We start from the raw sequence: 55,246 nt of genomic DNA on the forward strand, positions 1-55,246 counted from the left end.
CACCGAGTACAAGCAGGCCATCGTCGACGGCACCTCCGACGACATCGTCTATTCGAACCTCTTCACCGGCGTGCACGGCAACTACCTCGCGCCCAGCATCGTGGCTGCCGGCATGGACCCGGCCAACCTGCCGCAGGGCGAGCTCAAGACCATGAACTTCGGCGGGGGCGATGGCAGCAAGGCCAAGGCCTGGAAGGACATCTGGGGTTCGGGCCAGGGCATCGGGGCCGTGACCGAGGTCGCGAGCGCAGCCGCCTTCATCGAGAAGCTCAAACGCGAATACGACGAAGCGCGACGCCGCCTTGCGCTCTGACGCCGCTGCGGCCGCCGCGGCGCGCATGCCGCTGCTCGATGCGGTGAAAGGCCTGGCCTGCGCCGTGATCGTCGGGCATCACCTTGCGCGCTACGGCCCGCTGCCGGCGGGTGCGTCCTCTCTGGCGCCGGGCCTGTTCGATTGGCTGGCGCAGGACGGCCGGCTCGCGGTGCAGGTGTTCCTGGTGCTGGCGGGTTTTCTGGCGGCGGGCAGCCTGGCGCCGGACGGCGTGCTGCGGATCGACAGGCCGCTGGTCCGGGTGTTCCAGCGCTACGGCCGGCTCGCGATGCCCTACCTGGCCGCGCTCTGCTTCAGCGTGCTGGCCGCCGCGCTCGTGCGGCCGTGGCTGAACGACGAGGCCGTGCCCGCGGCCCCCATCATGGCGCAGCTGCTGGCGCACGGGCTGCTGCTGCAGGACCTGCTCGGTTACGACGCCTTGTCCACCGGCGTCTGGTACGTGGCCATCGACTTCCAGCTCTTCGTGCTGGCGCTCGCGGCGATCGGCTTCTCCGAACTGCTGCAGCGGCGCTGGTCGATGCGGCCGGAGCGATCGCGCTGGCTCGCCGTGGCGCTGGTGCTGGTGCTGGCCCTCGCCTCGCTGGCGGTATTCAATCGCCACGCGGAGCTCGACGACACGGCGCTTTACTTCTTCGGCGCCTACGGCCTGGGCATGGGCGTGTTCTGGATCGGCCGCGCGACGCGGCGCAGCACGTGGCAGTTCGGCATCGTGCTGCTGCTGCTGGTCGGCGCCGCAGCGCTGGCGCTCGACTGGCGCAGCCGCATCGCCACGGCGCTGGTCACGGCCTTGCTGCTGGCGGTGATCCAGCGCCGCGCCGGGCACGAGCCGGCCGCATGGCCGCCGCTCGCGCAGCCGTTGCTGCGGCTGGGGCGCATCTCGTATTCGCTGTTCCTCATCCACTTTCCGGTGCTGCTGCTGGTGAGCGCGGCCTTCGATGGGCTTGCGCCCGATGGGCCCTGGGTCGACCTGTTCGGCCTCCTGGCCACCTTCGCGCTGTCGATCGTCGCGGCGATGCTGCTCTACCGCTGGGTCGAGTCGCGGCCCGCCACCTGGCGCGCCGTGCTGGCCTTGTTCGCGGCCCTGCTGCTCTGCGGGGCGGTGGCTGCTTCCTGAATTGCTAGCGGCCTGCCGCGAGCGCCTGCGCGTAGTGCGCCGAGAAGGTCTCGGCGACGACCTCCCAGTCGTAGCGCTTGGCACGCTGCTGCGCAGCCGTCGACATCGCGGCGCAGCGCTCGGCGTCGAGGCTCGCGACCTCGCGCACCACGGCCAAATCCTTGGCGCCGATGTCGAAATCGAGGAAGAAGCCGTTGACCGAGGGCTCGACGAAGCCGTTGATCGGCGTCATGTCGCGGCACAGAACGATCTTGCCGGCGGCCATCGCCTCCAGGATGCCGATGCCGAAGCCCTCGTACTCGCTGCCGGTGACGAAGACCGTGCGCTGCTGCAGCTCACGCAGCAAATCGGCGTCTTCGATGTAGGGATGCAGCCTGACCGCGTCATCGAGCTGGAGGGCGCCGATTTGCGCCTGCAGCGATCCGCCCAGGTTGTCGAAATCGGGCCCGGCGATCAGCAGGTCGATCTTGACTCCCTGATCCCTCGCCATGGCCACGGTGTCGATGACCGCGTCGATGCGCTTGTTGCGCGACCAGCGGCCCCAGTAGATCCACTTCGTCGGATCGGGCGCACCGGTGAGGCGCCCGCCCTGGAACTTCGAGTAGGCGATGCCGTTCTCGCATTTCTCGACCCGGTCCGAGAAGCGGCTGAAGTAGGCGGTGTCGGATTCGCTGCTCGCGAGGATCTTCCGGTAGTGGCGCAGCAGGCGGCGCATCAGCACGCGCTCGTGCAGCCACTTGATCGCGCCGTGCTTGGCCGTGTGGCGAAAGCCGCCGTGCGTGCTGAGCACCGCGGGGATGTCGCGGCATTGAAGAAGCACGTTGCCGGTGAGCATCATCAGTTGCGGATCGTGCACGTGCAGCAGGTCGTAGCCGGCAGCCAGCCGGCCGAGCTCGCGCGCATAGCCGGCCAGGCGATTGCCCACCACGGGCACCTGGTACACCTTGATGCCGTCGAGCTCGCGGGCCGAAAACACGCTGTGGCGCGACGACACGTACGCCACGTCGACCTGGCTGCCCTTGTCCGAGCTGCGCAGCGCAAGCTCGCGCACCACGGACTCGATGCCGCCAACTTCGGGAAGGTAAGTCGGTGTGATGGAAAGGATTTTCAATTTCACTCTCGCGGGGCCGGAGTCCGGACGATCGTAGCATCGGCCTCGCGGCGGTCTCAGGGCGAGCGGACGGCGGCTTCCGCCGGCGGCGCTGCGCCGTAGCTCAGGGCCTGGGCGCGGCCCCAGAACACGCGGTACATGAAGATCGTGTAGCCGATGATGGCCGGCAGCGTGATGGCGACGCCGATCAGGATCACGACCAGCGCCTCGGTCGAACTGGCGGCCTGCCAGATGGTCAACCGGTCCAGTACCACGAAGGGGTAGATGCTGTAGGCCAGGCCGAGGAAAGCCAGCAGGAAGATCAGCACGGTGCAGGCGAACACGATCCAGCCATAGCCTGCCGCGACCACCCTGGGCTTGGAGATCACCTGAAAGATCGCGAAGAAGGCGGCGCCGCAGGCGAGCGGAATCGGCAGCAGCCCGATCAGCTGCGGCAGGCTGAACCACTTGTCGAACACATTCGGGCTGACGATCGGGGTGGCGATCGAGATCGCGACCAGCGCGATGCCCATCGGCCACAGCACCGCGCGGGCCCACCGGACTGCCTTCTCCTTCAGCGCGTCGCCGGTCTTCATGATGAGCCAGCCGGCGCCCAGCATGGCGTAGGCGGTCGGCAGCGTGAGCGCGATGCCGAGGCTGAAGGCCAGCGAGAGCCCGCTGTGACTGAAGGCGGTGAGATAGCTGCCGAGCATCCAGCCCTGCGCCATGGCGGCCACCAGCGAGCCGATCGAGAAGGCCCGGTTCCACGCGCGCTTGTGCTCGTCGCGCGCCTTCACTCGGAAATCGAAGGAAACGCCGCGCAGCGTGAGCCCCACCAGCATCAGCGTGACGGGCAGGTACAACGCGCTCAGCACCACGCCATGCGCCAGCGGAAAAGCCACCAGCAGCACGCCGATGCCGAGCACCAGCCAGGTCTCGTTGGCATCCCAGAAGGGGCCGATGCTCGACACCATGACGTCCTTCTCGTCGTCGGTGGCGAAGGGCAGCAGGATGCCGACGCCCAGGTCGTAGCCGTCGAGCACGACGTAGATCATCAGCGACAGGCCCATCACGGCCATGAAGATCAGGGGCAGCGCGGTAGCCCAGTTCAGTTCTTGCATTTCAGCTTCCCAGTGCGGCGGGGTCGGCGCGGGTGGTTACCGGCTTCGGGGCCGAGGGGGCGGGTGTCGAAGGATGCTCGGCCATGTACTTGAGCACCGCCACGTACGAGCCGAGCAGGATCACGTAGAGCAGCAGCCAGGCCACCAGGGTGCCGCCCACCAGCGCGGGTGGATGCTCGGCCACCACGTCGGCGGTGCGCAGCAGCCCGTAGACGATGAAGGGCTGGCGGCCGATCTCGGTCACGTACCAGCCGGCCAGCGTCGCGACCCAGCCGGAGAAGGTCATGGCCGCCAGCGCCCACAGCAGCCGGCGCGGCTCGGGCGCTTCGGCGCTGTGTTGCTTGCGGCGGCGAAGCAGCACCCAGGCGGCCCACCACGACACCACCAGCATCAGCACGCCCATCCCCACCATGACGCGGAAACTCCAGAACACCGGCGCAACCGGCGGATGCGCATTGGGAAACTCGTTCAGGCCCTTGATCTCGGCGTCGATGTCGTGGGCGAGGATCAGGCTCGCGAGCTTCGGCACCTGGATCGCGTAGTCGGTGCGGCCTTCTTTTTCGTTCGGCCAGCCGAAGAGCGTGAGCGGCGCACTCTTCTCGGTGTGCCAGACGCCTTCGATGGCGGCGATCTTCGCCGGCTGGTGTTGGAGCGTGTTCAAGCCGTGCAGGTCGCCCATGAAGATCTGCAGCGGGATCGCGATGGCGGCGATCGCGACGCCGGCGCGCAGCGCCTTGCGCGTGCCTGCATGGGGCGTGTTGCGCAGCAGCTGCCAGGCGCTCAGGCCGGCGATCAGAAAGGACACTGTCAGCGTCGAAGCCAGCAGCTTGTGCGCCAGGCGGAAGGGGAAGGACGGGCTGAAGATCACGTCCCACCAGCTCAGCACGTGGAAGCGGCCGTCCACGATCTCGTAGCCGCTGGGCGTCTGCATCCAAGAATTGAGCGCCAGGATCCAGAAGGCCGACAGCGTGGTGCCGCCCGCCACCATCAGGCTCGCGACGAGGTGCATGCGCTCGGACACGCGGTCGCGGCCGAACAGCATGATGCCGAGGAAGGTGGCTTCGAGGAAGAAGGCGGTGAGCACCTCGTAGCCGAGCAGCGGCCCGGCGATGTTGCCGGCCTTTTCCATGTAGCCCGGCCAGTTGGTGCCGAACTGGAAGCTCATCGTGATGCCCGAGACCACGCCGAGCGCGAAGCTCAGCGCGAACACCTTGGTCCAGAAATAGTAGGCGGCCTCCCATTGCTGCGCGGCCGGCGTGCCTCGCGCGCTCATCGTGCGCAGGCGGAAGAACACCAGCACCCAGCCGAGCGCGATGTTGATGGTGGGGAAGAGGATGTGGAAGCTGATGTTGGCCGCGAACTGGATGCGCGACAGGAGGAGGGTGTCGATGTCCACGTTCACTGTTCCTTTTTGGCGGGCTTCGACACCCTGGAGGCCGCGGGTGGCCTGGGCGCCGTGCGGCCGGTGAGGCGATCCTTGAATTCGAGCACCTTGGTCACCTTCGCACCCATGCCCATGAGCTGCATGGCGGTCTCCGGCGCCAGCTTCTGGACATCATCGAACCAGGTCATGAGCCGGTCAATCAGCTCGTGCATCTCTTTCATGCGGGCCTGCGCGTGCCGCTCGGCCGCGCTGGTGGGCGATTCGAGCAAGGCATTGCGCAGCATCGACAGCGTGGGTTCGATCTCGCGCCGGCGCCGCTCTTCGGCCAGCACGCGGAAGATTTCCCAGACGTCGGCCGGCGCCTCGAAGTACTCGCGGCGGTCGCCGGGCAGGTGGCGCAGCCGCACCAGGCGCCAGGCCTGCAGCTCCTTCAAGCCCACGCTGACGTTGGAGCGCGAGAACTCGAGCAGCTCGGCGATCTCGTCGGCGTTGAGCGCGCGTTCCGATATGAAGATCAGCGCATAGATCTGGCCGACGGTGCGGTTGATGCCCCACTTGCTGCCCATCTCGCCGAAGTGAGCGACGAACTGGCGGCTGAGGGGAGGGAGTTGCGCGTTGCTGTCGGTAGCGTCGTGGTCGGCCATGGCGCGATTGTGGCGTCAATTTGCTGTAATTTCAAGAATTACTGAAAACTCAGTAAGCCAACGAGGTCTTGGCCCTCGGCCGCGTGCCTACTTTCCGAGGCGTAGGAGCGGGAACCCGCGTGCGGCTTGACAAGGGTGCTGCGCGCTTCGAAACTCAACCGCATGGTTCACTCTGATGCAGACACCCTGGATGCCGTCTTCGCCGCGCTTTCCGATTCGACGCGCCGCGCGGTGCTCGAAACGCTGGAGGAGGGTGGCGGCCTCACCGTGTCCGAACTCGCGCAGCCGCACGGCATGTCGCTCACCGGCTTCATGAAGCACCTGCGCGTGCTCGAGAACGCCGGGCTCGTCTCCCGCACGAAGGAGGGCCGCATCGTGCGCTGCGAGCTCTCGCCACAGCCTATGCAGGAGGCCGCCGTGTGGTTGTCGCGCTATGAAAAATTCTGGGCCGAGCGCCTCGACGCCCTGGCCCGCTTCCTGTACCACCAAGAGGAGACCGCATGGCGAGCCCTGCCACCCGAGACCAAGAACGCCCCTCGCTCACGCTCCGCCGGCACTACGAAGTCGACAGCGAGAAAGTCTGGCGGGCGTGGACCGACCCGCAAGCGCTGAAGCTGTGGTTCGGCCCGGCCGAGATCGTCTCGGTGCCAGCCTGCGAGATCGACCTGCGCGTGGGCGGCCGCTTCCGGGTGGTGATGCTGGACGCGAGCGGCGAGCGGCACGAGGTCGGCGGCACCTACCGCGAGATCGTTCCGAACCGCAAGCTGGTCTTCAGCTGGGCCTGGCACAGCACGCCCGAGCGCGAATCGCGCGTCACGGTGCTGATCGAGCCCGCGGGCCGCGGCTGTGAGCTGGTGCTGCGCCACGAGCAGTTCGTCGACGAGGCCGCGCGCGAAGGCCACGAACACGGCTGGACCGGCTCGCTGGTGAAGCTGGAGGCCTTGCTCGGCAACGCGGAAGCGGCCTGATGGCAACAGCGCCGGCCGCGGTGCGCGAGGCGGTGGACGCGCTCTACCGCAGCGAGTCGCGCCGCATCTTCGCGACGCTGGTGCGCCTGCTCGGCGATTTCGACCTGGCCGAGGAGGCGCTGCACGACGGCTTTCGCGCGGCGCTCGAGCAGTGGCCTGCGAGCGGCATCCCGGGCAACCCGCGCGCCTGGCTGGTGTCCGTCGGACGCTTCAAGGCCATCGACGTCATCCGCCGCCGCGCACGCTTCGACGCCTGGGAGGACGCAGACGGCGCGGTCGAGGGCATCTCCGACCCGGCGCTCGCCTGGGACGAGCGCGATGCCGATGCCGAGGCGCTGGAGGACGACCGCCTGCGCCTCGTCTTCACCTGCTGCCATCCGGCGCTGGCGCCCGATGCGCAGGTCGCGCTGACGCTGCGCGAAGTCTGCGGCCTTGCCACCGAGGACATCGCCAATGCCTTCCTGGTGCCGGCGCCGACGATCGCGCAGCGCATCGTGCGCGCCAAGGCCAGGATCCGAGAGGCACGCATTCCCTACCAGGTGCCGCCGGTAGCCGAACTGGCCGAACGGCTCGATGCCGTGCTGCGCGTGGTCTACCTGGTGTTCAACGAAGGCTATGCGGCCTCGTCCGGCGAGACGCTGACGCGTCCCGACCTGTCGGCCGAGGCGATCCGGCTCGGCCGGCTGCTGCTCGAACTGCTGCCCGAGCCGGAGGTCATGGGCCTCTTGGCGCTGATGCTGCTGCATGAGTCGCGGCGTGCCGCGCGCAGCTTGCCGTCGGGCGAGATGGTGCTGCTCGACGAACAGGATCGCAGCCTGTGGAACAAGTCATCGATCGAGGAGGGTTCCGCGCTCGTGATGCGCGCGCTCTCGTCGCGCCGCTTCGGGCCCTACACGCTGCAGGCCGCCATCGCGGCGGTGCATGCCGAAGCCGCGGATTCGCAATCCACCGACTGGACCCAGATCGCCGGCCTCTACGAGGTGCTGCTGCGCGCCGAGCCTTCGCCGGTGGTGGCGCTCAACCGCGCGGTCGCGATCGCGATGCGCGACGGGCCAGCGGCCGGCTTGGCGCTCATCGATGACATCCTCGCGCGCGGCGAGCTCGCGGACTACCACTTGGCCCACGCGGCACGCGCCGACCTGTGCCGGCGCCTCGGCCGCACGGCGGAAGCAAGGGCATCGTACGAACGTGCGCTGACGCTCGTGCGCCAGGCCCCCGAGCGGCAGTTTCTCGAGCGGCGGCTGGCCGAGCTTGCATCCTGAAACAAATTCGAGCGCACGCGGATGTCGATCGGCGGCCTCTGCGTTCGACCAGTGGTGTCAGCCACCCCATTTTTCTGGAGATGCCCATGAAATACCTCTGCATGGTCTATTTCGACCACAAGCTGCTCGAGACGATGACGCCGAGCGAACGCGCCACGCTGGACGCCGATTCGATGGACTACGACAAGGAGCTCGATGCGCGCGGCCAGCTGATCGTCGCGGAAGCCCTGCAGTCGGTGAAGACCGCCAAGGTCGTGCAGGTGCGCAACGGCAAGCTGTCGCAGACCGACGGCCCCTTCGCCGAGACCAAGGAGCAGCTCGGCGGCTTCATCCTGATCGACGTCCAGGACCTCAACGCGGCGATCCAGGTGGCCGCAAGAATTCCGCTCGCGAAGTACGGCAGCATCGAGGTGCGCCCGGTCGCGAAGGTCGAAAGGATCGCGCCATGAGATATCTCTGCATGATCTTCGCCACCGCCGAACAGATGAGCGTGCTTTCGCCCGGCGAGCTGCGCGACTTCGTGAATGCCCATCTCGACTACGACGACCAGCTGCGCGCCAGCGGACAGCTGGTCGCATCGGAGGGCCTGGAGGCCGCGCGCACGGCCGCCGTCGTGCGCGTGCGCAATGGCAAGCTGTCGGTTACCGACGGCCCCTTCGTCGAAACCAACGAGCAGCTCGGCGGCTTCTACCTGGTCGAAGCCGCGAACGAGGAAGAGGCTGTGCGCCTCGCCGCCGGCATTCCGTCCGCGCGCGTGGGCAGCATCGAAGTGCGGCCGGTGGTGGTCTGGGAAGGCAAGCCATGAACAGCTCGGCCGCCGGCGCCAGGGCCAGCACGCGCGAATGGATCGGCCTGGCCGTCATCGCGCTGCCCTGCATGATCTATTCGATGGACCTCACGGTCCTCAACCTCGCGGTGCCGCACCTGAGCGCCGCCTTGCATCCGACCAGCGCCCAGATGCTGTGGATCGTCGACATCTACGGCTTCATGCTCGCGGGCTCGCTGATCACCATGGGCACGCTGGGCGACCGCATCGGCCGGCGCCGGCTGCTCTTGATCGGCGCGGCCTGCTTCGGCATCGCCTCGGTGCTGGCAGCCTTCTCGACCAGTGCCGCGATGCTGATCGCCACGCGCGCGCTGCTGGGCATCGCGGGCGCCACGCTCGCGCCCTCGACGCTCTCGCTGATCCGCAACATGTTCCTCGACGCGCACGAGCGCAGCGTGGCCATCGGCATCTGGATCGCGAGCTTCTCGATCGGCGGCACCATCGGCCCGCTGGTCGGCGGCGCCATGCTCGAGTACTTCTGGTGGGGCTCGGTGTTCCTGATCGGCGTGCCGGTCATGTTGCTGCTGCTTGCGCTCGGGCCCTGGCTCTTGCCCGAGTACCGCGACGCGCAGGCCGGGCGGCTCGACCTGCTGAGTGCGGCGCAGTCGCTGCTGGCGGTGCTCGCCGTGATCTATGGGCTCAAGCGCATCGCGGAAGCGGGCGTGGGCGTGCTGCCGCTGGCGGCGATCGCGGTGGGCGTGGCGATCGGCATCGCCTTCATCCGCCGGCAGGGGCGGCTGGCCGATCCGCTGATCGAGCTGCGGCTGTTCCGCGTGCCGGCCTTCAGCGCTGCGCTCGCGATCAATACGCTGGCCTTCTTCATCGCCTTCGGCGGGTTCCTCTTCATCGCGCAGTACCTGCAGCTGGTGCTCGGTCTGTCGCCCTTGCAGGCGGGCCTGTGGAGCGTGCCTTCGGGCGTGGCCTTCGCCATCGGGTCCACCATCGCGCCGCGGCTCGTGCGGGTGGTGCGCCCCGGTTTCGTGGTGGCGGGCGGGCTGGCCGTGGCCGCGGCGGGCTTCGCCTTGCTGAGCACGGTGGACCGAATCGACGGCCTGGTCAGGCTGGTCGTGGCCTACGGGATCCTGTCGCTGGGGCTTTCGTTCGCGTTCACGCTGGCGGTCGATCTGATGGTCGGCACCGCGCCGCCCGAGCGCGCCGGTGCGGCATCTGCCATCTCGGAAACGAGCTCGGAGTTCGGCGGCGCGCTGGGCATCGCGATGCTGGGCAGCGTGATCGTCGCCATCTATCGGCACGCCATGGGCGAGGCGCGGCTGGACGGCGTGCCCTCCGAGGCCATGGAGGCCGCGCGCGCCAATCTCGGCGTCGCGGCGGACACGGCGGCGACGCTGCCCGGACCTGCCGGCGCGGCCTTGCTGGATGCGGGGCGCGAAGCTTTCGCGCGGGCCTTCGAAATGACGGCCACCATCAGCGCGGCGGTGGCGCTCGCGGCCGCGGTACTGGCTGCAGTCATGCTGAGGCGCGTGGGAACGCCGCCGGCCGAGCCATCGGGGGATGCCGAGGCCACTTTGTTGGGATAATCCGCCGCATGAGCGCAGCGCAGAACCGCTTCAAGCAAGCGAAGGCCCCTTCGGGGGGCAGCGAGGACACGAAGTGCCGAACGTGGGGGCTGGCATGAGCGGCAACACCTTCGGCACCCTTTTCGCGGTTACCAACTTCGGCGAGTCCCATGGTCCCGCCATCGGGTGCGTCATCGACGGCTGCCCGCCCGGCATGGCGCTCAGCGAGGCCGACATCCAGGGCGACCTCGATCGCCGCCGCCCCGGCACCAGCCGCCACGTGACGCAGCGCAACGAGCCCGACGCGGTGCAGATCCTCTCCGGCGTGTACGAGGGCAAGACCACCGGCACGCCGATCGCGCTGCTGATCCAGAACACCGACCAGCGCAGCAAGGACTACGGCCAGATCGCGCAGCAGTTCCGTCCCGGCCATGCCGACTTCGCCTACTGGAAGAAATACGGCATCCGCGATCCGCGCGGCGGGGGCCGCTCGTCGGCGCGGCTCACGGCGCCGATGGTCGCGGCCGGCGCGGTGGCCAAGAAGTGGCTCTTCGAGAAGTACGGCACGGTGTTCCGCGGCTGCATGGCGCAGATCGGCGACATCGCGATTCCCTTCGAGAGCTGGGAGCATGTGCCCAACAATCCCTTCTTCGCGCCCATCGCCGACGTCTCCCAGCTCGAGGCCTACATGGACGCGCTGCGCAAGGCCGGCGACTCCTGCGGCGCGCGCATCCGCGTGACCGCCTCGAAGGTGCCGGTGGGCCTCGGCGAGCCGCTGTTCGACAAGATGGACGCCGACATCGCCTGGGCCATGATGGGCATCAATGCCGTCAAGGGTGTGGAGATCGGCGCCGGCTTCGCGAGCGTCACGCAGCGCGGCACGGTGCACGGCGACTCGATCACGCCCGAGGGCTTCGAAAGCAACAACGCCGGCGGCACGCTCGGCGGCATCACGACGGGGCAGGACCTCGAGGTCAGCATCGCGATCAAGCCGACCAGCTCGATCATCAGCCCGCGCCGTTCGGTCGACGTCAACAACCAGCCGGTCGAGGTCGTCACCAAGGGCCGGCACGACCCCTGCGTCGGCATCCGCGCGACACCGATCGCCGAGGCGATGCTGGCGCTGGTCGTGATGGAGCATGCGCTGCGCAACCGCGCGCAGTGCGGCGACGTGCAGGGAGAGCAGGAGCAGGGGCAAGCCGCCGACGAGGCGCAGCCGTCGCCGCAGTCGTCCTTCCTCTAGTGCCGACGCCGGGGCCGACCTCGACCGGCGGCCGCGGCCACCTGCTGGCCTTTGCGGCACTCTCGGCCAGCTACTTCGCGCACATCGGCTTCTTCAACCCGTACCTGCCGCTGTGGTTGAAGGATCTGGGGCTGCCGATCTTCACCATCAGCCTCTTGACCTCGGTGCAGTCCGTCACGCGGGTCTTCGCGCCGTATGCGTGGGGCGCGTTGAGCGACCACACGGGCCAGCGCGTCCTGCTGCTGCGCATCAGCGCGGCGGTAGCGCTGGTCTCCTCGTTGGGGCTGTGGTGGCACGGCGGCGCCTGGTGGCTGGGCCTGGTGCTGCTGGTGATGTTCACGCACACCAGTTCGATGATGTCGCTCACCGAAGCGGCCATGGCGCACCTGGTGGCCGGCGACTGGGGGCGCTATGGCCGCATCCGGCTCTGGGGATCGGCGGGCTTCCTGGTCACGGTCTTCTTTGCCGGCGAATGGTTCGAGCAGTTCGGCATGGGGCACTTCCCGGCCTGGGCGGGCGGCACGCTCGCTATCGTGCTGATCGCGACGCTGCGCCTGCCCGACGTCCGGGAGCCGGCGGTGGCCCACACCGAAGCGAAGGAGCCGGTCGGGCCGGTGCTGCGAATTCCGGCCGTGCGCTGGTTCTTCATCTCCTTGTTCTTCCACGTGATGGCGCACTTCGCGGTCTACGGCTTTCTCTCGCTGTACCTCGATTCGCTCGGCTACGGCAAGGGGACCATCGGCCTGCTGTGGGCCTTGTCGGTGGTGGCCGAGATCGCGTGGTTCTACCTGCAGGGCAGGCTGCTGGGCCTGTTCGCGATGCCACGCTGGCTCCTGATCTGCGGCATCGCCGCGGTGCTGCGCATGGGCATCACCGCGGGATGCGGCCCCTGGGTCTGGGCGCTGGTGGTGGCGCAGGCTCTGCACGCGCTCTCGTTCGCCGCGCACCACACGGCCTGCATCGCGATGGTGTCGCGCCACTTCCCGGGACGGCTGCGCGGGCGCGGGCAGGCGCTCTTCACGGTGATCGGCTACGGCTTCGGCGGCGTGCTCGGCGTGCTCGCCGGCGGCGCGATCGCGCAGCAGTTCGGCTATGTGGCGATGTTCGGCGTGGCGACCCTGCTCGCCGTCGTGGGCAGTGCTTGCGCGTGGCGGGCTCAGAGGCTGGAAGCGGGCGGTTGACCTCTCGGGGATGGATGGCTAAAGTAAGGATTCCTTACTTTAGGAACATCCCCATGCTTGCCAAGATGACCTCCAAAAACCAGCTCACGCTGCCGCGCAGCGTGACGGACCAGGTCGGGGCCACGGAGTACTTCGACGTCGCGGTGCACGACGGCCAGATCGTGCTGACGCCAGTGCGGATCCAGCGCGGCGATGCGGTCCGCGCCAAGCTTGCGGCGCTGGGCTTGAGCGACGTGGACGTCCGCGACGCCATTGATTGGGCGCGGCAGGGAGCCGAACCGGCTGCGCTGATGGCGGCCGAGCCGCCGCCCGCCTATCGCGTCAAGCGTGCACGCTCGGCCGGCGGCGCTCCCGCCACAAGGCGCAAGGCCTGAGCGCGTGGCCGCCCGGCGGGTGGTGTTCGACACCAATGTGGTTCTTTCGGCCTTGCTGTTCGGCGGACCGGCGACGCGGCGGCTGCGCGAACTGTGGCAGCAAGGCGCCTGCACGCCGCTCATCAGTACGGCGACCGCGGGTGAGCTGGTGCGCGTGCTGGGCTACCCCAAGTTCCGGCTCTCGCCGCAGGAGCGCGAAGAGCTGCTGGCCGACTACCTTCCCTTTGCTCAGGTGGTCACGCTGCCCGATCCCCCGCCGGCAGTGCCGGTGTGCCGTGACCCCTTCGATCTGCCCTTCCTGCAACTCGCGGCCGCCGGCAAGGCGATGTTGGTGACGGGCGACCGCGATCTCCTGGTGCTGTCGGGGGCAACCAAGTTCCCCATCCTCGCCATCGAGCCATTCATCGAAGGATTCGGCGCGCTCTGAAAAGCCTCAGCTCAGCTTGTCCCGCCGCGGCATGTCTGCGCCGCGACGCGAACAGGTGATCGCGGCGGCGCGGGCGGCAAAGCCCAGCAGGTCGGCGAGCGACGCAGGGTCGAGCGCCGACAGCGCCTCGGGCGTGAGCGCATCGTGTTCGTCCAGCCAGGTCAGGAGCGCGGCCTGGAAGGTATCGCCCGCGCCGACCGTGTCCACCACCTCGGTCTCCGGCGAGGGCACCTCGGCCTGCGCCGCCCGGGTCCATGCGCTCGCCCCATGGGGACCGCGCGTCACCGCGACCAGGCTCGCGCCCCGCTCGAGCCAGCGTGCCGCCACCTGCGGCGGCGTTTCGGCCGGATAGAGCAGCCCCAGGTCTTCGTCGCTGACCTTGACCAGGTGCGCGATCGACACCATCTGCTCGACCACCGCGCGCCAGCGCGCGAGGTCGGGCTCGACGTTGAGCCGCACGTTGGGGTCGTAGGCGATCAGCAGCCGTTCGCGCTCGCGCGCCGCCAGGGCGCGCAGCGCGCTTCCGACCGGTTCCACCGCGAGCGCGTAGGAACCGAACTGCAGCACGCGCGCCGCTTTTGGCAGCGGCGGCAGCGTGTCGAGCGTGATCTGCCGGTCCGCCGCGCCCGTGCCGTGGAAGGCATAGCGCGGCACGCCTGCAGCGTCGACGCTGATCACGCTGAGCGTGCTCGGCGCATCGCTGCGCAGCACCAGCGAGGTATCGACGCCTTCGTCGCGCAGCGAGGCCAGCAGGCGCTCTCCGCAGGCATCGGTCGAGAGGCCGGCCAGGAAGGCCACCGGCCGTTCCAGCCGCGCCAGGCCTTGCGCCACGTTGAGCGGCGAGCCGCCGATGCGCGAATCGAGCGTCATGCCGGTGGCCGTCCATTCGCCCATGTAGACATCCATCAGGGCTTCGCCGCAGACCACGAACATTGCTGTACTCCCTGTTGTGCGATCAGCGTGGGGCCTGCCAGCCCTTGTAGTCCTTGACGTTCGTGCGCGTGATCAAGGTCGAGGGCAGCAGCGTCATCGGCTGGGCGGGCTTCTTGCCGTTCATGATGTCGTGCCCGATCTCGACCGCCTTCTGCGCGATCATGTACGGGTCCTGGCTGGCCGAGGCCTGCACCTGCGTGTCGCTCTTGAGCGCCGTTTCGATGTCGGGCGCGCCATCGACCGAAGTGATGACGATGTTCTTGCGGTTCAGCTGCCTGGCCGCCAGATCGGCGCCGATGGCCTGCGGATCGTTGATGGCGAACACGGCGTCGATCTTGGGGAAGCGCGTCAGGTGGTTCTGCATCACGTTGAGCCCGCCTTCGCGCGAGCCCTTGGCGTCCTGGTCGTCCGACAGGATCTTGATGTCGGGGCTCTTCTTCAGCACCGTCTTGCAGCCGTTGACGCGGTCGATCACCGCCGACACCTGCGGGCCGTTCTGGATGATCACGTTGCCCTTGCCGCCGAGCTTGTCGACGATGTACTGGCAGGCGAGCTCGCCGGCCTGCACGTTGTTGGTCTGCACGGTCGCGTCGGCGCCGTTGGCCGCCACGTCCACGCCCACCACCACGATGCCGGCCTTCTTGGCCTTCTGCAGCGCGGGCTCGATGGCCTTGGCGTCGACCGCATTGACCAGGATCATGTCCGTGCCCGAGGCGATGAAGCCGTCGATCTGCGAGAACTGCTTGTTGAGGTCGTAGTCGGCAGACAGCGCATTGACCTTGGCGTTCGGGCTGTATTGCTTCACCTTGGCTTCGGCGCCCTTGGCGAGCGAGACGAAGAAGGGATTGCCGAGCGAGCCGAGCGTGATGCCGACGCTCTTGATCTGCTTCTGCTGGGCTTGCGCCGCAGGGGCAGCGAGTGCCGCTGCGATGACGGCGAGTGCGAACAATGACTTGCGCATGGAAGAGTCTCCTTGGTTGCGGTGGGAAAAAGCATTTGCGGGGAACACCGCGGAACCGGCTTTGCCGGGCCGCTGGTGTTGCCCCCAGCGAGGGGGTTGGAGGAGCGACACGAAGTGCGCGGAGCCTGGGGGAGGGCTCATGTTCTGGCGGAATCTTTGCGGCGATAGCGATCGAGCGCGACGGCGCCGATGATCACCAGGCCCTTGACGATGTACTGCCAGATGTCGGAGACGCCCATCAGGATCAAGCCGTTGGTCAGCACCGCGATGATGAGCGCGCCGATCAGCGTGCCGAGGATCGAGCCGGTGCCGCCGACGAAGCTGGTGCCGCCGAGGATGACCGCCGCGATCGCGTCCAGCTCGTACGAGGCGCCGAGCTGCAGGCCGTTGGCCGCGTAGAGCCGCGCCGAGGCCATGACCCCGCCCAGGCCCGAGAGCAGCCCGGAGGTGCAGTAGACGAAGAGCAGCACCGCCCAGACCTTGATGCCCGCCAGGCGCGCGGCCTCGGGGTTGCCGCCGACCGAGTAGATGTTCAAGCCCAGCACGGTGCGGCGCAGGATGAACCACGACAGCGCCACTACCGCGAAGGCGATGATCACCAGCCAGGGCACGCCCAGCACCTCGCCGTTGCCGATGAAGGCGAAGGGCAGCTGCGGGTTGAACACGGTGGTGTCGTTGCCGAGCAGCCGCGCGATGCCGCGCACCGCGGTCAGCGAGCCCAGCGTCACGATGAAGGGCGGCAGCTTGACGAAGGCGATCAGCACGCCGTTGATCAGGCCGAACAGCAGCCCGCAGGCCAGGCCGGCGGCAATGCCGAGCATGCCGAACTCCGGCACGTTCGACACCAGCATCGCCACCACCGCGGAGCCTGCGAGGATCGAGCCCACCGACAGGTCGATGCCGCCGGTGAGGATCACGAAGGTCATGCCGGCGGCCAGCACGATGTTGATCGAGGCCTGCTGCGTCATGATCGACAGGTTCTGCAGGCTGAAGAAGTTGTCGCTCGCGAAGCTGAAGCCGATGCACAGCAGCACCAGCACCGGCAGCATGCCGAGGGCACGCATGATCTCCTTGCCGGAGGCGCCGCGCAGGGCGGAGGGCAGGGCGGCGTTGTCCGGTGCCGGGATGGCGGGGGAGGTCTGCTTGGTCATGGGGATGTCTCCTGTTGCGCCGTTTGTTTGGCTCAGTGCAGAACGGGGGCGTGGATGGCGGCCGCGCCGGTGGCCAGCGCGACGATGTTTTCCTGGGTGATGGGCAGGGCGCTCGCGCCGCCCACCTCGCCGACGAGGTGGCCTTCGCGCATCACGATCACACGGTCGCAGATGCCGACCACCTCGGCCAGTTCGCTCGAGATCACGAGCACCGCGACGCCGCGTCGTGCCAGCTCGTCGATCAGGCGGTAGATCTCGCTCTTGGCGCCGATGTCGACGCCGCGCGTCGGCTCGTCGAGGATCAGCACCTTCGGCGCCAATTCGAGCAGCCGGGCCAGCAGCACCTTCTGCTGGTTGCCGCCGGAGAGCGAGCCTACGTTGACCCGCGCCGAGGGCACGCGGATCGACAGCTGCGCGATCGCGTCGCGCGCGCGCTGGGCGGCGCGCTTGCCGTCCATCACGCCGCCGGCGTTCGCGTCGCGCGGGCACACCATCACGTTGATGTTGTCGCGCACCGATTGGTCGAGAAACAGGCCCTGGCCCTTGCGGTCCTCCGTGAGGTAGAGGATGCCCGAGCGGATCGCGTCGATCGGCTTGGCGATCTTCAGCAGCGCGCCGCTGCCATTCAAGGAGATCTCGCCGCCGGTGCTCGGATCGGCGCCGAAGATCAGGCGCGCCAGCTCGGTGCGGCCGGCGCCGACCAGGCCGGCCAGGCCGAGCACTTCTCCCGCATGCAGCTCGAAGCTGCAGTCGTGCACGCGCTGTCCGTCGCCGAGGCCGCGCACCGTGAGCGCGCGGTCGCCGGTGTGCTGGCCGTGGTGCTCCTTGCGGTAGAAGCCCGAGAGATCGCGGCCCACCATCATCTTCACCAGCTTGTCGCGCGAGAACTCGGCGCGCGTGAGCGTGCCGACGTAACTGCCGTCGCGCAGCACTGTGACCTCGTCGGCGAGCTCGTCGATCTCGTCCATGCGGTGGCTGATGTAGAGGATCGCCAGGCCCTCGTCGCGCAGGCGCTTGATCAGCGCGAACAGGCGGTCGGTCTCGTGCGTCGAGAGCGGCGTGGTCGGCTCGTCCATCACCAGGATGCGGCAGTCGAAGTGCACCGCGCGCGCGATCTCGACCAGCTGGCGCTGCGCGATTGAAAGCGTCGCGACGCGCGTCGCCGAGCCGAAGTCGGCGCCCAGGCGCTGCAGCGTGGCCGCGCAGGCGCTTTCCATGCCGGCGCGGTCGACCAGGCCGCCGCGTCGCAGGGCCCGGCCCATGTAGATGTTCTCGGCCACGCTGAGGTTGGGCGCGAGGCTCAGCTCCTGGTAGATCACCGAGACGCCGAGCTGCTTGGCCGCGAGCGGACCGTCGATATGGACCTGCTTGCCGTCGATCAGGATCTCGGCGCCGGGGTCGGGCATGTAGGCGCCCGACAGCACCTTCATCAGCGTCGACTTGCCGGCGCCGTTCTCGCCCATCAGTGCATGCACGTGGCCGGCGCTGGCGCGCAGCCGCACATCCTGCAGCGCCTTGACGCCGGGAAAGGTCTTGGAAATCTTGCGCAGCTCCAGCAGCGCGGGGGGTGCTTCATGCATTCGCTGTCTCCGGGTGGCGGGGGCGTGAACGTCCGCGCAGCACGTCCGCGCGCGGCGAGAAGTTGAAGAACATCGGCAGGCTGGCCGCGCCGATCGCACCGGCGTCGGCGCGGAAGCTGCCGCGCAGGATTCGCGGGGTCTGGCGCGCCTCAGGTGCGATCGCGCGCAGGCCTACGTCGAGGCGCTTCATGAGCTCGTCGATCAGGCCGCTGTCGATGTCGCAGTCGATCACCACCACCGGCAGGTCGAGCACGGCCAGCGATGCGCGTGTCGACGGCACCAGCGCATCGATGCAGTCGTCGATCCATTCGCGCACCTCGGGCCGGCTGGACTTGACGCAAGCCTCGAGGTCGGCGTGGCCGCGCACGGCGATGCCGTGGTGGCGCAGGTGGCGCGCCAGCGCGTTGAGCGAGGCGCGCGAGAGCAGGATGTCCCAGCGCCGGTCGGACAGCGGGGCCGAGGCCAGGCGGCTGGGCGGCACCGGCATCAGGCCGAGGTCGGCCGCGTTGCCGGTGGGGCCGCGCAGGCTTTCGCCGCCGATCACCGCGCCCGCGCCCAGCGCCGCGCCGATGAAGATGTAGAGGAAGTCGTTCTCCTCGCGGCCGATGCCGAAGAACAACTCGGCGATCGCAGCCGCGTTGCCGTCGTTCTCCTTGAAGACGGGCTGGTCCACGGCGCGCGCCAGCATCGCGCCGAAGTCGACCTCGTCCCAGATGCGGAAGTCCGCCTTCAGGTCCAGCTCGCGCAGCCAGCTGCCGAGGTTGTAGGGCTGCGCCAGGCCGACGCCCATGAGCCGGCGTTGCTGCGCCGCGTCGAGCGTGGCGATCATCCGGCTCACGTCCTTCTGCACCAGCGCCAGCGCGCGGTCGGGGTGGGGCAGCAGCATGTCGTGGGCCGCGCGCGCCAGGATCTTGCCGCCGAGGTCGATCATCACGGTCTCGATGCTGGTGCGGTCCAGCCGCACGCCGATGCCGTAGGCGCCTTCGGGATTGATGCGGTAGAGCCCGGCGGGCTGGCCGCGCTGGCCTTCCTGCCGGCGGCCCGCGGGCTCGATCAGCCGCGACTCCTCGAGCGACTGCACGATGCTGCCGACGGCCGTGTTGGTGAGCTGGGCCCAGCGTGCCAAGTCGGCCTTCGACGCCTCGCCGGCCCGGCGCAGCCGCTGCAGCAGGCTGCGCTCGTTGTAGAGGCGCAGGTTGACCGAATTGGTGCCCCGACCGGGACCGGCTGTCGTCACTTGGCTGTCTCCTGACCCGGGAAGGGAGTCAATTAATTAATTCAAGTTGAATAAATAGTAGAAGCAAGCGTTGGCGCCTCAGCCAGGGGTTAACCCGGAAAAATGCAAAAAAGTATGTGTGCGGGCCTTTGCGTACCGTCGTGAAAAGGGTGCGAAAGCAAGACCGTATCGGTCAGGCAGCCCGCCTCGCGCACCCGGGGACAAACCCCTATTCCGCGCGAAAGTCGCACGAGATTGTTCGATCATCGATCGCACCCTTGTTCCGCTGCATTGCCCGCGCTCCGGCGGCGCACCTACAGTCGCCTCGCCCCTTCCCAATGGAGACACCCATGAGCAAACCCCAGGCGCACGAGCCGCAAGGCCGGCACCAGTCGAAGAAAGCCGCCGCCAGCGGCTGGATCGGCTCGGCCCTCGAGTACTACGACTTCTTCATCTACGCCACCGCGGCAGCGCTGATCTTTCCGCAGATCTTCTTTCCCAAGGGCGATCCGAATATCGCCATCGTCGCCTCGCTCGCGACCTACGGCGTCGGCTACGTGGCGCGGCCGATCGGCGCCTTCTTCCTCGGCCACTGGGGCGACACCCACGGCCGCAAGCAGGTGCTGGTCCTGTGCATGTTCCTGATGGGCTTCTCGACCATCGCCGTCGGCCTCTTGCCCACCTACGACCAGGTCGGCCTCTTGGCGCCGGTGCTGCTCGTGATCTGCCGCCTGGTGCAGGGATTCGCGGTGGCCGGCGAGATCTCGGGCGCCAGCTCGATGATCCTGGAGCACGCGCCCTTCGGACGGCGCGGCTTCTTCGCCAGCTTCACGCTGCAGGGCGTGCAGGCCGGCCAGATCCTGGCGGCGGCGGTGTTCCTGCCGCTCGCGCACTACATGCCCGAGGAAGCCTTCAACAGCTGGGGCTGGCGCATTCCCTTCCTCTTGAGCTTCATCGTCATCGTCGCCGGCTACATCATCCGGCGCGAGGTCGACGAGACGCCCGCCTTCGCCGAGGAAGGCAAGCAGAACGAGCGTCCGCGCTCGCCGATCGTCGATGCCTTCAGGTACAGCTGGAAGGACATGCTGCGCGTCGTGCTGATGGCGCTGATGAACGTGATTCCCGTGGTCGCGACCATCTTCGGCGCCGCCTATGCGGTGCAGTCCGCCTACGGCATCGGCTTCGCGAAGGACATCTACCTGTGGATCCCGGTGCTCGGCAACATCCTCGCGGTGCTGGTCATTCCGTACGTCGGTAACCTCTCGGACCGCATCGGCCGCAAGCCGCCCATCGTCTTCGGCGCGCTGGCCTCGGGCCTCTTGGCCTTCGGCTATCTCTACGCGATCAGCATCAAGAACGTGCCGTTGGCGATCTGCATGTCGCTCCTGATGTGGGGCGTTGTCTACCAGGGCTACAACGCGGTCTTCCCGAGCTTCTACCCCGAGCTGTTCCCGACCCGCACCCGCGTCTCGGCGATGGCGATCTCGCAGAACATCGGCACCGCCGCCACTGCGATGCTGCCCGCGCTGTTCGCCACAGTGGCGCCTCCGGGGGCGGCCAACATCCCGCTGATCATCGGCTCGCTGGCCTTCGGCATCACGGTCATTTCGGCACTCGCCGCGCTGAGCGCGCGCGAGACCTACCGTGTCCACATGAACGATCTCGGCAATCCCGACGCGGTGCCGGTGCCGAAGCCGGAGTATGAGCGCATGCGGGAGCAGACGCTGGCCGACGCGCGGTTGGCGAAGGCCGCGGCCTAGGGTCTGTTGACGCTATTTGCGGGGTCGCGAAGGCCTGCCAGGGCGGGCCAATCAAGGCGTGCGACGCCGTGCGTGCGTCGGCACGCACAAGGAGCGCAACGCCGAGTGGCGCGCCCTGGCAGGCCTTCCCTGCGGGTTGCCCAGCCAAGGGGCCGTCTGCGGCGTTGCCCGCGCTTGCAAGGCGCAAGCCTTGCAAGCGCGGGCGCCTTGCATCCAGCCCCTGGCAACGCGATCCCCGCAAATAGCGTTAACAGGCCCTAGATCAAATTGCGCATCGCCTGCGCAGTTTCGCGCAGCACCGGGAGGACGCGGGCGACCGCGTCCTCGCTGCCTTCGTGGCCCATGGGCATCGTGATGTTGAGCGCGCCCACCAGCTCGCCGTGGCGGTCGCGCAGCGGCACGGCGATGCCGCGCGAATTGAGGTCCAGCTGCTGCTCCGACAGCGCCCATCCCTGTGCGCGAATGCGCGCGAGCTCGAGCTTCATGCGCTCCTTGCTCGAAATGGTGTGCGAGGTGAAGACGGTGAGCTCGTGCGTGGCCAGCCAGTGGTTGAGCTCCTCGTCGCCGCGCATCGCCAGCATCAGCATGCCGGAGGCCGTGACCTGCGCCGGCACCCGCGCGCCCAGCACGTAGCCGGTGCTCATGCTGCGGTTGGGGCCGTTGCGCGCGATGTAGACCACCTCGTCGCCGTCCATCACGCTGAGATACGCGATCTCGTGCGTGCCGGCCGCCACCCGCTGCAGAAAGGGCTGCACGATGCGCGGCAGTCGCGCCGACTCCAGGTACGACTGGCCGAGGCGCAGCACCCGCGGCGTGAGCCAGAACAGCTTGCCGTCCCCGGCCACGTAGCCCATGTGCTGCAAGGTGAGCAGATAGCGCCGCGCGGCGGTGCGCGTCATGCCGGTGCGCTGGCCGGCCTCGCTCGCCGTCATGCGCGGATGCGCGTCGTCGAAGGCCTCGATGACGGACACGCCGCGCTCCAGGCCGGCGATCCAGTCGCGCTTGTCGAGTTCGGGCGGGGCAGGGCGGGTATCGATGCTCATTGGGGACAAACCCTGGAATCGTTCGATGATCGATCACGAGGGTGCGATCAACGCGCTATTTTCACGCCCCGAACTTGGATCGCGCAAGCGGGAACCCTACATTAGCGACCGTTCCTGCCAAATTGCGCGATAGCCGAACAACTCTAGAGCGAGACAGCACCATGTTCCCCTCCATTGCCGGCAGCACCGACCTCTACCTGATCCCCGGCGATCCGGTGACAAACGTGCGCTTGCCGCGCATGTTCAACAGCGTCTTCGAGCGCTTCGGCATCGACGCCGTGATGGCGCCGGTGCAGGTGGCGACGCGCGACTTCGCCGTTTTCGTCAAGGCCGCCTTCCTCGCCAGGAACGTGCGCGGCATGGTGATCGCGCCGCCGCACAAGCCGCGGGTGGTGGACCTGCTCGACGGCGCCGGCCTGTTCGGCCGCGTCGCCGGCTCCGTCAACGTGGTGCGGCGCATCGCCAACGGCGAGCTCGAGGGCGATCTCTTCGACGGCGAGGGCCTGCTGGGCGCGCTGGACCACTACAACATCCCGTTCCGCGGCAAGCGGGTGCTGATCCTCGGCGCCGGCGTCAGCGCCGCGGCCATCGGCGTCGCGCTGGCCGAGGGCGGCACGGTCAACGGCGCCGAGCACATCGCCTTCCACGACATCTCGGCCGGCAAGGCGGCAGGGGTCGCGGCCAAGCTCGACGCCTTCTTCGACGCGACCACGGTCGCGGTCGACAGCAGCGATCCCGAAGGCTACGACCTGGTCATCAACGCCACACCGCTGGGCCTGAAGGAGGGCGATGCCCTGCCGGTGGACGTGGCCCGCATGGAGGCGCACGCGGCGCTGTTCGACATCCTGCTGCGCAACCAGCCCACGCCGCTGGTGCGCGCCGTCCGTGCGCGCGGGCTCAATGCGCAGGCCGGCTTCGAAATGCTGATCCAGCAGATGCCGTACTACCTCGACTACTTCGGCCATACGGCCGCGGCGCATGGCGTGCGCGACGACGCGCGCTTCCTGCGCGAGCTGATCTATCCGGACGCAATGGCTGCGGAAATCGACGCGCCGCTGCGCTACCACTCCGACAGCGTGGCCTGAGGACGCCATGGCCATCGCCCTCGACCGCTTCGGCTTCAACACCGTCACCATGGGCGGCGACCTCGGGCACAAGCTCGAGTGCATGAAGGCCGCGGGCTTTTCCGGCGTCGAGCTGTGGGCGCGCGACCTGATCGCCCATCCGGCCGGTGTCGAGAAGGCGGCCGAGCTGGTCAAGGCCAGCGGCCTCAAGGTGACCGACTTCCAGCCGCTGCGCGACTTCGAATGCGCGCCCGATGCCATGCGGCCGCACCGGCTCGAGATGGCGCGCGAGCAGTTGCGCCAGATGGCGCTGGTCGGCGCCGACCTGCTGCTGGTGTGCTCCACCACCTCGCCGCTGGCCGTCGACGACCCCGAGCGCGCGGCCGAAGACTTGCGCACGCTCGCCACGCTGGCCACGCCGCTCAACATCCGCATTTGCTACGAGGCCCTGTCCTGGGGCCGCCACGTCAACCGCTGGCACCAGGCCTGGGACATCGTGAAGCGCTGCAACCGAGAGAACGTCGGCCTCAATCTCGATTCCTTCCACATGTCGGTGCACGGCGACGACACGCCCGAGACGCTCGCGCAGCTGGCCGAAGTGCCGGTCGAGAAGATCTTCCTGGTGCAGCTGGCCGACTACTTCTTCGAATACAGCGACCGCCAGGCCGACATGATCGAGCTTGCGCGCCACCAGCGCCTGTTTCCGGGCGAGGGCCTGCACGACGTGCGCGACCTGGTGCAGCTGCTCGAGGACAAGGGCTACCGCGGCCACTACACCTTCGAGGTGTTCAACGACGACTATGTGAATTCCGACCCCATGGTGGTCGGCCAGCGCGCAATGAAGAGCGCGCGCTGGATCAGCGAGAGCCACGTGAGCACCAGCAATTCAACCCCAAGGAGACAAGCATGACCATCGTTCCATCGCGTCGCTTCGCGATCCAGCTCATCGCCGCCTGCGCGGTGGCCGCGGGCGCTTCCGGCGCCTTCGCGCAGAACACGATCAAGATCGTCAACATCGTCGAGCTCTCGGGCGGCGGCGCGACCGCCGGCACCAACTTCAAGAACGGCGTCGAGCTGGCGGTGAAGGAGATCAACGCCTCGGGCGGCATCCTCGGCAAGAAGATCGAGTCCAGCACCAGCGACACGCAGAGCAACCCCGGCGTCGCCAAGGGACTGACGCAGAAGGCGGTGGACAACGAGGTCTTCGCCATCTTCGGCCCGGTGTTCTCGGGCTCGATCATGGTCAGCATGGCCGAGAGCCGCCGCGCCGAGATTCCCAACTTCACCGGCGGCGAGGCGGCCAGCATCACGCAGCAGGGCAACAAGTACATCTTCCGCACCAGCTTCACGCAGACCACCGCGATGCCGAAGCTCGCGCGCTACATCGACCAACAGCTCAAGGCGAAGACGCTGGCCGTGATCTACGTCAACAACGACTTCGGCAAGGGCGGCCTCGATTCGATGAAGAAGGCGCTGGCCGCCACGCCGGTGAAGATCGCGTCCGAGATCTCGACCGAGCCGGGCCAGATCGACTTTTCCGCCGCGGTGCTGCGCGCCAAGCAGAGCAATGCCGATGCGCTCTTCGCCTACAGCAACGAGGAAGAGTCGGCGCGCCTGCTGCGCGAGCTGCGCAAGCAGGGCTGGAGCAAGCCGGTCGTGGGCGAGACCACGCTCACCGGCCAGAAGGTGATCGACCTCGCGGGCGAGGCGGCCAACGGCGCGATCGCGCACGTGGGGCTCACGGTCGACGCGCCTAACCCGGCCATTCGCGCCTTCCGCGCCAAGTTCGAGAAGGAATACAAGTACGTCTCGGACCACAACGGCATGAAGGGCTACTCGGGCGTCTACCTGCTCAAGGCCGCGATCGAGAAGGTCGGCAAGCTCGACCGCAAGGCCGTCGCCGCCGCGCTGCACGGCCTGAAGGTCAGCGCCGCGCAGCAGCCCGGCGTGCTGATGGACGTCAGCGTCGACGCCAACGGCGACCTCGACCGCGAGAGCTTCATGGTGGAAGTGAAGAACGGCAAGCAGGAAGTGATCGCCACGTTGCCGGCCCTGGGCGCAGCCGCCAAGTAGCCTCGCATGACGGACTTCATCCAGCTCTTCATGAGCGGGCTGGCCACCGGCAGCATCTATGCGCTGGCCGCGCTGGGCTTCACGCTGCTGTGGCAGGCCAGCGGCACCATCAACTTCGCGCAGGGCGAGTTCGTGATGCTGCCGGCCTTCGCGATGCTCGCCTTCATGTCCTTCGGCGCGCCGCTCCCCGTGAGCTTCGTGCTGACGATCGTGGTGGCGGTCTTCGTGCTGGGCTGGCTCTTCAAGCGCGGCCTGGTCGACCCGCTGTTCAAGTTCGGGATGATGCCGATCGTGGTGGCCACCATCGGCCTGTCGATCGCGCTGCGCAACGGCGTGCGCGCCGGCTACAGCGCCGAGGCCCATCCGTTCCCGAGCCTCTTCGCCGACAAGCTCTTCAACGTGGCGGGCGTGACCGTCACGATGGCCGACCTCGGCACCTTCGGGCTGGCGGTGGCGATCGTGCTGGCCACGCAGGCCTTCATCTCGAAGACCGTGACCGGCCGCGCGATGCAGGCGGTGGCGCAGAACACCGAGAGCGCGAGCGTGCTGGGCATCAACGTGCCGCGCATGATCTTCTACACCTTCGCCATCAATGCGGCGCTGGCGGTGGCGGCGGCGCTGCTGGTCACGCCCACCTACCTCGCCAAGTTCGACATGGGCGAGGGCCTGGGTACCAAGGCCTTCTTCGCGGCCATCATCGGCGGCTTCAACAATTCGCGCGGCGCGCTGCTCGGCGGCCTGATCGTCGGCGTGGCGGAGAACCTGGCCTCGGCCTATATCTCGCCGGCCTACAAGGACGCGGTGGCGCTCGTCATCTTCATGGTCGTGATCCTGTTCAAGCCGCAGGGCCTCTTGGGCAAGAAAGAGGAGCGCAAGGTATGAAGAAGACGCATCTCGCGCTGATGGCCGCGGCTGCGGCCGCGCTGCTGGTCGCGCCCAACTTCCTCAAGAACTACGGCATCTACCTGCTGAGCTACTGGCTGGTGTTCATCATCGCCACCATGGGGCTCAACCTGACGGTGGGCTATGCGGGCCAGAAATCGCTGGGCCATGCGGCCTTCTTCGGCATCGGCGCCTACACGGTGGCGATCCTCATGAAGGCCGGCATCAGCTTTTGGCTCGGCCTGCCCGCGGCGGCGCTCTTGTGCTTCGCGGTCGGCCTGGCGCTGGGCTTTCCGGCGCTGCGCGTGCAGGCGATCTACCTCGCCTTCGCCACGCTGGGCTTCAATACCGCGGTCTGGCTCCTGATGCGCAACGAGGAGTGGCTGACCGGCGGCACCTTCGGCATCAACAACATCCCGCGGCCCGAGCTGGCCGGGCTGTCGCTGGAGGGCAACCTGGCCTACTACTACTTCGTGCTGGCCGTCGCCGTGCTGCTCGCGCTGCTGCTGTGGGGGCTCTTGCGATCGCCCTGGGGCAAGGCCTTCACCGCGCTGCGCGACAACCCGATCCGGGCCGAGAGCCTGGGGATCAGCGTGCGCAGCTACACCTTGCTGAGCTTTGCCATCGGCGCCGCCTACGCGGGCATCGCCGGCGCGCTGTTCGCCTCGCTGGTGCAGTTCATCGAGCCGGCGCCCTTCACCGTGGCGGCCTCGATCATGATGTACCTGATGGTGGTGGTTGGCGGCCCCGGCTACTTCTGGGGGCCGGTGCTCGGCGCGGCCGTCGGCGTGATCGTGCCCGAATGGCTGCGCGACGTGCCCGGAGTGGCCGACTGGTACCTGCCGCTGTTCGGCGCTGCCGTGGTGGTGCTGATGGTCTGGCTGCCGGACGGATTGCTCTCGATCCCCGATCGCATCCGGGCGCGGCGCGAGGCGCGCGAAGCCTCGGCCGCGCGATCGGCGGCTGCCGCGAGCATGGGAGCCATCACATGAGCGCCGTACTTGCGGAGGCCATCGTGCCTGAGCAGCAGGTCGTGCCGGTACTTCGCGTGAGCGATCTCAAGAAGGCCTACGGCGCCATCCAGGCCGTCGCCGGCGTGAGCTTCGAAGTGCGCCCCGGCGAGATCTTCGGCGTGATCGGCCCCAACGGCTCGGGCAAGACCACGCTCTTCAACAGCATGCTGGGCCAGATCGCGCCCGATGCCGGCCGCATCGAGCTCAAGGGCGAGGACGTGACCAAGCTGGGTCCGCTCGAACTCAACCGGCGCGGCGTCGGCCGCACCTTCCAGACGCTGCAGGTGTTCGGCAAGATGACGGTGCGCGAGAACCTGATCGTCGCCGCGCAGGAGCACCAGGGCAGCATGTGGAGCCGCATGTTCGCGCCCGGCGACTCGGGCCTGGGGCCGAAGGCCGACGCGCTGATCGACCAATTCCGCATCCGCCACGTCGCGAACAAGAAAGCCGGCACGCTCTCCTACGGCCAGCAGAAGCTGGTGGACATCGGCATGGCCTTCATGAGCGAGCCCGACCTGGTGCTGCTCGACGAGCCGTGCGCGGGCGTCAATCCCAGCCTGGTCGGCGGACTCTCGACCCTGCTGAAGGACCTGAACCGCACGCGCCGCGGCAGCTTCGTCGTGATCGAGCACAACATGGACTTCGTGATGGACCTGTGCCACCGCATCATGGTGATGGTCGAGGGCAGGGTGATGGCGATCGGCACGCCGGCCGAGATTCGCGCCAACAAGCAAGTTCTTGATGCCTACCTCGGGAATTGATCATGACCACCACCGACACCTGCATCGAGTTCGACAACGTGCTGGCGGGCTACAAGGATTTCATGATCCTCAACAACCTGTCCTTCAAGGCCAGGCGCGGCAAGATCACGCTGCTGCTCGGGCCCAACGGCGCAGGCAAGTCGACCGTGCTCAAGACGCTGTTCGGCCTGCTCAAGGTGCGCAACGGACGGATCCTGCTCGACGGCCAGGACATCAGCGGCGCCAGTCCGAAGGACCTGCTGGTGAAGCACGGCATCGCCTTCGTGCCGCAGGGGCGCAACCTGTTCGGCCAGTTGACGGCCTACGAGAACCTCGAGCTCGGCGGCATCACGCTGGGCATGAAGACCACGCACGAGCGCATCCCCGAAGTGCTCGAGCTTTTTCCGCGCGTGAAGGAGCGCATGCACAGCGCGGCCGCCACGCTCTCCGGCGGCGAGCAGAAGCAGCTCGAGGTCGGCCGTGCACTGCTGCTGCGGCCCAAGGTGCTCCTGATCGACGAGCCCTCGATCGGCCTGTCGCCGATCGTGGTGCAGGACGTGTTCAGGCTGCTGCGCAAGCTTGCCGACCAGGGCACCACGGTGCTGATGGTCGAGCAGAACGTGAAGAGCGCGCTGAAGATGGCCGACGAGGCCATCGCACTCGAATCGGGCCGGCTGGTGCTGCACAAGCCGGCCTCCGAGCTGCTGGCCGATCCGAACATCGAACGCCTGTTCCTCGGTGGCGCGCCTGCCGCGGCGCCGGTCTGATCCCTATCGAAAGCCACGCATGATTTCCGGCAAGACCACCCTCATCGCCCATCTCGGCTACCCCACCGCGAGCTTCAAGGCGCCGATGATCTACAACCCCTGGTTCGAGCAGCAGGCCATCGACGCGGTGGTGGTGCCGATGGGCATCAAGGCCGAGGACTATGCGGCGGCCTTCGCATCGCTGTTCCGCCTTACCAACATCCGCGGCGCGCTGGTGACCATGCCGCACAAGATCACGACCATGGATCTGGTCGACGAGCTGACGCCGGCCGCCAGGATCGCGGGCGCCTGCAACGCGGTGCTGAAGCGCGAGGACGGCCGGCTCGTGGGCGACCAGTTCGACGGTGCCGGCTTCGTGCGCGGCGTGCTGCGCAAGGGCCGCGCGCTCGAGGGCGCGCGCGTGCTGGTGTCGGGCTGCGGGGGCGTCGGCTCGGCCATCGCCGCCTCGCTGGCCGCGGCCGGCGTCGCGCAGCTTTCGCTGTTCGATGCCAACGCGGCGTCGGCGAAAGCGCTCGCGGGCCGGCTCACCACGCACTACCCGAAGCTGGGCGTCGCCACCGGCTCCTGCGACCCCGCCGGCTACGACGTGGTGGTCAATGCCACGCCGCTCGGCATGAAGGAGGGCGATGCGCTACCCTTCGATGTCGATCGCATCGCGCCCACCACCTTCGTCGGCGAGGTCGTGATGAAATCCGAGTACACCCCGCTTCTGCGGGCCGCGCGCGACAAGGGCTGCGCGGTCCAGATCGGCACCGACATGCTGTTCGAAATGATCCCTGCGTACCTCGAATTCTTCGGTTTCGGCACCGCCACGCCGGAAGAGCTGCGGGCCGTGGCGAAGATCGCCTATTGAGCAGAACTCGCCATGAGCATCTTCGAGGGCTTCCTCTCCACCTCCGAAACCCTGGCCGCCTTCAGCGACCACAACTTCGTCGGCGCGATGCTGCGCTTCGAGGCCGCGCTCGCGCGCGCGCAGGCGGCCGAGGGCCTCATTCCGGAATCGGCAGCGCATTCGATCGCCGGCAGCTGCAAGGTCGAGCTGTTCGATGTCGCCAAGATCGTGCGCGACAGCGGCCGCGCCGGCAGCGTGGCGATCCCGCTGGTCAAGAGCTTGAAGGAGGCGGTGGGATTGTTCAATGCCGAGGCGGTGCCCTACGTGCATTTCGGCAGCACCAGCCAGGACGTGATCGACAGCGCGATGGCGCTGGTTACGCGCGAGGCAGTGGCGCTGGTCGAGGCCGACCTGCTGAAGGCGGCGCAGGCGCTGCTTGCGCATGCCAAGCGCCACGCCGCGACGCCGATCCTCGCGCGCACGCTGATGCAGCCGGCCTCTGTCACCAGCTTCGGGCTCAAGTGCGCCGGCTGGGCCGCGCCGCTGGTGCGCAGCCGCGCGCGGCTGGCCGAGGCCGCGCGCCGCGCACTGCAGCTGCAGCTCGGCGGTGCGGTGGGCACGCTGGCGCAGATGAACGGGCAGGGGCCGGCGGTGCGGCAGCGCATGGCCGAGGAGCTGGGTCTCGGCGATCCGGGCTCGACCTGGCACACCCAGCGCGACGAATGGATCGCGCTCGGCTGCGAGTTGGCGCTCATGGTCGGCAGCCTCGGCAAGATCGCGAAGGACATCGCGCTCATGGGCCAGTACGAAGTCGGCGAACTGGCCGAGCCCAGCGAGCCCGGGCGCGGCGGCTCCTCGGCGATGCCGCACAAGCGCAACCCGGTGGCCTCGATGGTGGCGCTGGCGGCCGCGCAGCGCGCGCCGCAGCGCGTGGCTGCCTTGCTGGCCGCGATGCCGCAGGAGCACGAGCGCGCGCTCGGCGCCTGGCAGGCCGAGCTGGGCGAGTGGCCCCAGCTGCTGATGTCCGCCCACGGCAGCGTCCGCGCGCTGGCCGGCGCCTTGCCCGGCCTGCAGATCGATGCGGCGCGCATGCGTGCCAACATCGACCGGCTGCGTGCGGAACTTCCGAGCGAAGCCGCGGACGAATGGTTTGATCCGGCACTCGCCGAGCCGGCCGGCACCATCGCGCTGGCGCAGGTCAAGGCCTTGCAATCCCAACTCGACACACGAAATACTGCACGATGACTTCCCCCGACTACGAAGCCGGTCTACTCAACCGCCGCCGCATCCTCGGCGACGCCTGGGTCGACAAGTCGCTGGCCAACCGCAATGCCTTCAACAGCGAGTTCCAGGAGCTGATCACGCGCCATGCATGGAACGACATCTGGGGCCGTCCGGCGCTGGGCGACAAGACACGCCGCTTCATGGTGCTGTCGATGATGCTGGGCATCCACGCGTATGAAGAATTCGCGATGCACATGCGCGCCGCGCTCGACGGGCCGCCGGAATCGCGGCTCTCGCCCGAGGAGATCAAGGAAGTGATCATGATGGCCGCCATCTACTGCGGCGTGCCGGTGGCCAACCACGCCTTCGGCATTGCCACCGGCATCCTGCGCGAGAAAGGCCTGCTCGAAGAGATCAAAGCGATCGAAGGAAATCCATGACCCGTCTGAATGTCATTCGCGAGGGCGGAGGCCCTATCGTCGTGCTGAGCCACGCGCTGGGCTGCGACCTGCACATGTGGGACGAGGTGGCGGCCGTGCTGGCCCGCGCCCACACCGTGCTGCGCTACGACCACCGCAACCACGGCGGCTCCGAGCGGGTGCCTGGCCCGTTCAGCATGCAGGCGCTGGCCGAGGATGCGGCAGCGCTGATCGAGCGCGAAGCCGAAGGCGAGCCGGTGCACTTCGTCGGCCTCTCGATGGGCGGCATGGCCGCGCAGGCGCTGGCGCCGATGTATCCGCAGCTGCTGAAGAGCATCGTGATCGCCAATTCGTCGGCGCACTATCCCGACACCGCGCCTTGGCGCACGCGCGTCGAGACCGTGCAGGCCCAGGGCGTGGCCGCGATCGCGCCGGGCGCCGTGGCGCGCTGGCTCACGCCCGCCTACATGGCCACGCCCGAGGGCGCCGAAGCCGCGCGCCGCCTGAGCGACACGCTGGTCGGCACCGATGCGGCCGGCTACATGGCAAGCTGCGGCGCGGTGAGCGCGATCGACTTCCGCGAGAGCAATCGCAGGATCGCGACGCCCGCGCTGGTGATCGCGGGCCTGCGCGACGAGGCGACGCCGCTCGCCATGTCCGAGGCGATGGTGGCCGCCATCCCCGGCGCGCGTCTCGCGACCATCGACGCGGCGCACCTGAGCGCGGTCGAGCGGCCGGTGGAATTCAGCCAGCTGTTGATCGACTTCTGGCGCAGCCTCTGACGAGAAGGAACACCGATGACATCCCGCCTCAAGATCGATTTCGTGTCCGACGTGTCCTGCCCCTGGTGCGCCGTCGGCCTCGGTGCGCTCGAAGCCGCGCTCGAGCGCGTGGCGCCCGAGATCAGCGCCGAGCTGCACTTCCAGCCCTTCGAGCTCAACCCGCAGATGCCGTCGGAAGGCCAGGATGCCTTCGAGCACCTGAACCAGAAATACGGTTCCTCGCGCGAGCAGCAAGCGCAGGCGCGCGAAGCGATCCGTGCGCGCGGTGCGGCGGTGGGCTTCGAGTTCCGCGAAGAAGGGCGCTCGCGCGTCTACAACACCTTCGATGCGCACCGCCTCTTGCACTGGGCTTCGCTCGAAGACGGCGTCAAGCAGGTGGCGCTCAAGAAGGCGCTGCTCAAGGCCTGCCACACCGACGGCGAGAACCCTTCCGACCCCGAACTGCTGGTGCGCCTGGCCGCCGAGGCCGGCCTCGACCCGCAACGTGCGCGTGCCATCCTGGAGAGCGAAGAGTACGCGGCGGAAACCCGCGAGCGCGAGCGCCTCTACACCGATGCCGGCATCCACTCGGTGCCCGCCATCATCATCAACAACAAGCACCTGATCTCCGGCGGCCAGCCGGTGGAAGTGTTCGAGCGCGCACTGCGGCAGATTGCCGGCGCGGAGCCGCCGGCCACGGCGCTGGCCTGAGCGGGCGGCCTATACCGACTCACGAGCGTGCCGCGCGCTGCAAAGGCGCCCACGGGTCCGGCGCGGCGCGCCACTGTGGCGGTCGGCGCCTAAGCGCCGACTCCCCTGCGATGCTCGCGCAGCCGGCCTGCCGCAGAACTCGCTGCGTTCACTTCGTTCACTCCGCTCAAACAGCTGCGGCAAGTCAGATCACGAAGCACGCCTGTCCTTCGGCAGGCGTGCGGCCGGCTGCGCTGCGCTTCTCGGCGCCACACAGGCGCGCCGCACCGGCCCCGCGGACGCCTTTGCGGGATGCGTTGCGCCGGTTTCCGGCTTCCCCAAACACCCCCGACGCCTCCTCCGCGGAAGGTGGTCTGCGGACCGGGCGACTTCTGGGGCGGCGAGGAGCGCAGCCTGGGGACGGGCGCGTGCGCAGCACGCGCTTCGTGAACTGACTCGCCGCGGCTGTTTGAGCGCAGCGCCCCGCAGGGGCGCGTAGAGTTCCGCGGCGCCGCCCTCAGGCGAGCACCGCAGCGAAGTCGGCGCAACGCGCCGACCGCCCCAGCAGGAGCCCGGGCCGCAGACCGCCTTCGGCGGCGCGCAAGGCCTGCATCACCACCATCGGCATCAGGCCTTGCCCAGCATCTCGATCAGCCGCGCCAGCGCCACCGAAGGCGTGCCGCGCCAGACCAGATGCGTGCGGTTGCTGCGGACGCGTTGCGGCAGGGCGTGCTGCTGCACGTCGGCGGTCGCGCGCAGCGCCTTCAGCACCGAGAGCGGCACGATGGCAAAGCCCGTGCCGGCCGCGACGCAGGCGATCATCGCCTGGTAGGACGAGAACTCCAGCGAGCGCGCCGGCACGATGCCGCCCTTGCCCAGCCACTGCTCCAGCAGCCGGCGGTACGAACAGCCCTGCGCGAACGCGATCAGCGTGGCGCCGGCGAGATCGCCGGGCCGCGTGACCGAGGCGATGCTGCGCGCGGTGACCAGCACCAGTTCTTCCTCGAACACCGCCAGCGTTTCCAAGCCTGACGCCGAGAAGGGCTCGGAGACGAAGGCTGCCTCGATATCGAAGGCGTCGACCTTCTTCAGCAGCGCGCCCGTGGTGCCGGTGGCCAGCTCGACCACCACGCCGGGATAGAGCTTGTGGAAGCGCGAGAGCACCGGCGCGAGCCGGCTGCCGGCCGTGCTTTCGAGCGAACCGAGCTTGAAGGTGCCGAGCGGCAGGTCGCTGCGCAGCTCGCTCTCCGCCTCGTCGGCCAGGCGCAGCAGGCGATCGGCATAGGGCAGCAGCTTGCGCCCCGCCGGCGCCAGCGCGAGCGAACGGCCCTGACGCAGGAACAGCTTGTGGCCGAGCCGCTCTTCCAGCTGCTGGATGCGGGTCGTGATGTTCGACTGCACGCGGTGGAGCTTGCCGGCGGCGCGGATCACCCCGCCTTCGGCCACCACGGTGCGGAAGATCTCCAGCGAGTCGAGATCGATTGTTCTCATACCAAGAATGGTTGTTCTGAATAATTCATTTGTGGCGCATTCGCATTCTGCGTCTAATCACTGGCCATGTCGAATGCCGCTGTCACCGCGCCGAAGCCTTCCTTCCTTGCCGTCTGCACGGCGGGCCTGCTCGCGCTGGCGATAGCGATGGGCATCGGGCGCTTCGCCTTCACGCCGATGCTGCCGCTCATGATTCGCGACGGCAGCGCCGACGTGGCGGCCGGCGGCTGGCTCGCCGCCGCCAACTACGCGGGCTACCTGCTGGGCGCACTCAGCACGGCGCGCATCCCGCTCTCGCCGCAGCGTGTCGGGCTGCTCGCGCTGGCCGCGATCGCGCTCACCACCGCGGCGATGGGCTGGACCGATTCGCTCGCGCTCTGGCTCGTGCTGCGTTTCGTGGCCGGCGTGGCGAGCGCCTGGGCGCTGGTGAGCACCAGTGTCTGGTGCCTGGCCTGGCTCGCGCGCTTCGACCGTCCCGCGGGGCCGGGCCTGCTCTACGCCGGCGTCGGCGCCGGCATCGCGCTGGCCGGCCTCTACTGCTGGCACGCCGGCGCGGCCGGCGTCGCGCCCGACGCGCTGTGGCTGCAACTGGGTGCGCTGGCGCTGGTGGGGCTGCTCGCGGTGGCCGTGCTGATGCCGCGCGGCACGGTCGCGCAGGCCTCCGCGAGTGCAACGTCCGGCGGCGCGCCCTGGGGCCTGGTCATCTGCTACGGGATTCTCGGTTTCGGCTACATCCTGCCGGCCACCTTCCTGCCGGTGCTGGCGCGCGCGGTGGTCGACGATCCGGCCGTGTTCGGCGCTGCCTGGCCGGTGTTCGGCGCGGCGGCCGCGCTGTCGACGCTGCTCGCCAGCGTGCTGCTGGCGCGGGTCGCGCGGCGCCATGTGCTGGCCGGAAGCCATGCCTTGATGGCGCTGGGTTGCCTGCTGCCGGTGCTGCACCTGTCGGCCTCGACCGTGCTGCTGGCCGCGCTGCTGGTGGGCGGCACCTTCATGGTCGCGACCATGGCCGGCATGCAGGAGGCGAGGGCGCGCACCGTGGGCGACCCGACCCGCGCCCTTGGCCGCATGACCGCGGCCTTCGCCATCGGCCAGATGGCCGGGCCGGTGCTCTCGTCCGCGCTGAGCGGCAGCGCACAAGGCTTCGGCGGCCTCTTCATCGCGCTGGCCGTCGGTGCCGTCGCGCTGCTCGGCAGTGCGTGGTGGCTGCTGCGCGCATGATTCCCGTCTCTGTTTCTCTCCATTGAAAAAAGGAACCGTTCATGTTCGAACAAGGCCATACCCGTCCCTGGACCGAGCGCCTGCCGATGCCGGCAGCCGACGCGATGTCGCAGGCGCAGCGCGCCGCCGCCCAGGCGCTGATCGACGGTCCGCGCAAGGCGGTCTTCGGGCCCTTCGTCCCCTTGCTGCAAAGCCCGGTGCTGATGGAACGCATCGGCAGCCTCGGCGAGTATCTGCGCTTCGACAGCCAGCTCAATGTGCGCGTGCGCGAGCTCGTGACCTGCGCGGTCGCGCGCCACGTGGGCAACCAGTTCGAGTGGGTGCTGCATGCGCCGGCCGCGGTCAAGGCCGGCGTGAGCGCCGACGCCATCGAAGCGCTGCGCCTCGGCCGGCGCGCGGCACCGTTGGCGGAGGACGAACAGCTTGCGCTCGATCTCGCGCTGGAGCTGCTGCACCACCACGGCGTGAGCGAGCCGACCTACGCCGCGGCGGAGGCCCGCTTCGGCAAGCCGGCGGTCGTCGAGCTCAGCGCGCTGGTGGGCTATTTCGCGATGGTCTGCTGGGTGATGAACGTGGCGCACACGCCGGTCAAGGGCGCCGAGGGACAGCCGGGGCTGGAGGCCTTCCCGCTCTAGGCCTTGCCTCAACTGATCTCTTTATGGCGTTCAAGTCGATGAAAATAAATCGCTTTTAGAAACGGGTGCCCGCTTCGAAAATCTGCCGCAACGCAACCTTCTCGAAAGCTCCCGATGAAATTTCGACTCTCACTGACCTTGGGCCTCTGCGCCGCGCTGCTGTGCTCGACCGCGCTGGCCCAAAGCGACACGCTGAGCAAGATCAAGGCGAGCGGAAGCATCTCGATCGGCGGCCGCGACAGCCAGATTCCGTTCTCGTACAAGCCTACCGGCGGCGGCGATCCGGTCGGTTTCACCAACGACATCTGCCTGAAGATCGTGGAGGCGATCAAGGCCAGGCTCGGCATGCCCAACCTGGAAGTGCGCTACACGATCCTGACCTCGACCAACCGCATTCCGCTGTTGACCAACGGCACCGTCGACCTCGACTGCGCGACCACCACGAACACGGTCCAGCGGCAGCAGCAGGTGGCCTTTGCGCCGAGTCATTTCGTCACCAGCATCACCGCCGCGGTGAAAAAAAATTCGGGCATCAATTCGTTGGGCGAGCTGAACGGCAAGACGGTCTCGACGGTCGCCGGCAGCACCGGGGTCCAGCTTCTGCGTGCCTATCGCAAGTCCGGAAACATCGAGGTCGAAGAAGTCGCGGCGAAGGACACGGCGGACGGATTCCTGCTCCTCGCCTCCGACCGCACGGCCGCCTACATCCTCGACGACGTGCAGCTCGCTGGCCTGATCGCCACTTCCCCGAAACCGGGCGACTTCAAGATCCTCACCTCGGAGTCGCTGCGCCAGGAGCCCTACGGCATCATGTACCGCAAGGACGACCCGCAGCTCAAGGAACTCGTGGACAAGACGGTGACCGATCTGATGAAGTCGGGCGCCATCGAGCAGATCTATGCCAAGTGGTTCATGAAGCCGATCCCGCCGACCAATGCGAACCTGAACTTTCCGATGACCGAGGCGGTGAAGGAGATCTACAAGAACCCCAACAACAAGGGCGTGTGAACCTCATCCCTTGACGGCCTGAAACATCCGGGTGAAGTCGCAGCACGACTGGGCCAGCATGATGATCGACGCCAGCAACGAACTCCGGTGCTCTCCCTTGTACATCGCGACGTAGGTGACGGGCGGAAGGGCGGGCGTCACCTTGATGAGCGCCAGCGATCCTTCTTCCAGCATCTGGCTCACCGCTTCCTTCGGCAGGTAGCTCACGCCGAGGCCGGAGATCGTCAATCCGATCAAGGCCACCAGGTTGTGGATGACGATGGGGTTCGAAGGCTGGACCCCCAGATCCTTCATCCAGCTGTCGTAGAGCAGACCCGTCCCGGACTTGACGCCCTGGAGCAGCATTCGGTGGCTCGCCAGTTCGTGCAGGCGGATCGGCTTGCCGCTCTTGACCAGGCCCGGCTTGCACATCCAGGCGCTTTCGACCTTGCCGATCGCCTTCTTGGGAATCCGCGTATCGGCGAAGGCATCGGGCACGACGATCAGGTCCAGTTCGTCTGCCAGCACCTTCTCGCGCAGGTTGACGCTGCTGTCCACGTCCGGCTCGAGGGTGACCTTGGGGTAGTGCTCCTGGATCAGCTCGACCCAGCGCGGCAGCCAGGTCATCGCCGTGAGCTCGGTGACGCCGATGCGAACGCGGCGTTCGATCACGTCGATGCGGCTGAACTGCTCGACGGCGGCATCGCGCTGATCGAGCAGCTTCCTGGCCAGCACGAACATCTCCTCGCCCTTGTCGGTGAGACGCGCGGAGCGCTGGCTGCGATCGAACAGCTCGGTGTCGAACACCATCTCGAGCTCGTGGACCCGCTTGGACACCGCCGATTGCGAGGTGTGCAGCTTGTGGGCGGCCAGCGCGAAGCTGCCGAGCTCGCCGATCCAGTACAGCGCCTCGAGCTGCTTGAAAGTCATCATGGTCGGGCCTCTTTTTCTCATCGAGTCAAATCGAAAAATATCGCTTTTGGAAATCTTTTACCACTTCGAAAATCGGCGCTGCCGAACCATGGAACAACCCGATGAACATCGCTGAAGGCGAACTCTTTTCCGGCGCTTTGATGAAGGAGGTGAAGAGCCGCTTCCACTACGTCGACCACGACATGAACGGCCGCGAGCGTCTCTTCTTCGACAACGCGGGCGGGTCGTTCCGATTGAAGGCTGCCGTCGATCAGTTCGCCCGCATCGACGCCTTGCCTGATTGCCCGGAGCGCATCCACGAACTCGCGGTCTTTCTGCAGCAGGTCCAGGCCAGGGGAACGGAAGACCTTCGCACGATCCTGAATGCCAGGGGCGGCAGCGTCTACGCCTCTCTCACGGCCTCGGGGGGGATGTTCGACATGGTCCGCGCGGTGGCCGAGAACGTTCGCGGCACGAACATGGTGACCACCGTGCTCGAGCATCCCTCCTCTTTCGACGCCATGTCCCTCTACGCCGAGCGCACGGGCAAGGAGCTGCGGGTCGCGAAGTCGAACCCGGCCACCGGCGGGATCGATGTGGAAGAGATCGTCGGCCTGGTCGACGAGAACACCTCCTTGCTGAGCGTGATCTATGCGTCCAACATCTCCGGCGCCAAGCTCGACATTCACGAGATCGTGAAGCAGGCGCGCGCCATCAAGCCGGACCTGTACGTCGTCGTGGATGCGGTGCAGCACGCGCCGCACGGCCTGATCGATCTGCAGCGGACGCCGGTGGACGGCATCAATATCGCGCCCTACAAATTCTTCGGCTGCAGGGGATCCGGCATGTCGTGGCTGTCGGAGCGCGCCTCCGTTCTGCCGCACCACAAGCTGGCCGGCAAGAAGAAGGACTTCTGGGACCTGGGCAGCGCCGCACCCTGGCAGTTCGCCGTCGTGACCGAGATCGTGAACTACGTGTGCTGGCTCGGCAGCCGCTTCGTCGCGAGCGACAACCGGCGCACCCTGTTCGCGAGCGGCATTCAGCGAATCGAACTGCACGAACGCGCGCTGCTCGCGCGCATGCTCGACGGCAGCGAGGGCATCGCCGGCCTTCGGCGGATGCAGGGCGTGAGGGTATTCCTCGACCACGAAGACCTGACGAAGCGCGACCTGATCCTGGCCATCGGCATCGAGCATCTCGAGCACGCCCAGGCCGTGCGCGAGTACGAGAAGCGCGGGGTCATCGTCTATGAACGCGTCGCCAGCAGCCTGTACTCGAAGCGGATGCTGCATTCCTTCGGCCTCGAAGGGGCCGTGCGCGTTTCGCCGCTGCATTGCAATTCGGCGGCGGACATCGACCGCTTCCTGAAAGTCACCCGCGAGATCAGCGAAGAATTTGGCCGGGTTCGCGCAGGTCTTGCCTAGGCACAGCGGCGGCCTGCCGCGGGCCAGGGTCCGGCAAACCCGACCCTAGACCTCGGCGTTCACAGGACGTTACCAGTGCGGTGGCTGCCGCGGGGCGCGAAATGGCGTCCAATGACGGGGCTCATGAAAGGAGATGCTCCATGGCCGAACGCGAGAGCGCAGATTTCAGGCCCGCACGCGAAACCTCGCTGTGGATCGTCGTCGTCCTCATCGTGCTGGCGCTGGGAGCCGGCGCGGTCTGGTGGCGCTGGTCGAAGCAGCAAGCTGCGCCAGCGGAAACACCGCCGGTCGCTTCGGCGCCGCAGCCGGATGCACCGGCACCGGCCGCGGCACCACCTGCCGAACCCACCGAGCCGCAGCATCCGGTCGACGCCGCCGCCGACGCGGACCTGCCCAAGCTCGACGACGCCGATGCGAAGGTACGTTCAGCGCTGACTGAGCTGCTCGGCGACAAGGCCGTCGCGTCCTTCCTGCACGTCGACGGCTTCGTGCGCCGCTTCGTCGCTACCGTCGACAACCTGCCGCGCGAGAAGGCGGCCGCGCGCATGTGGCCGGTGCAGCGCACGCCGAGGCGTTTCGAGGTCAGCGGCAGCGAGGGGGCGCAGACCATCAGCCTCGACAACGGCGCGCGCTACACGCCCTTCGTGCTCTTCGTCGAATTGGTGAACGCGCAGCGCGCTGCGGCGCTCTACGCGAAGCTCTACCCGCTGTTCCAGCACGCGTACGAAGAACAGGGCTATCCGGGCCGTCACTTCAACGACCGGCTGGTGGCGGTGATCGACCATCTGCTGCAGACGCCCGAGCCCGCCGGGCCGCTGGCGGTGAAGCTGGTCGAATACAAGGGCGACGAACCTTCCGACCGGCCTTCGACGCACTACGAGTTCGTCGACCCGAAGCTCGAGCACCTCTCGGCGGGGCAGAAGACGCTGATCCGCACCGGCCTGGTCAATGAACGCCGGCTCAAGGCGAAGCTGCGCGAGCTGCGCGCGCAAATCGCCGGCGGCGCGCTGGCCAAGAAGAACTAGAGCCTGTTATTGATAACAGGTCCTAGGAAGGGCTGCCCGAGCAGGCCAGCGCTCGCATCAAGAGCAGCTTGCGCTCGCGCGCATTGCGCGTGAGCGATGCCGCATGCTTGAACTCGGCGCATGCCTCGGCCTTGCGGCCCAGCTTGGCGAGCAAGTCGCCGCGCACGCTCGGCAGCAGGTGGTAGCCCAGGAGCCGCGGCTCGTCGCGCAGCGCATCGACCAGTTCCAGGCCCACGGCCGGTCCGAAGGCCATCGACAGCGCGACCGCGCGATTGAGCTCCACGATCGGCGAGGGCGCGAGCTGCGACAGCGCTTCGTAGAGCGCGGCGATGCGCGTCCAGTCGGTGTCCTGCGCGGTACGTGCGCGCGCGTGGCAGGCGGCGATCGCGGCCTGCAGCGCATAGGGACCGAGCGCGCCGCCCAGAGCCTCGGCCCGCGCCAGCGCCGCGAAGCCGCGGCGGATCAGCAGCTGGTCCCAGCGCCCGCGGTTCTGGTCGAGCAGCAGCACGGGTTCGCCCTCGGCGTCGACGCGCGCGGCCGAGCGCGAGGCCTGGATTTCCATCAGCGCGACCAGGCCGTGCACCTCCGGTTCGTCCGGAACGAGCTCGGCCAGGATGCGGCCCAGGCGCAGCGCTTCCTCGCACAGCGCGGGGCGCATCCAGTCGTCGCCGGCGGTGGCCGAGTAGCCTTCGTTGAACACCAGGTAGATCACTTCCAGCACCGAGGCGAGGCGCGCTGCGAGTTCGTCCGCACGCGGTGCCTCGAAGGGCACGCGCGCGGCGGCCAGCGTGCGCTTGGCGCGCACGATGCGCTGCGCGATGGTCGGCTCCGGCACGAGGAAGGAGCGCGCGATCTCGTCGGTGGTGAGGCCGCCGATCATGCGCAGGGTCAGCGCCACGCGCGCCTCGGGCGAGAGCACCGGATGGCAGGCGGTGAACACCAGGCGCAGCAGGTCGTCGCCCACGTCGTCGTCGAGCGCGGCATCGACCGCGTCGGCGAAGTCGGCCGCCGCCATTTCGTGCTGCGCGTCGATCTCGCGGCTGATCTCGCCCTCCTTGCTCGCATGCAGCTTGCGCCGGCGCAGCAGGTCGAGCGCGCGGTGCTTGGAAGACTGCATGAGCCACGCGGCGGGGTTGTCCGGCACGCCCTCGCGCGGCCATTGCTCCAGCGCGGCGACCAGCGCGTCCTGTGCCAGCTCCTCGGCCACGCCGACATCGCGCACCATGCGTGCGAGCGCGCCGATGATCTTTGCAGACTCGATGCGCCAGACGGCGTTGATGGTGCGGTGAATGTCGGCGTCGGTCGTCACGGGAGTCGTCTCAACGCTTCTGCATCTCGGTGAAGCCCTTGGCGGCCTTCTGCACATCGGGCGGGAAGTCCTCCATCTCCTGCACCTGGCGGATCTCGATGGTCTCGTTCTCCGACGCCGGACAGCGCGAGGCCCAGGCGATCGCCTCTTCCTGCGACTTCACATCGATCATCCAGTAGCCGCCCAGCACTTCCTTGGCCTCGGCGAAGGGGCCGTCCGTCACCTTGGGCTTGCCGGCGGGGAAGCTGACGCGGGCGCCCTCGGAGGGCGGGCGCAGGCCGTCGAGCGTGATCAGCACGCCGGCGTCCTTCAGCGCCTTGTTGTATTTCATCATCGCCTCGACGGCCTTGGCATCGGGCATGGTGCCGGGCGGCGCGCTCTCGTAGCCCTTGGGGATCATCAGCATCATGAATCGCATGTCAGTCTCCTTGCGGTTGGGGTAGAAGAGCCGGGTTGCGTGGCTCTCTCTTGAACGTCGAAGCACGGACGCCGGAATCGACAAGACCTTCAGGAATTCTTCTTCAGCGCCGCGTCATGGCTGTGCCACCGGGCGAATCTCGACCTCGGGCCGTGCCTGCGCATAGGGATAGCGATGGACCCAGGCGATCGCCTCGTCCAGCGAATCGGCCTGGATCAGCCAGAAGCCCGCGACCAGTTCCTTCGCTTCCGCGAAAGGCCCGTCCATCACGTTCGACCTTCCGCCTGCGAACTTGACGCGTGTGCTGCTGGCGGTCGAGCGCAGTCCGTCGCCAGCCAGCAGCAGGCCGGCCTTCACGCCTTCGTCGTTGCGCCGCGCCATGGCCGCCAGCCGCACCGGGTCGCTGGGCGCCTCGGCTTCGGTGTCCGCATCGGCCTTCAGCAGGATCAGGAAGCGCGGCTTGGTCGCGGCGACCGAGGGATCGACCCCAGGCAGCCCGCCTGCGCAGCCGGTCTCGCGGATCTCGAACTCGGCTTCGGCATCGCCGACTGGCGCGTCGCGCAGCCAGTCGACCGCAGCCTGGCGCGAGTCGGCCTCCACGATGGCGAGGCCGGCGACCACTTGGGTCGATTCGGTGAACGGCCCCGGGGCCTGCCGCGGCCCTTCATCCGCGAAGCTGATGCGCACGCCGGCGGCGCTGGGCTGCAGCTCGGTGCTTTGGTGCAGCACGATGCCGGACGCAGGGGAAAGAGGAGGAAAAAGGCCGGCCTCGCTGTGCGGGCCGGCTTTGCGCAGGATCACATATCTCATCCGATGCAGTCCTTGTCGAGGAGCCGCAAGGATATAGCGTCGAGACCGCGTCAGCTTCCGCCCGAAGCGCGCTTCCCGGCCGCTTCGCGCAGCCACTCTTCGTGCTTGCGCATCTCGGGCGTGAACTCGGCGCCGAAGTCCTCGGCCTCATAGACCTGCCGGATCTCGATCTCGACGTTGCCGCCGCCGTCGATCGGCGGCCAGCGCTTGACCCACTCGATCGCCTCCTCGCGCGACTTCACCTGCATCAGGCTGAAGCCGGCGACCAGCTCCTTGGCCTCGGCAAAGGGGCCGTCGATCACCGCCGGCTTGCCGTTGCTGAACTTGACGCGCGCACCCTTGGCGCTGGGCTGCAGGCCCATGCCGTCGAGCATCACGCCGGCCTTGATCATCTCCTCGTTGTACTTGAGCATGTCGGTGACCAGCTGCTCGGTCGGCATCATGCCGGCTTCGGTATCCGGATCGGCTTTGCGAATGACCACGAATTTCATCGCGGGTCTCCTCAGGAGGACTTGCGGTTCTTTTCCGCTTCGGCCATCACGCGCTTTTCCTGCTCGCGCAGCTCCGGCGTGAACTCGGCGCCGAAGTCCTCCATCTCGAAGACCTGGCGCAGCTCGAGCTCTTCGTTGTCGGTGAAGGGTGCGCGCTTGAGCCATTCGATCGCTTCGTCCTTCGAGCGCACTTGCCACAGCCAGAAGCCGGCAATCAGCTCCTTGGTTTCGCTGAAGGGCCCGTCGATCACCGTGCGCTGCTTGCCTTCGAACCGCACCCGCGCGCCTTTCGAGCTCGGCTGGAGGCCCTCGCCGGCGAGCATCACGCCGGCCTTCACGAGCTCTTCGTTGTACTTGCCCATTTCGGTGAGCATCTGCTGGGTCGGCATCACGCCGGCTTCCGAATCCTTGTTCGCTTTCACAATGACCATGAATCGCATGTCGTTCTCCTGAAAAAAAGGTTGAGTCGGGGTCGAGCTTTTTCGTCGGCTCTGTCAGGACGTCGAAGCAGCGCAGCCCGGATCGACATCTTCCGGCAGCCTGGTTGTAAATATTTGTTTCTCACTGTCCGCTCAGCGTTGGCCGATCGACTCGATCAGTGCCGGCACCTCCGCCGCCAGTTCGCGCGCGAGATAGCCCAAGGGGCCGAAGCGGCCGGCCAGTGCGTCGCCGGCGCGCGCATGCATCAGCACGCCCCAGCCGGCGGCCCGCACCAGCGGCAGGCCGCGAGCCGCGAAGCCGCCGATCAGGCCGGCCAGCATGTCGCCGGAGCCGGAGGTCGCAAGGCCCGGCGAACCGCCGTCGAAGCGCCAGGCGCGGCCGTCGGGCTGCACGATGAAGGTGGTGGCGCCTTTCTGCACGATGCAGGCGTTCCAGCGCCGGGCGGCTTCGCGCGCCACGAGGAGCGGGTCCTCGACAACCGCGTCCTTTGCCAAGCCGCTCAGGTGGGCCATCTCGCCGGCGTGCGGCGTCAGCAGCACCGGCTGGTCGAAGGCGCCGTCGCGCACCACCGCCATCGCGACCGCGTCGATCACGATCGCGCTGTCGCGAAACAGCGCAAGCAGCCGGCGCACGAAGGCCGCGCTGCGCTTCTCGTCGCGCATGCCCGGACCGAGCACCACGGCGGACGTGCTTTCGGCCAGCGGTGCCAGCGCCTCGCAGCCGCGCGCATCGAAGCCGCCGCCGCGCGTTTCCGGCAAAGCGATCACGCGCGATTCGGGAATCGCCAGCGCCAGGCCCTGCGCAATGCAGCGCGGCGCGGCGATGGTGAGCTTGCCGGCGCCGGTGCGCAGTGCGGCGGTGCCGGCGAGCAGGGCGGCGCCGGGCGTCTCGCCGCTGCCCGCGACCACCAGCACGCGCCCGCGGCTTTCCTTGTCGGCATCGTTGCCCGGGTGGGGCAGCGGCCAGCGCGCCAGGGTGGCCTCGGTCAGGGCTGTGGCACGAGAGGGGGCCATGGCGCGGACAGGGCGCTCAGGGCTTGGGCGCGGCAGGCTGGTCGGGCGCGCTGGTCACCGGCGTCGCAGCCTCGCGCAGCGGTGCGAGGAAGTTCACGAGGTCGAGCCGCATGACGGCGTCTTCGTCCTGCCGCCGCTCGGCGCGGTAGGAGGTGACGGCGCAGTTGGGCACGTCGCCCTGGCGGTCGATCTCGAGGATCTTCTGCTCGTCCATCTGTTCGAGCAGGTAGCGCATGCAGTTGACGGTGACCTGGTGCGCCACCACCAGCACGCGCCGGTCCGCGTATTCGCGCGTCACCATCTCGAGCAGGCTGCGCAGCCTGAGGATCACGTCGCACCAGCTTTCGCCGCCGGGCGGGCGGAAGTAGAACTTGCCCACGTGCACGCGCTGTTCGTTGAGCTCGGGATGCTTCTGCCGGATGCCGAGCTTGGTCAGGCGGTCGAGGATGCCGAATTCCTTCTCGCGCAGGCGCTCGTCCACACGCAGCTTGGCCACGGTGTCGGACAGCCTGCTGCCCTCGGCGACGAGGCGTGCGGTCTCGCGGGCACGCAGGTAGGTCGAACACAAGATCACCTCGGGCTGCTCGCCGGCCGGCAGCTTCGCGAACCAGTCGCCCAGTGCGACGGACTGCGCCACGCCGAGCTCCGACAGCGGCACGTCGATGTCGCGCCAGGCCAGGTCGATCAGCGCCAGCCCGCCGGCTTCCGCGGCGTCGCGCGCCAGATTGCCAGCGCTCTGACCGTGGCGCACGATCCAGAGGGTTTGCGGCCAGTTGGATTGCATGGGAGCGCCGATGATAGGAAGCGCTCCAGGCCCGGGCCGTAGGCCGAAGCCTATTCGCCGGGCGCGCCGCGGGCCTCTTCAGGCGTACTCGCCCACCGGCACGCAGCTGCAGAACAGGTTGCGGTCGCCGTAGACGTTGTCGACGCGGCCGATCGGCGGCCAGTACTTGGCCTCCTTGAGCGTGGCGAGCGGAAAGGCGCCGAGCTCGCGCGAGTAGGGATGCGTCCATTCGCTCACGAGCAGGCTGGCCGCGGTGTGCGGCGCATGCTTGAGCGGGTTGTCGTCCTTCGGCCAGACGCCTTCCTCGATGCGGCGGATCTCGCCGCGGATCGCGATCATCGCGTCGATGAAGCGGTCGAGCTCGGCCAGCGGCTCGCTCTCGGTCGGCTCCACCATCAGCGTGCCGGGCACCGGGAAGCTCAGCGTCGGCGCGTGGAAGCCGTAGTCGATCAGCCGCTTGGCCACGTCTTCCGCCGTCACGCCGCTCGAGTCCTTGAGCGGGCGCAGATCGAGAATGCATTCGTGCGCCACGTGGCCGTTGGGGCTCGCATAGAGCGTGGGGTAGTGCTCCTTGAGCCGGGAGCTGATGTAGTTGGCGCTCAGGATCGCGATCTCGGTGGCGGCCTTCAGGCCCACGGCTCCCATCATGCGGCAGTACATCCAGCTGATCGGCAGCACCGCGGCATTGCCCAGCGGCGCCGCCGACACGGCGCCGACGCCGTTGGAAGCGACACCCGCGGTCGCATGCCCCGGCAGGTAGGGCACCAGGTCCTCCACCACGCACACCGGCCCGACGCCCGGGCCGCCGCCGCCGTGCGGGATGCAGAAGGTCTTGTGCAGGTTCAGGTGGCTCACGTCGCCGCCGAACTCGCCCGGCGCGGCCACGCCGACCAGCGCGTTCATGTTGGCGCCGTCCACGTAGACACGGCCGCCGTGCGCATGCACGATCTCGCAAAGTTCCTTGACGCGCGTTTCGAACACGCCGTGCGTGCTGGGGTAAGTGATCATCACCGCGGCCAGCTTGTCGCCGTGCTTCTCGCAGGCGCGCTTCAGGTCGTCCATGTCGACGTTGCCCTGCGCGTCGCAGGCCGTCACCACCACCTGCATGCCGACCATCTGCGCGCTCGCCGGATTGGTGCCGTGCGCGGAGGAGGGGATCAGGCAGATGTTGCGGTGCCCTTCGCCCTGGGCTTCATGGAAGGCCTTGATCGCGAGCAGGCCCGCGTACTCGCCTTGCGAGCCGGCATTGGGCTGCAGGCTGATGCCGGCATAGCCGGTCGCCTCGCAGAGCCAGGCGCACAGCTGGGCGTCGAGCTGCGCGTAGCCCTGCAGCTGATCGGCCGGCGCGAAGGGATGGATGTTCGCGAACTCGGGCCAGGTGATCGGGATCATCTCGCTGGTCGCGTTGAGCTTCATGGTGCAGCTGCCGAGCGGGATCATGCTGCGGTCGAGCGCGAGGTCCTTGTCGGAGAGGCTGCGGATGTAGCGCAGCATCGCGGTCTCGCTCTTGTGCGTGTTGAACACCGGATGCGTGAGGAAGGCGCTGGTGCGGCGCAGGTCTTCGGGAATGCGCGGCGTGATGCTGCCGGCGAGCTCGTCGAAGCGCGGCATCGGCGTGCCGGCCGGCACGAACAGCGCCCACAGCGTCTCGATGTCGGCGCGCGTCGTGGTCTCGTCGAGCGAAATGCCCAGGTGGTGCTGCAGGCGCTGGCGCAGGTTGATGCTCGCCGCCTGCGCGCGCTCCTGGATCTTCGGCGTGTCGTCGCCGGTCTTGACGGTGAGCGAGTCGAAGGCGGTTTCGTTGACCAGCTCGCGGCCCATCTGTTCGAGGCCTTGCGCCAGCACCGCGGTGAGCGCGGCCACGCGCTGCGCGATGCGGGTGAGCCCTTCCGGCCCGTGATAGACCGCATACATGCTCGCGACCACGGCGGGCAGCACCTGCGCGGTGCAGATATTCGACGTGGCCTTCTCGCGCCGGATGTGCTGTTCGCGCGTCTGCAGCGCGAGCCGGTAGGCCGGCTGGCCGTGCGTGTCCACGCTCACGCCGACCAGGCGGCCGGGCAGCGAGCGCTTGAACTCGTCGCGGCAGGCCAGGTAGGCCGCGTGCGGGCCGCCGTTGCACATCGGCATGCCGAAGCGCTGCGTGGTGCCGCAGACGATGTCGGCATCCCATTCGCCGGGCGGCGCCAGCAGCGTGAGCGCCAGCAGGTCGGCCGCGACACAGAAGGCGGCGTCGCACGCGTGGGCATGGCCGGCGAGCGGGCGCAGGTCGTGCACATGGCCGGTGGTCGAGGGGTATTGCGCGAGCACGCCGAAGAAATCGCCGCTGGTCATCAGGTGCGGCAGGGTCTCGGACACGGTGCTGACCTTGACCTCGATGCCCAGCGGCGCAGCGCGCGTCCTGATGACCTCGATGGTCTGCGGGTGGCAGTCGCCCGAAACCAGGAACACGTTGCTCTTGCTCTTGACGCTGCGCTTGGCGAGCGTCATCGCCTCGGCGGCCGCGGTGGCCTCGTCGAGCATCGACGCGTTGGCGATGGCCATGCCGGTGAGGTCGCACACCATGGTCTGGAAGTTGACCAACGCCTCCATGCGGCCCTGCGAAATCTCGGCCTGGTAGGGCGTGTAGGCGGTGTACCAGGCCGGGTTCTCGAGCACATTGCGCAGGATCACGCCGGGCGTGTGGGTGCCGTAGTAGCCCTGGCCGATGTAGCTCTTCGCCACCTTGTTCTTCGCCGCGATGGCCTTGAGCTCGGCCAGCGCGTCGGCCTCGGTCACCGATGCGGGCAGGCGCATCGGCTTCGAGCGGCGGATGGCCGGCGGCACGATGCCGTCGATCAGCTCGGCGCGCGTGGTCGAGCCGACGGCGGCGAGCATGCGCGCTTCGTCGGCGGCCTCGATGCCGATGTGGCGGGCGATGAATTCCTCGGCGTTCTCGAGTTCGCCGAGGGAGGGCAGGGAAGACTTCGGCATTGGCGTGTTCGGTTCAGTTTTCGTCGGCGAATTTCTGGTACGTGGTGGCGTCGAGCAAGGCATCGAGCTGCGAGGCGTCGCTGATCTTCACCTTGAAGAACCAGCCCTCGGTTTCGGGCGCGCTGTTGGCCAGCGAAGGGTCGGCGCGCAGCGCCTCGTTGACTTCGGTGATCTCGCCCGTGATGGGCATGAACACGTCGGCCGCGGCCTTGACCGACTCGACCACGCCGGCGACGTCGCCCTGGCTGTAGCTCTTGCCGACTTCCGGCAGGTCGACGAAAACCACGTCGCCCAGCGCGTCCTGCGCGTGGACCGTGATGCCGACGGTCGCGATGGCGCCGTCGGCGGCCTGGACCCACTCGTGGTCCCTGGTGTATTTGATGGTCATGAAGAAGCTCCTACAAAAAGTGATGACGGTTCGTATCGATTCGGGGAACACCGCGGAACCGGCTTCGCCGGGCCGCTGGTGTTGCCCCCGGCGAGGGGGAAGGCGCGCGCGACACGAAGTGCGCGAAGCCTGGGGGAGAGCAACAAGCCTTCGCGGAACCGGCTTCGCCGGGCCGCTGGTGTTGCCCCCGGCGAGGGGGTGGCGTAGCGACACGAAGTGCGCGAAGCCTGGGGGAGTACTCATATCAGCCGCGGTAGTAGCGGGCGGGGACGAAAGGCATGGTGCTCACCTCCATCGGCACCGGCTTGCCGCGCACGATGGCCTGGATGCGGGTGCCGGGCTCTGCATAGGCGAGCGCGACGTAGGCCATTGCGACCGGCCGGTCGACCGTGGGGCCCAGCAGGCCGCTGGTCACCTGGCCGATGGGCACGCCCTCGAAGGATTCGAGCAAGCTGCCGTCGCGCACCGGCACGCGCTCCAGCGCCACCAGGCCGACACGCTTGCGCTTGAGCGTGTGATGGTCCAGGTGGCCTGCGGCGCCATTCGCCGCCGTGAGTTGCGCCAGCACCTTGGCCGCGCCCGGAAAGCCGCCTTCGCGCGCGCCGCCTGCGCGCCGCACCTTCTGGATCGCCCAGTTGAGCGAGGCCTCGACCGGCGTGGTGGTCTCGTCGATGTCGTTTCCGTAGAGGCACAGCCCCGCTTCGAGCCGCAGCGAATTGCGCGCGCCCAGGCCGATGGGTTTGACCTCGGGCTGGGCAAGCAGTAGCCGCGCGAGCGCCTCGGCATCCTTGGCGGGCACCGAGATCTCGAAGCCGTCTTCGCCGGTGTAGCCGCTGCGCGTGGCGAAGGCGGCGATGCCGCCGATCTGCACCGCTCCGCCGGTCATGAAGACGAAGCGCTCGATGCCGGGCGCGAGGCGCGCCAGTGCGGTCACGGCCTGCGGGCCCTGCAGCGCCAGCAGGGCGTGGCCGGGCATCGGCAGCACCTGGCAGCGCGCGCCGATCTTCGCCTGCACGTGCGCGATGTCGGCCGCTTTGCAGGCGCCGTTGACGATCACGAACAGCGAGTCGTGGCCTTCGTTGAAGAACATCAGGTCGTCGAGGATGCCGCCTTCGTCGTTCAGGAGCAGCCCGTAGCGCTGCTTGCCGGGGGCCAGGCCGATCACGTCGACCGGCATCAGGCTCTCGAAGGCGGCAGCGGCATCGGGGCCGACGAGGCGCAGCTGGCCCATGTGGGAAATGTCGAACAGGCCGGCGGCCTCGCGCGTGTGCTTGTGCTCGGCCATCAGGCCCGCGGGGTACTGCACCGGCATCGAATAGCCCGCGAAGGGCACCATGCGGGCGCCGAGCGCCATGTGCAAGTCGTAGAGCGGGGTCTTTTGCAGATCGTCGGGTGCGGAGGCCAAGGCACTCTCCAAAGGGGCAGTCAAGTTCCATGACGCTTATGCCATGGGCCACCCCTGCTGTCCGCTTTACCTGAGAGATTCGCCCCGCGATCGGGGTTTGCTCCTTCGGTGGACGGCGCTGCGAACCAAACGCGATGCGCCGCCTCTCTCCAGCAAGGAAACGCCCGGAAACGGGCGCTTCGTCAGTCCTTTTGCCTGAGCGTTCGGGCCCGCTTTTTCGAGGGGACCTGCGCCTTCGGCGGCCCCGCGCTCTCGAGGCTCTCTCCTGACCCGTCCGAGTGTAAGGGATGCGCCCGCTGCCGGCGCTCAGGAGCGCTGCAGGCGCAGCCGCTTGAGCAGGAACTTCTCCCACAGCTTGTCCGCGACGAGCTGCAGCGAGCTGCGAATGTGCGCCCGGGCGTTGCGCGCGTCGTAGGGCGATCGGATGTCGGCGCCCAGTTGCCGGGCACGCACGCTGAGCATGCTCTCCGAGAGCACGCAGCGCGCTTTCATGCGCAGGTCGTCGAAGTTCTCGGCAGAGAACGGACTGGCCTTGTGCCACTCGTGGTCCCACTTGAACCTGCGCTGCCTGGACGGGTCGCTCTCGTCCTTGATCAGCCAGGCTGACACGAAATCGACATAGGCCTCGTCGACGTTGTCGCGAAACAGACGGCGCTCGGGTTCGAAGCTGTCGTAGACCAGCGAGTCCAGCAGTTCGTTGCCAGGCGAGAGCGTGCCGAGCTGGCGGCGCAGGTTGGCGTTCATCGCGAAGCAGTAGGTCGAAACCCATTCGAGCAGCGGACCCAGCGGCGTCATGGTCGAACGCGGAAAGTCGTTGATCTCGCCGAACAGCCACGGCCCGGGGTGCACCCCCAGCCGCTTTATTTCGCTGCTGAATCCGGCGACCCGGCCTTCGCTCCAGGCATGGGTGCGGGCGATGGTGTCGTTCGAGAAGATCCAGGCGTCGGGCTCGCCGCTGCGCGCGAGGAGGGCTGCAATCCCTCTGTCCCAGCCTGTGAACTCGCGGTTGGAGTTGTCGCCAGCGATCAGGAAGCTGTCTTCGAATTCCGTATCGCGCAAGGCTTCGCCGCCCGCGGACCTGGCGTTGTCCACGATCGCAAGAACGAAGCGATTGCTCCCGTCGGCCAGCTGCCGTCGCAGCTTGGTCAGCACCTGGAGCGAATGATCGCGATGCTGACCTCCGTACTCCAGATGAACAAAACCGTAGTTCGTCATACCTGTTGACAGAAAAAAGAAGGGAGGGTCGGGGCGCCGGAGGGGCGCGAGGCGACGAGTATCCCTCCTCGTCTTGTCAGCCGAGACGCCGAGTTGCAGCCGGCGCGGCCAGGACGGCCGTCGCGCCCGCTTTCAGTGCATCAACTCGGGCGGCAGCAGCCGGTCGATGCGTTCGCGGATCGATTCGGCGCGTTCGGCGCCCGCGATCTTCTCGATTTCGCCGAGCATCTCGGCGGCGGCGGTCAGCATCGAGTCGCGGTCGCGCGCCTGGCGCAGGATCTCGCGGAACTGCCCGGCCAGGACCGGATCGCGCCGGACGAACATGCGCTCGCACAGGTCGAACAGGAACATCCGCGTGGTGGCCAGCGAACGCTTGCCGTCGAAGACATCGGCCGCGACCGGCGGCTCAAGAGGGCTCGCTTCGTGCGCAGGCGCCGCCTGCACCGCCGGCGCAGCGGGCTGCGAACGATGCAGATAGCCCTCCTGCACCAGGTGCAGCGCCACGCGGCCGGCTTCGTCGCGGCTGCCGAAGAGCTGGCCGAAGTCGGTCACCGAGCGCTGGCCGTCGGCCATCAGCAGCAGTGCGCGCTCGCGCTGGCCCAGCGTGCGGCGGCCGCCCGGCTGGAGTTCTTGGCGGGCCTTGTCGGTCTTGAGGAGGAACATGGGATGCAGTGGCGTTCAGAGTCGAGCGCCGCAGCATCGGCCAGCCGCATGACGTCCCCGTGAAAACAGGGCGGCGAGCGTGAACTACTTCGCGTAAACGAGATCGCGCAGCGCCAGCGAGATGCTGGGCACGTAGGTGATGACCATCAGGCAGGCCAGGATCACGAGCACGAAGGGCACCAGGTCCTTGACGATGCGGTCCAGCGAGATGCGCGCCACCGTGCAGGCCGCGAACAGGTTGACGCCGAAGGGCGGCGTGATCATGCCGAGCGCAAGGTTGACCACCATCACCAGCCCGAAATGCACCGGGTCGATGCCGAAGTGCATCGCCACCGGTGCGAGGATCGGTGCCAGCACGATGATCGCGGCGCTGGTTTCGATGAACATGCCGATCACGAACAGCGCTGCGTTGATGCCCAGGAGGAACATCGCCGGCGACTGCAGCACGCCTTCGAGCCAGTGGCCGATCGCCTCGGGCACGCCGGCGCGCGTGATCAGGAAGGCGAACAAGCCGGCATTGGCGATGATGAACATGATCACCGACGAGGAGATCACCGACTTGCGCAGCACCGCGTAGAGCTGCGCCGGCTTGATCTCGCGGTAGATCAGCATGCCGACCACGAGCGCGTACAGCACCGCCACGGCCGAGGCCTCGGTGGGCGTGAAGATGCCGCCATAGATGCCGCCCAGGATGATGACCGGCATCAACAGCGCCCAGCCGGCGCGCCAGGTCGCGATGCCGACGCCGAGGCGGCCATCGCCGTCGTTCTTGCCCAGGCCCTTGATCTTGCAATAGATGTAGACGAAGGCCATCAGCGCGAGGCTGATCAGGATGCCGGGACCCAAGCCGGCGATGAACAGCTCGCCGATCGACACCTCGGCGCTGACGCCGTAGAGGATCAGCGGGATCGAGGGCGGGATGATCACGCCCAGCTCGGCGCTGGTGGCCTGCAGCGCCGCCGCATAGCCCGTGGGGTAGCCGTGCTTGATCAGGGCCGGGATCAGGATCGCGCCGATGGCGAAGGTAGTGGCCACCGAGGAACCCGAGACCGCGGCGAAGATCATGCAAGTGAGCACGCAGGTCATCGGCAGGCCGCCCTGCACGCCGCCGACCAGGCTCTTGGCGAAGTCCACCAGCCGGCGCGAAATGCCGCCGGTTTCCATCAGGTTGCCGGCCAGGATGAAGAAGGGAATGGCCGCGAGCGGAAACTTGTTGATCGCGTTGAACATCTCCTTGACGGAGATCAGCATGTGGGCGTTCGAGGCCTGGATGCCCACCACGGAGGCCAGGCCGATCGAGACCGCCACGGAGATGGTGAGCGCGAAGCACACCACCATGGTGGTGACCATGACTGCGCTCATAGGACCCCCACGCTTGTCACTTCGTGTACTGCGCTGCCCCCCAAGGGGGCCTTCGTGCCTTCGGGCGGCCGAGCGGCGCTCATAGGACCCCCCACGCTTGTCACTTCGTGTACTGCGCTGCCCCCCAAGGGGGCCTTCGCGCCTTCGGGCGGCCGAGCGGCGCTCATTGCGCAGTCTCCAGCTCATGCCGCTGCGGGTCGAGGAGATTCGCAACGATGCCGATCACGCAGAACAGGCCGCCCACCGGCATCGCCACATAGGCCCAGAACATCGAGACCGATTCCAGACCGGCCATCGATTGCACGCTGCCGCGTTGCGCATAGTCCCAGCCCCACCAGATGATGACCGCAATCAGCGTCAGCGCCGCGAGGCACACAACCCAGTCGAGCACGCGCCGCACCTTCGGCGGGCTCCAGCGGTACAGCACGTCCACGCTGACCATCGCGCCCTGGCGGAAGGCGGTGGGGATGCCCATGAACACCATCCAGATCAGGCTGATGCGGATCAGGATCTCGGACCATTCGGCCGGCTGCTCGAGCACGAAGCGGGTGACGATCTGGAACACGCCGAGCGCGGAGGCGATCACCAGCATGAGGCAGGCGATCGCCAGGGCCAGCGACGTGGTCCAGCGATCGAGTTGAAGGATGGCTGTTTTCATGGATGCAGGGAAGGGGTCAACAAAAACGCCCGCCAGCCCAGGCTGTGCGGGCGTCTGCCGCCGCGACGGCATCGCGGCAGGTCGCGTTACTTGAAGTTGCGGATCTTGTCGAGGTTGGCCTTGCCGAACTGCTTCTCGAAGTCGGCGTTGACGGGAGCCAGCATGCTGACGAACCTGGTCTTGTCGACGTTCTCGATCACGGTCATGCCCTGGGCGCGCAGCTCCTTCACGCCGTTGGCGTCGTCCTGGTCGACGCGGTCGCGGTTGGCCTTCGCCGCCACCTTGGCGGCCTCGAGGAAGGCGGTCTTGTCGGCCGCGCTGAGCTTGTCGAAAGACGCCTTGTTCATCAGGAAGATGCAGGGCGAATAGACGTGGCCGGTCAGCGTGAGGTGCTTCTGCACCTGCGAGAACTTCGCCGACATGATCACCGGCAGCGGGTTCTCCTGGCCGTCGACCGTGCCCTGCTGCAGCGCCGTGAACACTTCGGGGAAGGCCATCGGCGTGGTGATGATGCCCAGGCCCTTGTAGGCCGCGATGTGCACCGGGTTCTCCATCGTGCGCATCTTCAGGCCCTTGAGGTCCTCGGGGCCCTTCACGTCGCGCTTGCTGTTGGTCATGTGCCGGAAGCCGTTCTCGGCCCAGGCCAGCGCCTTGAAGCCCTTGGCGTCGAACTTGGTCAAGAGCTCCTGGCCGATCGGTCCGTCGAGCACGGCGCGCGCGTGCGCCTTGTCGCGGAACAGGAAGGGGACGTCGAGGATCTTGGCCTCGGGCACGAAGTTGGGCACCGGGCCGGTGGAGGAGAAGGCGAGCTCCTGCGTGCCGAGCTGCACCGCCTCGATCGATTCGCGCTCGCCGCCGAGCGAGCCGTTGTAGAAGGTCTCGATCTTGTAGCGACCATTGGTGCGCGCCGCGACTTCCTTCGCGAAGGTGTCGATGGCGACGCCCTGGTGCGAGTTCTGCGTGGTCGAAATGCTGATCTTCATGGCTGTCTGCGCGAAGGCGGCGCAGGCCATACCGAGGCCGAGGACCAGGC

57 protein-coding genes and 2 riboswitches (2 of these 59 running past the window's edge) are annotated in these 55,246 nt (G+C 68.0%); of the genes, 30 read left to right on the plus strand and 27 right to left on the minus strand.

Annotated elements, in window-relative coordinates; genetic code table 11:
- Together EJI01_RS09595 and EJI01_RS09600 are read left to right on the plus strand one after the other, a co-directional pair.
- Positions 1-313 carry the final stretch of an NAD(P)H-dependent flavin oxidoreductase gene (locus tag EJI01_RS09595; protein ID WP_126836876.1) on the plus strand. Its footprint begins 650 nt before the window's first position, so 313 of the gene's 963 nt are visible here — the last part of the coding sequence; its start codon lies beyond the left edge, outside the window; it ends in the stop codon at positions 311-313.
- Positions 303-1,445 (plus strand): acyltransferase, encoded by a 1,143-nt coding sequence (locus tag EJI01_RS09600; RefSeq protein ID WP_260602384.1) that lies wholly within the window; start codon positions 303-305, stop codon positions 1,443-1,445. Before EJI01_RS09595 ends, EJI01_RS09600 begins: the two co-directional genes overlap by 11 nt.
- 4 nt (positions 1,446-1,449) lie before the next feature.
- On the opposite strand, the gene EJI01_RS09605 is transcribed toward EJI01_RS09600, so the two are convergent.
- From EJI01_RS09605 to EJI01_RS09620, 4 genes are read right to left on the minus strand one after another with little or no spacing between them, the layout of a single operon-like run.
- The gene (locus tag EJI01_RS09605; RefSeq protein WP_185878877.1) at positions 1,450-2,556 is read right to left on the minus strand and encodes a glycosyltransferase family 4 protein; all 1,107 of its coding nucleotides are present in this window, start codon (positions 2,554-2,556) and stop codon (positions 1,450-1,452) included.
- Between the two features lie 56 nt (positions 2,557-2,612).
- Entirely contained in the window at positions 2,613-3,656 is a 1,044-nt protein-coding gene (locus tag EJI01_RS09610; protein WP_126836878.1) for a cytochrome d ubiquinol oxidase subunit II, read from the minus strand.
- Between the two features lies 1 nt (position 3,657).
- Positions 3,658-5,046, minus strand: coding sequence for a cytochrome ubiquinol oxidase subunit I (locus tag EJI01_RS09615; protein WP_185878881.1), 1,389 nt, complete (start codon positions 5,044-5,046; stop codon positions 3,658-3,660).
- A gap of 8 nt (positions 5,047-5,054) precedes the next feature.
- Positions 5,055-5,684, minus strand: a complete 630-nt coding sequence (locus EJI01_RS09620) for a GbsR/MarR family transcriptional regulator (protein ID WP_126836880.1) — start codon at positions 5,682-5,684, stop codon at positions 5,055-5,057.
- A 162-nt stretch (positions 5,685-5,846) separates the two neighbouring features.
- Between EJI01_RS09620 and EJI01_RS09625 the strand changes: the two genes are divergently transcribed.
- From EJI01_RS09625 to EJI01_RS09670, 10 genes are all read left to right on the plus strand, one after another.
- Positions 5,847-6,296 (plus strand): ArsR/SmtB family transcription factor, encoded by a 450-nt coding sequence (locus EJI01_RS09625; protein ID WP_126836881.1) that lies wholly within the window; start codon positions 5,847-5,849, stop codon positions 6,294-6,296.
- Entirely contained in the window at positions 6,185-6,652 is a 468-nt protein-coding gene (locus EJI01_RS09630) for an SRPBCC domain-containing protein (protein ID WP_126836882.1), read from the plus strand. Before EJI01_RS09625 ends, EJI01_RS09630 begins: the two co-directional genes overlap by 112 nt.
- On the plus strand, positions 6,652-7,914 hold the full coding sequence (locus EJI01_RS09635) for an RNA polymerase sigma factor (RefSeq protein ID WP_126836883.1): 1,263 nt from the start codon (positions 6,652-6,654) through the stop codon (positions 7,912-7,914). Before EJI01_RS09630 ends, EJI01_RS09635 begins: the two co-directional genes overlap by 1 nt.
- A gap of 86 nt (positions 7,915-8,000) precedes the next feature.
- A complete protein-coding gene (locus EJI01_RS09640) occupies positions 8,001-8,363 on the plus strand; it encodes a YciI family protein (protein ID WP_126836884.1) in 363 nt (120 codons plus the stop codon).
- The gene (locus EJI01_RS09645; protein WP_126836885.1) at positions 8,360-8,719 is read left to right on the plus strand and encodes a YciI family protein; all 360 of its coding nucleotides are present in this window, start codon (positions 8,360-8,362) and stop codon (positions 8,717-8,719) included. The genes EJI01_RS09640 and EJI01_RS09645 overlap by 4 nt, the downstream gene beginning before the upstream one ends.
- Entirely contained in the window at positions 8,701-10,278 is a 1,578-nt protein-coding gene (locus EJI01_RS09650) for an MFS transporter (RefSeq protein WP_409513943.1), read from the plus strand. Before EJI01_RS09645 ends, EJI01_RS09650 begins: the two co-directional genes overlap by 19 nt.
- A gap of 94 nt (positions 10,279-10,372) precedes the next feature.
- The gene (gene aroC, locus EJI01_RS09655) at positions 10,373-11,500 is read left to right on the plus strand and encodes a chorismate synthase (RefSeq protein ID WP_126836887.1); all 1,128 of its coding nucleotides are present in this window, start codon (positions 10,373-10,375) and stop codon (positions 11,498-11,500) included.
- A complete protein-coding gene (locus EJI01_RS09660; protein ID WP_126836888.1) occupies positions 11,500-12,681 on the plus strand; it encodes an MFS transporter in 1,182 nt (393 codons plus the stop codon). The genes aroC and EJI01_RS09660 overlap by 1 nt, the downstream gene beginning before the upstream one ends.
- 53 nt (positions 12,682-12,734) lie before the next feature.
- Positions 12,735-13,055, plus strand: a complete 321-nt coding sequence (locus tag EJI01_RS09665) for a hypothetical protein (RefSeq protein ID WP_260602385.1) — start codon at positions 12,735-12,737, stop codon at positions 13,053-13,055.
- 4 nt (positions 13,056-13,059) lie between these two features.
- A complete protein-coding gene (locus EJI01_RS09670) occupies positions 13,060-13,482 on the plus strand; it encodes a putative toxin-antitoxin system toxin component, PIN family (protein WP_126836889.1) in 423 nt (140 codons plus the stop codon).
- Positions 13,483-13,488: 6 nt separating this feature from the next.
- Here EJI01_RS09670 and EJI01_RS09675 read toward each other — a convergent pair whose 3' ends face one another.
- From EJI01_RS09675 to EJI01_RS09695, 5 genes are all read right to left on the minus strand, one after another.
- The gene (locus EJI01_RS09675; RefSeq protein ID WP_126836890.1) at positions 13,489-14,415 is read right to left on the minus strand and encodes a carbohydrate kinase family protein; all 927 of its coding nucleotides are present in this window, start codon (positions 14,413-14,415) and stop codon (positions 13,489-13,491) included.
- 22 nt (positions 14,416-14,437) lie between these two features.
- Positions 14,438-15,376 carry an ABC transporter substrate-binding protein gene (locus tag EJI01_RS09680; protein WP_126836891.1) on the minus strand — a complete coding sequence of 313 codons (939 nt, stop codon included), beginning with the start codon at positions 15,374-15,376 and terminating at the stop codon, positions 14,438-14,440.
- A gap of 137 nt (positions 15,377-15,513) precedes the next feature.
- Positions 15,514-16,527 carry an ABC transporter permease subunit gene (locus EJI01_RS09685; protein WP_126836892.1) on the minus strand — a complete coding sequence of 338 codons (1,014 nt, stop codon included), beginning with the start codon at positions 16,525-16,527 and terminating at the stop codon, positions 15,514-15,516.
- A gap of 32 nt (positions 16,528-16,559) precedes the next feature.
- Entirely contained in the window at positions 16,560-18,107 is a 1,548-nt protein-coding gene (locus tag EJI01_RS09690; RefSeq protein WP_126836893.1) for a sugar ABC transporter ATP-binding protein, read from the minus strand.
- Positions 18,100-19,344: an ROK family protein gene (locus tag EJI01_RS09695; RefSeq protein WP_126836894.1), complete on the minus strand. Its 1,245-nt coding sequence runs from the start codon at positions 19,342-19,344 to the stop codon at positions 18,100-18,102. Before EJI01_RS09695 ends, EJI01_RS09690 begins: the two co-directional genes overlap by 8 nt.
- Before the next feature lie 329 nt (positions 19,345-19,673).
- On the opposite strand from EJI01_RS09695, the gene EJI01_RS09700 reads away from it, so the two are divergent.
- A complete protein-coding gene (locus EJI01_RS09700) occupies positions 19,674-21,083 on the plus strand; it encodes an MFS transporter (protein ID WP_126836895.1) in 1,410 nt (469 codons plus the stop codon).
- Between the two features lie 257 nt (positions 21,084-21,340).
- Here the strand turns inward: EJI01_RS09700 and EJI01_RS09705 are convergent, their stop codons facing one another.
- Positions 21,341-22,126: an IclR family transcriptional regulator C-terminal domain-containing protein gene (locus tag EJI01_RS09705; RefSeq protein ID WP_126836896.1), complete on the minus strand. Its 786-nt coding sequence runs from the start codon at positions 22,124-22,126 to the stop codon at positions 21,341-21,343.
- 161 nt (positions 22,127-22,287) lie between these two features.
- On the opposite strand from EJI01_RS09705, the gene EJI01_RS09710 reads away from it, so the two are divergent.
- The 12 genes from EJI01_RS09710 to EJI01_RS09765 are packed head-to-tail and all read left to right on the plus strand — an operon-like array spanning position 22,288 to position 32,612.
- Positions 22,288-23,211, plus strand: a complete 924-nt coding sequence (locus EJI01_RS09710; RefSeq protein WP_126836897.1) for a shikimate dehydrogenase family protein — start codon at positions 22,288-22,290, stop codon at positions 23,209-23,211.
- Between the two features lie 7 nt (positions 23,212-23,218).
- Positions 23,219-24,100: a sugar phosphate isomerase/epimerase family protein gene (locus EJI01_RS09715; RefSeq protein ID WP_126836898.1), complete on the plus strand. Its 882-nt coding sequence runs from the start codon at positions 23,219-23,221 to the stop codon at positions 24,098-24,100.
- Entirely contained in the window at positions 24,097-25,263 is a 1,167-nt protein-coding gene (locus EJI01_RS09720; protein ID WP_126836899.1) for an ABC transporter substrate-binding protein, read from the plus strand. The genes EJI01_RS09715 and EJI01_RS09720 overlap by 4 nt, the downstream gene beginning before the upstream one ends.
- A 6-nt stretch (positions 25,264-25,269) precedes the next feature.
- A complete protein-coding gene (locus EJI01_RS09725) occupies positions 25,270-26,145 on the plus strand; it encodes a branched-chain amino acid ABC transporter permease (protein ID WP_126836900.1) in 876 nt (291 codons plus the stop codon).
- A complete protein-coding gene (locus EJI01_RS09730) occupies positions 26,142-27,137 on the plus strand; it encodes a branched-chain amino acid ABC transporter permease (protein WP_126836901.1) in 996 nt (331 codons plus the stop codon). The genes EJI01_RS09725 and EJI01_RS09730 overlap by 4 nt, the downstream gene beginning before the upstream one ends.
- The gene (locus tag EJI01_RS09735) at positions 27,134-27,919 is read left to right on the plus strand and encodes an ABC transporter ATP-binding protein (RefSeq protein ID WP_126836902.1); all 786 of its coding nucleotides are present in this window, start codon (positions 27,134-27,136) and stop codon (positions 27,917-27,919) included. The genes EJI01_RS09730 and EJI01_RS09735 overlap by 4 nt, the downstream gene beginning before the upstream one ends.
- 2 nt (positions 27,920-27,921) lie before the next feature.
- Positions 27,922-28,665, plus strand: coding sequence for an ABC transporter ATP-binding protein (locus EJI01_RS09740; protein WP_126836903.1), 744 nt, complete (start codon positions 27,922-27,924; stop codon positions 28,663-28,665).
- A gap of 19 nt (positions 28,666-28,684) precedes the next feature.
- Complete coding sequence (locus EJI01_RS09745) at positions 28,685-29,518, plus strand: shikimate dehydrogenase family protein (protein ID WP_126836904.1); 834 nt, start codon at positions 28,685-28,687, stop codon at positions 29,516-29,518.
- Between the two features lie 12 nt (positions 29,519-29,530).
- The gene (gene pcaB, locus EJI01_RS09750) at positions 29,531-30,742 is read left to right on the plus strand and encodes a 3-carboxy-cis,cis-muconate cycloisomerase (RefSeq protein WP_126836905.1); all 1,212 of its coding nucleotides are present in this window, start codon (positions 29,531-29,533) and stop codon (positions 30,740-30,742) included.
- Positions 30,739-31,161, plus strand: a complete 423-nt coding sequence (locus EJI01_RS09755; protein ID WP_126836906.1) for a carboxymuconolactone decarboxylase family protein — start codon at positions 30,739-30,741, stop codon at positions 31,159-31,161. Before pcaB ends, EJI01_RS09755 begins: the two co-directional genes overlap by 4 nt.
- On the plus strand, positions 31,158-31,922 hold the full coding sequence (locus EJI01_RS09760) for an alpha/beta fold hydrolase (protein WP_126836907.1): 765 nt from the start codon (positions 31,158-31,160) through the stop codon (positions 31,920-31,922). Before EJI01_RS09755 ends, EJI01_RS09760 begins: the two co-directional genes overlap by 4 nt.
- 15 nt (positions 31,923-31,937) lie before the next feature.
- Positions 31,938-32,612 carry a DsbA family oxidoreductase gene (locus EJI01_RS09765; RefSeq protein ID WP_126836908.1) on the plus strand — a complete coding sequence of 225 codons (675 nt, stop codon included), beginning with the start codon at positions 31,938-31,940 and terminating at the stop codon, positions 32,610-32,612.
- A 606-nt stretch (positions 32,613-33,218) separates the two neighbouring features.
- Here EJI01_RS09765 and EJI01_RS09770 read toward each other — a convergent pair.
- A complete protein-coding gene (locus tag EJI01_RS09770; RefSeq protein ID WP_126836909.1) occupies positions 33,219-34,082 on the minus strand; it encodes a LysR family transcriptional regulator in 864 nt (287 codons plus the stop codon).
- A 66-nt stretch (positions 34,083-34,148) separates the two neighbouring features.
- Between EJI01_RS09770 and EJI01_RS09775 the strand changes: the two genes are divergently transcribed.
- The 3 genes from EJI01_RS09775 (at position 34,149) to EJI01_RS09785 (ending at position 36,943) form a co-directional block, all read left to right on the plus strand.
- The gene (locus EJI01_RS09775; RefSeq protein WP_126836910.1) at positions 34,149-35,300 is read left to right on the plus strand and encodes a YbfB/YjiJ family MFS transporter; all 1,152 of its coding nucleotides are present in this window, start codon (positions 34,149-34,151) and stop codon (positions 35,298-35,300) included.
- A 41-nt stretch (positions 35,301-35,341) separates the two neighbouring features.
- On the plus strand, positions 35,342-35,935 hold the full coding sequence (locus EJI01_RS09780; RefSeq protein ID WP_126836911.1) for a carboxymuconolactone decarboxylase family protein: 594 nt from the start codon (positions 35,342-35,344) through the stop codon (positions 35,933-35,935).
- A gap of 114 nt (positions 35,936-36,049) precedes the next feature.
- Entirely contained in the window at positions 36,050-36,943 is an 894-nt protein-coding gene (locus EJI01_RS09785; protein ID WP_126836912.1) for an amino acid ABC transporter substrate-binding protein, read from the plus strand.
- A gap of 3 nt (positions 36,944-36,946) precedes the next feature.
- Here EJI01_RS09785 and EJI01_RS09790 read toward each other — a convergent pair whose 3' ends face one another.
- Positions 36,947-37,852 (minus strand): LysR family transcriptional regulator, encoded by a 906-nt coding sequence (locus tag EJI01_RS09790; protein WP_126836950.1) that lies wholly within the window; start codon positions 37,850-37,852, stop codon positions 36,947-36,949.
- A 104-nt stretch (positions 37,853-37,956) separates the two neighbouring features.
- On the opposite strand from EJI01_RS09790, the gene EJI01_RS09795 reads away from it, so the two are divergent.
- A complete protein-coding gene (locus EJI01_RS09795) occupies positions 37,957-39,258 on the plus strand; it encodes an aminotransferase class V-fold PLP-dependent enzyme (RefSeq protein WP_126836913.1) in 1,302 nt (433 codons plus the stop codon).
- 140 nt (positions 39,259-39,398) lie between these two features.
- Positions 39,399-40,283, plus strand: coding sequence for a DUF3014 domain-containing protein (locus tag EJI01_RS09800; RefSeq protein WP_126836914.1), 885 nt, complete (start codon positions 39,399-39,401; stop codon positions 40,281-40,283).
- Positions 40,284-40,305: 22 nt separating this feature from the next.
- On the opposite strand, the gene EJI01_RS09805 is transcribed toward EJI01_RS09800, so the two are convergent.
- From EJI01_RS09805 to EJI01_RS09875, 15 genes are all read right to left on the minus strand, one after another.
- Positions 40,306-41,592: an RNA polymerase sigma factor gene (locus EJI01_RS09805; protein WP_260602386.1), complete on the minus strand. Its 1,287-nt coding sequence runs from the start codon at positions 41,590-41,592 to the stop codon at positions 40,306-40,308.
- 10 nt (positions 41,593-41,602) lie between these two features.
- Positions 41,603-42,010 (minus strand): YciI family protein, encoded by a 408-nt coding sequence (locus tag EJI01_RS09810; protein ID WP_126836916.1) that lies wholly within the window; start codon positions 42,008-42,010, stop codon positions 41,603-41,605.
- Between the two features lie 114 nt (positions 42,011-42,124).
- A complete protein-coding gene (locus tag EJI01_RS09815; protein ID WP_126836917.1) occupies positions 42,125-42,820 on the minus strand; it encodes a YciI family protein in 696 nt (231 codons plus the stop codon).
- A 50-nt stretch (positions 42,821-42,870) separates the two neighbouring features.
- Positions 42,871-43,311 carry a YciI family protein gene (locus EJI01_RS09820; RefSeq protein ID WP_126836918.1) on the minus strand — a complete coding sequence of 147 codons (441 nt, stop codon included), beginning with the start codon at positions 43,309-43,311 and terminating at the stop codon, positions 42,871-42,873.
- An 11-nt stretch (positions 43,312-43,322) separates the two neighbouring features.
- On the minus strand, positions 43,323-43,751 hold the full coding sequence (locus EJI01_RS09825; RefSeq protein WP_126836919.1) for a YciI family protein: 429 nt from the start codon (positions 43,749-43,751) through the stop codon (positions 43,323-43,325).
- Positions 43,752-43,883: 132 nt separating this feature from the next.
- Positions 43,884-44,765, minus strand: a complete 882-nt coding sequence (locus EJI01_RS09830) for an NAD(P)H-hydrate dehydratase (protein WP_126836920.1) — start codon at positions 44,763-44,765, stop codon at positions 43,884-43,886.
- Positions 44,766-44,781: 16 nt separating this feature from the next.
- On the minus strand, positions 44,782-45,549 hold the full coding sequence (locus EJI01_RS09835) for a histidine phosphatase family protein (protein WP_126836921.1): 768 nt from the start codon (positions 45,547-45,549) through the stop codon (positions 44,782-44,784).
- Positions 45,550-45,627: 78 nt separating this feature from the next.
- The gene (gene gcvP, locus EJI01_RS09840) at positions 45,628-48,522 is read right to left on the minus strand and encodes an aminomethyl-transferring glycine dehydrogenase (protein ID WP_126836922.1); all 2,895 of its coding nucleotides are present in this window, start codon (positions 48,520-48,522) and stop codon (positions 45,628-45,630) included.
- A gap of 13 nt (positions 48,523-48,535) precedes the next feature.
- On the minus strand, positions 48,536-48,910 hold the full coding sequence (gene gcvH, locus EJI01_RS09845) for a glycine cleavage system protein GcvH (RefSeq protein WP_126836923.1): 375 nt from the start codon (positions 48,908-48,910) through the stop codon (positions 48,536-48,538).
- A gap of 244 nt (positions 48,911-49,154) precedes the next feature.
- Positions 49,155-50,264 carry a glycine cleavage system aminomethyltransferase GcvT gene (gene gcvT / locus EJI01_RS09850; protein WP_260602393.1) on the minus strand — a complete coding sequence of 370 codons (1,110 nt, stop codon included), beginning with the start codon at positions 50,262-50,264 and terminating at the stop codon, positions 49,155-49,157.
- Between the two features lie 98 nt (positions 50,265-50,362).
- Positions 50,363-50,478: riboswitch (glycine riboswitch) on the minus strand.
- 18 nt (positions 50,479-50,496) lie between these two features.
- Positions 50,497-50,585: riboswitch (glycine riboswitch) on the minus strand.
- A 36-nt stretch (positions 50,586-50,621) separates the two neighbouring features.
- Positions 50,622-51,530 (minus strand): hypothetical protein, encoded by a 909-nt coding sequence (locus EJI01_RS09855; RefSeq protein ID WP_126836925.1) that lies wholly within the window; start codon positions 51,528-51,530, stop codon positions 50,622-50,624.
- A gap of 132 nt (positions 51,531-51,662) precedes the next feature.
- A complete protein-coding gene (locus EJI01_RS09860; protein WP_126836926.1) occupies positions 51,663-52,193 on the minus strand; it encodes a hypothetical protein in 531 nt (176 codons plus the stop codon).
- Positions 52,194-52,277: 84 nt separating this feature from the next.
- Positions 52,278-53,555, minus strand: coding sequence for a TRAP transporter large permease (locus EJI01_RS09865; RefSeq protein WP_126836927.1), 1,278 nt, complete (start codon positions 53,553-53,555; stop codon positions 52,278-52,280).
- A 163-nt stretch (positions 53,556-53,718) separates the two neighbouring features.
- Complete coding sequence (locus tag EJI01_RS09870; protein ID WP_126836928.1) at positions 53,719-54,213, minus strand: TRAP transporter small permease; 495 nt, start codon at positions 54,211-54,213, stop codon at positions 53,719-53,721.
- 86 nt (positions 54,214-54,299) lie between these two features.
- Positions 54,300-55,246, minus strand: the 3' portion of a protein-coding gene (locus EJI01_RS09875; protein ID WP_126836929.1) for a TRAP transporter substrate-binding protein. Its footprint extends 25 nt past the window's final position; only the last 947 of its 972 coding nucleotides appear in the window; the start codon falls outside the window, past its right edge; the stop codon is at positions 54,300-54,302.

This window comes from Variovorax sp. MHTC-1, from assembly GCF_003984645.1.
GTDB lineage: Bacteria > Pseudomonadota > Gammaproteobacteria > Burkholderiales > Burkholderiaceae_C > Variovorax.

Coding starts and splice junctions, on each gene's coding strand:
- EJI01_RS09610 (WP_126836878.1), bottom strand. CDS start 3,656: ATGCAAGAACTGAACTGGGCTACCGCGCTGCCCCTGATCTTCATGGCC.
- EJI01_RS09620 (WP_126836880.1), bottom strand. CDS start 5,684: ATGGCCGACCACGACGCTACCGACAGCAACGCGCAACTCCCTCCCCTC.
- EJI01_RS09625 (WP_126836881.1), top strand. CDS start 5,847: ATGGTTCACTCTGATGCAGACACCCTGGATGCCGTCTTCGCCGCGCTT.
- EJI01_RS09630 (WP_126836882.1), top strand. CDS start 6,185: ATGGCGAGCCCTGCCACCCGAGACCAAGAACGCCCCTCGCTCACGCTC.
- EJI01_RS09635 (WP_126836883.1), top strand. CDS start 6,652: ATGGCAACAGCGCCGGCCGCGGTGCGCGAGGCGGTGGACGCGCTCTAC.
- EJI01_RS09640 (WP_126836884.1), top strand. CDS start 8,001: ATGAAATACCTCTGCATGGTCTATTTCGACCACAAGCTGCTCGAGACG.
- EJI01_RS09645 (WP_126836885.1), top strand. CDS start 8,360: ATGAGATATCTCTGCATGATCTTCGCCACCGCCGAACAGATGAGCGTG.
- aroC (WP_126836887.1), top strand. CDS start 10,373: ATGAGCGGCAACACCTTCGGCACCCTTTTCGCGGTTACCAACTTCGGC.
- EJI01_RS09665 (WP_260602385.1), top strand. CDS start 12,735: ATGCTTGCCAAGATGACCTCCAAAAACCAGCTCACGCTGCCGCGCAGC.
- EJI01_RS09675 (WP_126836890.1), bottom strand. CDS start 14,415: ATGTTCGTGGTCTGCGGCGAAGCCCTGATGGATGTCTACATGGGCGAA.
- EJI01_RS09680 (WP_126836891.1), bottom strand. CDS start 15,376: ATGCGCAAGTCATTGTTCGCACTCGCCGTCATCGCAGCGGCACTCGCT.
- EJI01_RS09685 (WP_126836892.1), bottom strand. CDS start 16,527: ATGACCAAGCAGACCTCCCCCGCCATCCCGGCACCGGACAACGCCGCC.
- EJI01_RS09690 (WP_126836893.1), bottom strand. CDS start 18,107: ATGCATGAAGCACCCCCCGCGCTGCTGGAGCTGCGCAAGATTTCCAAG.
- EJI01_RS09700 (WP_126836895.1), top strand. CDS start 19,674: ATGAGCAAACCCCAGGCGCACGAGCCGCAAGGCCGGCACCAGTCGAAG.
- EJI01_RS09705 (WP_126836896.1), bottom strand. CDS start 22,126: ATGAGCATCGATACCCGCCCTGCCCCGCCCGAACTCGACAAGCGCGAC.
- EJI01_RS09710 (WP_126836897.1), top strand. CDS start 22,288: ATGTTCCCCTCCATTGCCGGCAGCACCGACCTCTACCTGATCCCCGGC.
- EJI01_RS09715 (WP_126836898.1), top strand. CDS start 23,219: ATGGCCATCGCCCTCGACCGCTTCGGCTTCAACACCGTCACCATGGGC.
- EJI01_RS09720 (WP_126836899.1), top strand. CDS start 24,097: ATGACCATCGTTCCATCGCGTCGCTTCGCGATCCAGCTCATCGCCGCC.
- EJI01_RS09725 (WP_126836900.1), top strand. CDS start 25,270: ATGACGGACTTCATCCAGCTCTTCATGAGCGGGCTGGCCACCGGCAGC.
- EJI01_RS09730 (WP_126836901.1), top strand. CDS start 26,142: ATGAAGAAGACGCATCTCGCGCTGATGGCCGCGGCTGCGGCCGCGCTG.
- EJI01_RS09735 (WP_126836902.1), top strand. CDS start 27,134: ATGAGCGCCGTACTTGCGGAGGCCATCGTGCCTGAGCAGCAGGTCGTG.
- EJI01_RS09740 (WP_126836903.1), top strand. CDS start 27,922: ATGACCACCACCGACACCTGCATCGAGTTCGACAACGTGCTGGCGGGC.
- EJI01_RS09745 (WP_126836904.1), top strand. CDS start 28,685: ATGATTTCCGGCAAGACCACCCTCATCGCCCATCTCGGCTACCCCACC.
- pcaB (WP_126836905.1), top strand. CDS start 29,531: ATGAGCATCTTCGAGGGCTTCCTCTCCACCTCCGAAACCCTGGCCGCC.
- EJI01_RS09755 (WP_126836906.1), top strand. CDS start 30,739: ATGACTTCCCCCGACTACGAAGCCGGTCTACTCAACCGCCGCCGCATC.
- EJI01_RS09760 (WP_126836907.1), top strand. CDS start 31,158: ATGACCCGTCTGAATGTCATTCGCGAGGGCGGAGGCCCTATCGTCGTG.
- EJI01_RS09765 (WP_126836908.1), top strand. CDS start 31,938: ATGACATCCCGCCTCAAGATCGATTTCGTGTCCGACGTGTCCTGCCCC.
- EJI01_RS09770 (WP_126836909.1), bottom strand. CDS start 34,082: ATGAGAACAATCGATCTCGACTCGCTGGAGATCTTCCGCACCGTGGTG.
- EJI01_RS09775 (WP_126836910.1), top strand. CDS start 34,149: ATGTCGAATGCCGCTGTCACCGCGCCGAAGCCTTCCTTCCTTGCCGTC.
- EJI01_RS09780 (WP_126836911.1), top strand. CDS start 35,342: ATGTTCGAACAAGGCCATACCCGTCCCTGGACCGAGCGCCTGCCGATG.
- EJI01_RS09785 (WP_126836912.1), top strand. CDS start 36,050: ATGAAATTTCGACTCTCACTGACCTTGGGCCTCTGCGCCGCGCTGCTG.
- EJI01_RS09790 (WP_126836950.1), bottom strand. CDS start 37,852: ATGACTTTCAAGCAGCTCGAGGCGCTGTACTGGATCGGCGAGCTCGGC.
- EJI01_RS09795 (WP_126836913.1), top strand. CDS start 37,957: ATGAACATCGCTGAAGGCGAACTCTTTTCCGGCGCTTTGATGAAGGAG.
- EJI01_RS09800 (WP_126836914.1), top strand. CDS start 39,399: ATGGCCGAACGCGAGAGCGCAGATTTCAGGCCCGCACGCGAAACCTCG.
- EJI01_RS09810 (WP_126836916.1), bottom strand. CDS start 42,010: ATGCGATTCATGATGCTGATGATCCCCAAGGGCTACGAGAGCGCGCCG.
- EJI01_RS09815 (WP_126836917.1), bottom strand. CDS start 42,820: ATGAGATATGTGATCCTGCGCAAAGCCGGCCCGCACAGCGAGGCCGGC.
- EJI01_RS09820 (WP_126836918.1), bottom strand. CDS start 43,311: ATGAAATTCGTGGTCATTCGCAAAGCCGATCCGGATACCGAAGCCGGC.
- EJI01_RS09825 (WP_126836919.1), bottom strand. CDS start 43,751: ATGCGATTCATGGTCATTGTGAAAGCGAACAAGGATTCGGAAGCCGGC.
- EJI01_RS09830 (WP_126836920.1), bottom strand. CDS start 44,765: ATGGCCCCCTCTCGTGCCACAGCCCTGACCGAGGCCACCCTGGCGCGC.
- EJI01_RS09835 (WP_126836921.1), bottom strand. CDS start 45,549: ATGCAATCCAACTGGCCGCAAACCCTCTGGATCGTGCGCCACGGTCAG.
- gcvP (WP_126836922.1), bottom strand. CDS start 48,522: ATGCCGAAGTCTTCCCTGCCCTCCCTCGGCGAACTCGAGAACGCCGAG.
- gcvH (WP_126836923.1), bottom strand. CDS start 48,910: ATGACCATCAAATACACCAGGGACCACGAGTGGGTCCAGGCCGCCGAC.
- gcvT (WP_260602393.1), bottom strand. CDS start 50,264: ATGGCGCTCGGCGCCCGCATGGTGCCCTTCGCGGGCTATTCGATGCCG.
- EJI01_RS09855 (WP_126836925.1), bottom strand. CDS start 51,530: ATGACGAACTACGGTTTTGTTCATCTGGAGTACGGAGGTCAGCATCGC.
- EJI01_RS09860 (WP_126836926.1), bottom strand. CDS start 52,193: ATGTTCCTCCTCAAGACCGACAAGGCCCGCCAAGAACTCCAGCCGGGC.
- EJI01_RS09865 (WP_126836927.1), bottom strand. CDS start 53,555: ATGAGCGCAGTCATGGTCACCACCATGGTGGTGTGCTTCGCGCTCACC.
- EJI01_RS09870 (WP_126836928.1), bottom strand. CDS start 54,213: ATGAAAACAGCCATCCTTCAACTCGATCGCTGGACCACGTCGCTGGCC.